General features: G+C 45.8%; 44 protein-coding genes and 2 tRNA genes. 29 read left to right on the top strand and 17 right to left on the bottom strand.

Translation table 11 applies throughout. The features are described from left to right. Positions 1-347: 347 nt before the first annotated feature. The 3 genes from QUB35_RS27385 to QUB35_RS27395 all read left to right on the top strand — a co-directional run bounded on the left by QUB35_RS27385 (position 348) and on the right by QUB35_RS27395 (position 2,787). Complete coding sequence (locus QUB35_RS27385; RefSeq protein ID WP_333144787.1) at positions 348-920, top strand: hypothetical protein; 573 nt, start codon at positions 348-350, stop codon at positions 918-920. Between the two features lie 232 nt (positions 921-1,152). Continuing rightward, the gene (locus QUB35_RS27390; RefSeq protein ID WP_333144788.1) at positions 1,153-1,869 is read left to right on the top strand and encodes a GUN4 N-terminal ARM-like repeat domain-containing protein; all 717 of its coding nucleotides are present in this window, start codon (positions 1,153-1,155) and stop codon (positions 1,867-1,869) included. A gap of 357 nt (positions 1,870-2,226) precedes the next feature. Beyond that, positions 2,227-2,787, top strand: a complete 561-nt coding sequence (locus QUB35_RS27395; protein ID WP_333144789.1) for a Uma2 family endonuclease — start codon at positions 2,227-2,229, stop codon at positions 2,785-2,787. 146 nt (positions 2,788-2,933) lie between these two features. On the opposite strand, the gene QUB35_RS27400 is transcribed toward QUB35_RS27395, so the two are convergent. Then, on the bottom strand, positions 2,934-3,251 hold the full coding sequence (locus tag QUB35_RS27400; RefSeq protein ID WP_333144790.1) for a hypothetical protein: 318 nt from the start codon (positions 3,249-3,251) through the stop codon (positions 2,934-2,936). 218 nt (positions 3,252-3,469) lie between these two features. On the opposite strand from QUB35_RS27400, the gene QUB35_RS27405 reads away from it, so the two are divergent. From QUB35_RS27405 to QUB35_RS27415, 3 genes are all read left to right on the top strand, one after another. Then, positions 3,470-4,864, top strand: a complete 1,395-nt coding sequence (locus QUB35_RS27405; RefSeq protein WP_333144791.1) for an ATP-binding protein — start codon at positions 3,470-3,472, stop codon at positions 4,862-4,864. Between the two features lie 8 nt (positions 4,865-4,872). Then, positions 4,873-6,168, top strand: a complete 1,296-nt coding sequence (locus QUB35_RS27410; RefSeq protein ID WP_333144792.1) for a tetratricopeptide repeat protein — start codon at positions 4,873-4,875, stop codon at positions 6,166-6,168. Between the two features lie 71 nt (positions 6,169-6,239). Beyond that, positions 6,240-6,896 (top strand): restriction endonuclease subunit R, encoded by a 657-nt coding sequence (locus QUB35_RS27415; RefSeq protein WP_333144793.1) that lies wholly within the window; start codon positions 6,240-6,242, stop codon positions 6,894-6,896. A gap of 35 nt (positions 6,897-6,931) precedes the next feature. Here the strand turns inward: QUB35_RS27415 and QUB35_RS27420 are convergent, their stop codons facing one another. The 7 genes from QUB35_RS27420 to QUB35_RS27450 all read right to left on the bottom strand — a co-directional run bounded on the left by QUB35_RS27420 (position 6,932) and on the right by QUB35_RS27450 (position 15,810). Then, positions 6,932-7,534 carry a hypothetical protein gene (locus QUB35_RS27420; protein WP_333144794.1) on the bottom strand — a complete coding sequence of 201 codons (603 nt, stop codon included), beginning with the start codon at positions 7,532-7,534 and terminating at the stop codon, positions 6,932-6,934. 42 nt (positions 7,535-7,576) lie between these two features. Then, a complete protein-coding gene (locus tag QUB35_RS27425; protein WP_333144795.1) occupies positions 7,577-8,296 on the bottom strand; it encodes a DUF2786 domain-containing protein in 720 nt (239 codons plus the stop codon). Between the two features lie 146 nt (positions 8,297-8,442). Continuing rightward, a complete protein-coding gene (locus QUB35_RS27430; protein WP_333144796.1) occupies positions 8,443-9,657 on the bottom strand; it encodes a DUF790 family protein in 1,215 nt (404 codons plus the stop codon). A 15-nt stretch (positions 9,658-9,672) separates the two neighbouring features. Continuing rightward, positions 9,673-10,134 (bottom strand): DUF3598 family protein, encoded by a 462-nt coding sequence (locus QUB35_RS27435; RefSeq protein WP_333144797.1) that lies wholly within the window; start codon positions 10,132-10,134, stop codon positions 9,673-9,675. 270 nt (positions 10,135-10,404) lie between these two features. Then, a complete protein-coding gene (locus QUB35_RS27440) occupies positions 10,405-13,230 on the bottom strand; it encodes a C2 family cysteine protease (RefSeq protein ID WP_333144798.1) in 2,826 nt (941 codons plus the stop codon). Between the two features lie 767 nt (positions 13,231-13,997). Next, on the bottom strand, positions 13,998-14,174 hold the full coding sequence (locus QUB35_RS27445; RefSeq protein WP_333144799.1) for a hypothetical protein: 177 nt from the start codon (positions 14,172-14,174) through the stop codon (positions 13,998-14,000). A 97-nt stretch (positions 14,175-14,271) separates the two neighbouring features. Next, positions 14,272-15,810, bottom strand: a complete 1,539-nt coding sequence (locus QUB35_RS27450) for a DEAD/DEAH box helicase family protein (protein WP_333144800.1) — start codon at positions 15,808-15,810, stop codon at positions 14,272-14,274. 925 nt (positions 15,811-16,735) lie between these two features. Between QUB35_RS27450 and ald the strand changes: the two genes are divergently transcribed. Next, on the top strand, positions 16,736-17,824 hold the full coding sequence (ald, locus tag QUB35_RS27455; protein WP_333144801.1) for an alanine dehydrogenase: 1,089 nt from the start codon (positions 16,736-16,738) through the stop codon (positions 17,822-17,824). Positions 17,825-17,846: 22 nt separating this feature from the next. Here ald and QUB35_RS27460 read toward each other — a convergent pair whose 3' ends face one another. The 3 genes from QUB35_RS27460 to QUB35_RS27470 all read right to left on the bottom strand — a co-directional run bounded on the left by QUB35_RS27460 (position 17,847) and on the right by QUB35_RS27470 (position 18,699). Then, complete coding sequence (locus tag QUB35_RS27460; protein ID WP_333144802.1) at positions 17,847-17,996, bottom strand: hypothetical protein; 150 nt, start codon at positions 17,994-17,996, stop codon at positions 17,847-17,849. A 117-nt stretch (positions 17,997-18,113) separates the two neighbouring features. Continuing rightward, positions 18,114-18,494, bottom strand: coding sequence for a hypothetical protein (locus QUB35_RS27465; protein WP_333144803.1), 381 nt, complete (start codon positions 18,492-18,494; stop codon positions 18,114-18,116). Then, positions 18,421-18,699 (bottom strand): hypothetical protein, encoded by a 279-nt coding sequence (locus QUB35_RS27470; protein ID WP_333144804.1) that lies wholly within the window; start codon positions 18,697-18,699, stop codon positions 18,421-18,423. The genes QUB35_RS27465 and QUB35_RS27470 overlap by 74 nt, the downstream gene beginning before the upstream one ends. 26 nt (positions 18,700-18,725) lie before the next feature. Between QUB35_RS27470 and QUB35_RS27475 the strand changes: the two genes are divergently transcribed. From QUB35_RS27475 to QUB35_RS39265, 4 genes are read left to right on the top strand one after another with little or no spacing between them, the layout of a single operon-like run. Then, the gene (locus tag QUB35_RS27475) at positions 18,726-18,881 is read left to right on the top strand and encodes a hypothetical protein (protein ID WP_333144805.1); all 156 of its coding nucleotides are present in this window, start codon (positions 18,726-18,728) and stop codon (positions 18,879-18,881) included. A 35-nt stretch (positions 18,882-18,916) separates the two neighbouring features. Beyond that, positions 18,917-19,210 (top strand): hypothetical protein, encoded by a 294-nt coding sequence (locus tag QUB35_RS27480; RefSeq protein ID WP_333144806.1) that lies wholly within the window; start codon positions 18,917-18,919, stop codon positions 19,208-19,210. Continuing rightward, on the top strand, positions 19,210-19,398 hold the full coding sequence (locus QUB35_RS27485; protein ID WP_333144807.1) for a type II toxin-antitoxin system PemK/MazF family toxin: 189 nt from the start codon (positions 19,210-19,212) through the stop codon (positions 19,396-19,398). The genes QUB35_RS27480 and QUB35_RS27485 overlap by 1 nt, the downstream gene beginning before the upstream one ends. A gap of 25 nt (positions 19,399-19,423) precedes the next feature. Then, a complete protein-coding gene (locus tag QUB35_RS39265; protein WP_445252072.1) occupies positions 19,424-19,567 on the top strand; it encodes a type II toxin-antitoxin system PemK/MazF family toxin in 144 nt (47 codons plus the stop codon). Here QUB35_RS39265 and QUB35_RS27490 read toward each other — a convergent pair. Beyond that, positions 19,508-19,648 carry a hypothetical protein gene (locus tag QUB35_RS27490; RefSeq protein WP_333144808.1) on the bottom strand — a complete coding sequence of 47 codons (141 nt, stop codon included), beginning with the start codon at positions 19,646-19,648 and terminating at the stop codon, positions 19,508-19,510. The genes QUB35_RS39265 and QUB35_RS27490 overlap by 60 nt on opposite strands. Before the next feature lie 97 nt (positions 19,649-19,745). On the opposite strand from QUB35_RS27490, the gene QUB35_RS27495 reads away from it, so the two are divergent. The 3 genes from QUB35_RS27495 (at position 19,746) to QUB35_RS27505 (ending at position 20,857) form a co-directional block, all read left to right on the top strand. Next, entirely contained in the window at positions 19,746-20,090 is a 345-nt protein-coding gene (locus tag QUB35_RS27495) for a hypothetical protein (protein WP_333144809.1), read from the top strand. Further along, positions 20,087-20,296 (top strand): hypothetical protein, encoded by a 210-nt coding sequence (locus tag QUB35_RS27500; protein WP_333058272.1) that lies wholly within the window; start codon positions 20,087-20,089, stop codon positions 20,294-20,296. The genes QUB35_RS27495 and QUB35_RS27500 overlap by 4 nt, the downstream gene beginning before the upstream one ends. 387 nt (positions 20,297-20,683) lie before the next feature. Next, on the top strand, positions 20,684-20,857 hold the full coding sequence (locus QUB35_RS27505; protein WP_333144823.1) for a DUF559 domain-containing protein: 174 nt from the start codon (positions 20,684-20,686) through the stop codon (positions 20,855-20,857). A 430-nt stretch (positions 20,858-21,287) separates the two neighbouring features. Here the strand turns inward: QUB35_RS27505 and QUB35_RS27510 are convergent, their stop codons facing one another. After that, positions 21,288-21,809, bottom strand: coding sequence for a hypothetical protein (locus QUB35_RS27510; RefSeq protein ID WP_333144810.1), 522 nt, complete (start codon positions 21,807-21,809; stop codon positions 21,288-21,290). 58 nt (positions 21,810-21,867) lie between these two features. Further along, on the bottom strand, positions 21,868-27,117 hold the full coding sequence (locus tag QUB35_RS27515; RefSeq protein WP_333144811.1) for a S8 family serine peptidase: 5,250 nt from the start codon (positions 27,115-27,117) through the stop codon (positions 21,868-21,870). 49 nt (positions 27,118-27,166) lie between these two features. Here QUB35_RS27515 and QUB35_RS27520 point away from each other — a divergent pair, with 49 nt between their 5' ends. Continuing rightward, positions 27,167-27,412 (top strand): hypothetical protein, encoded by a 246-nt coding sequence (locus QUB35_RS27520; RefSeq protein WP_333144812.1) that lies wholly within the window; start codon positions 27,167-27,169, stop codon positions 27,410-27,412. Between the two features lie 719 nt (positions 27,413-28,131). On the opposite strand, the gene QUB35_RS27525 is transcribed toward QUB35_RS27520, so the two are convergent. Continuing rightward, on the bottom strand, positions 28,132-28,278 hold the full coding sequence (locus tag QUB35_RS27525; protein ID WP_333144813.1) for a hypothetical protein: 147 nt from the start codon (positions 28,276-28,278) through the stop codon (positions 28,132-28,134). Between the two features lie 2 nt (positions 28,279-28,280). Between QUB35_RS27525 and QUB35_RS27530 the strand changes: the two genes are divergently transcribed. The 8 genes from QUB35_RS27530 (at position 28,281) to QUB35_RS39270 (ending at position 34,190) form a co-directional block, all read left to right on the top strand. Next, positions 28,281-29,306 (top strand): site-2 protease family protein, encoded by a 1,026-nt coding sequence (locus QUB35_RS27530; RefSeq protein ID WP_333144814.1) that lies wholly within the window; start codon positions 28,281-28,283, stop codon positions 29,304-29,306. Between the two features lie 102 nt (positions 29,307-29,408). Next, entirely contained in the window at positions 29,409-30,086 is a 678-nt protein-coding gene (locus tag QUB35_RS27535) for a PEP-CTERM sorting domain-containing protein (protein ID WP_333144815.1), read from the top strand. Between the two features lie 159 nt (positions 30,087-30,245). Then, a tRNA-Leu gene (locus tag QUB35_RS27540) sits at positions 30,246-30,327 on the top strand. A gap of 73 nt (positions 30,328-30,400) precedes the next feature. After that, positions 30,401-31,198: an RNA methyltransferase gene (locus QUB35_RS27545; protein ID WP_333144816.1), complete on the top strand. Its 798-nt coding sequence runs from the start codon at positions 30,401-30,403 to the stop codon at positions 31,196-31,198. Between the two features lie 609 nt (positions 31,199-31,807). Further along, positions 31,808-32,767: an RNA polymerase sigma factor, RpoD/SigA family gene (locus QUB35_RS27550; protein WP_333106022.1), complete on the top strand. Its 960-nt coding sequence runs from the start codon at positions 31,808-31,810 to the stop codon at positions 32,765-32,767. A gap of 221 nt (positions 32,768-32,988) precedes the next feature. Continuing rightward, entirely contained in the window at positions 32,989-33,330 is a 342-nt protein-coding gene (locus tag QUB35_RS27555) for a DUF760 domain-containing protein (protein WP_172187001.1), read from the top strand. 188 nt (positions 33,331-33,518) lie between these two features. Next, positions 33,519-33,923 (top strand): 8-oxo-dGTP diphosphatase MutT, encoded by a 405-nt coding sequence (mutT, locus tag QUB35_RS27560; RefSeq protein WP_333144817.1) that lies wholly within the window; start codon positions 33,519-33,521, stop codon positions 33,921-33,923. Positions 33,924-34,013: 90 nt separating this feature from the next. Then, entirely contained in the window at positions 34,014-34,190 is a 177-nt protein-coding gene (locus QUB35_RS39270) for a hypothetical protein (protein ID WP_445252073.1), read from the top strand. A gap of 164 nt (positions 34,191-34,354) precedes the next feature. Here QUB35_RS39270 and QUB35_RS27565 read toward each other — a convergent pair whose 3' ends face one another. Beyond that, positions 34,355-35,593 carry a histidine kinase gene (locus QUB35_RS27565; RefSeq protein ID WP_333144818.1) on the bottom strand — a complete coding sequence of 413 codons (1,239 nt, stop codon included), beginning with the start codon at positions 35,591-35,593 and terminating at the stop codon, positions 34,355-34,357. A 53-nt stretch (positions 35,594-35,646) separates the two neighbouring features. On the opposite strand from QUB35_RS27565, the gene QUB35_RS27570 reads away from it, so the two are divergent. The 3 genes from QUB35_RS27570 to QUB35_RS27580 all read left to right on the top strand — a co-directional run bounded on the left by QUB35_RS27570 (position 35,647) and on the right by QUB35_RS27580 (position 40,213). Beyond that, positions 35,647-37,371, top strand: a complete 1,725-nt coding sequence (locus QUB35_RS27570; RefSeq protein WP_333144819.1) for a DUF2079 domain-containing protein — start codon at positions 35,647-35,649, stop codon at positions 37,369-37,371. A gap of 251 nt (positions 37,372-37,622) precedes the next feature. Continuing rightward, positions 37,623-38,810, top strand: a complete 1,188-nt coding sequence (locus tag QUB35_RS27575) for a glycosyltransferase family 4 protein (protein WP_333144820.1) — start codon at positions 37,623-37,625, stop codon at positions 38,808-38,810. A gap of 158 nt (positions 38,811-38,968) precedes the next feature. Continuing rightward, positions 38,969-40,213 carry an MFS transporter gene (locus QUB35_RS27580; protein WP_333144821.1) on the top strand — a complete coding sequence of 415 codons (1,245 nt, stop codon included), beginning with the start codon at positions 38,969-38,971 and terminating at the stop codon, positions 40,211-40,213. Positions 40,214-40,598: 385 nt separating this feature from the next. On the opposite strand, the gene QUB35_RS27585 is transcribed toward QUB35_RS27580, so the two are convergent. After that, positions 40,599-40,672: transfer RNA gene (locus QUB35_RS27585), tRNA-Arg, on the bottom strand. 78 nt (positions 40,673-40,750) lie between these two features. On the opposite strand from QUB35_RS27585, the gene moaC reads away from it, so the two are divergent. The 3 genes from moaC (at position 40,751) to QUB35_RS27600 (ending at position 41,985) form a co-directional block, all read left to right on the top strand. After that, entirely contained in the window at positions 40,751-41,272 is a 522-nt protein-coding gene (gene moaC / locus QUB35_RS27590; protein WP_333144822.1) for a cyclic pyranopterin monophosphate synthase MoaC, read from the top strand. Positions 41,273-41,360: 88 nt separating this feature from the next. Next, positions 41,361-41,618, top strand: coding sequence for a 2TM domain-containing protein (locus QUB35_RS27595; protein WP_006633890.1), 258 nt, complete (start codon positions 41,361-41,363; stop codon positions 41,616-41,618). Between the two features lie 64 nt (positions 41,619-41,682). Next, positions 41,683-41,985 carry a DUF3181 family protein gene (locus tag QUB35_RS27600; protein WP_333057367.1) on the top strand — a complete coding sequence of 101 codons (303 nt, stop codon included), beginning with the start codon at positions 41,683-41,685 and terminating at the stop codon, positions 41,983-41,985. The last annotated feature ends 373 nt before the right edge of the window (positions 41,986-42,358 follow it).

Raw genomic sequence — 42,358 nt, forward strand, 5'->3', positions numbered from 1 at the left:
GCAGGCTACTTCAGTCTACACCAATTGTCGTGAGTATTACCTACAAGTCTAGGAAAATATCATCCTAGCAATTGCTCTTGTGTGGTTCCCCCGGAGTGCGGTTGTGGTTGTGGTTGTAGTTGTGGTGGTGTTTGTTGTCGCAACGGCCTTTAATCGAGGCGGTTGAAACTAGATCCCAATATCAGTCTACCTAATCCCGGAGGGGGTCAGTTTCAGAGAACGGTGAATGGGAAAATAAACAGGTAAGGCGAGTCTGTCGGTGGAGTTTCCCCGCCTATCAACTTCCTTACCTTCTGATGTTCGGGATTTGGATCTGGCACAATCGTATTTCATCTCGTAAAAACCCAATGGAAAATACTCTCGAAACTACCCGCAGACAGCGCGTATTGACAAGAACCCAGGAACGGCGTCAGGCAACACCCAAAGAAAAACAGTTGATTCACCTGCTAGCCAATATGGCTTGCAGTTTGATTAAATACGACTACAAACACGCAGCGGGCAAGGGTACTCTCCCGCCTTCGGAAAGCAAGCGTTTAGCGGAATGGCACTACCTGCGAGTTCAGCAAATTCGCAGGATCGAACGCTCATTGGAGCCCGTAGCGACCCTTAAGCGCGTGTACTACAAGAGCATCCTCAGTCCGAGGGATCTGAAGTCTTTGAAACTTCTGTGGCTGGAGGAGGACAAAAACCGCGTCAAACGGGTCGATCCTGAGTTGGACGACATCCTCAGCGAAGCTTTGGATCGGGGAGATACTTTAAAACAGCTATTTCACTCGATCGAAGTCAAAGAACGCACCTTTTCTGCAACTCCTAGCCCCGGCGCCGTGCCGCTTTGGGTCAAAGAGTGGGAAGACTCGGAATATGACATAAACTTTTTTCCGCCTTCCTTCCCTGCATGGGTTTCGATCGTGGACGACTAGGTTCAGGAAAAACTCTTTGACATGGCATCGATCGCAAATTTCAGATGGTAGACTTATTTGCGATTGCTGCCATTGGCCAAGAGTGTGCGGGCGTGAGGCTAAACGAGGCGGCGTTGCGCGCAGGCATCCGAGTACACAGAAGTGAATCGGAGTCAGTACCATTGTACAATGGGGGAAAACCAGGGCTTCAGCTAATCGCTGATAGCTGATAGCTGATAGCTGATAGTTTCTCATGACTGACTCGATTTCTACTTCTCCTCTAGACTCGGCGGCCGATACAGCCGAACTCCGCTCTCAGTTGAGGTCGGGTTCGGAAAAAACTCAACTGCAACTGCTGCAACAACAAATAGCAGATTCCGGTTGGGATGTATTGATGGAATTTTTATTAGAGCGCAAGTCAGATGCACCGACTGCGGTAATGGGTAAGGCTTACCAAATTCTTTACAGTGCTGGTTCTCCGAGAGTGGCGGAGTTTTTGCAAGCGAATTTTCCAACTGGGGTTGTGCCGCTGCGATCGGACTCTAACATTGATTACACTCCGCTGCAACAATTATTGGCGTTACAGGAATTTCAAGAAGCCGATCGCTTAACTTTAGACAAGCTTTGTGAATTGGCTGGTGATACAGCTTCTGTGAGAAAGTGGCTGTATTTTACCCAAGTTGAGAGTTTGCCCGTAACGGATTTGCAAACAATTAATACGCTGTGGAAAGTTCATTCCGAAGGCAAATTTGGCTTTTCGGTGCAGCGGGAAATTTGGCTAGGTTCGGGGAAGAATTGGGATAAGTTGTGGCCACTAATTGGCTGGAAAAAGGGGAATAATTGGACGCGGTATCCGCAAGAGTTTATCTGGGATTTGAGCGCGCCTAGGGGTCATTTGCCGCTGTCGAATCAGTTGCGGGGAGTGCAGCCTTTTGCAGCTTTGATGGCTCATCCTGCCTGGTTGAAGTGAATGGTTTTGGGGCTTTTGGAGAATGCGGGGCGGGCTGGATGGCCTGCCCCGCTATTGTTTTTGGGGAATTGGGATTGGGATTTTTGAGGCGCAGAAATTCACAGAAATTCACAGGCGGGATGCCTGTTCCAATTTTGGCATAGAGAGAGAAGGGCGATCGTATTTCTAGGAATGTTGGGAAATTTTGTATAATTGATATTTGATATCATGTCCGGTCGATTACCCTGATTCCTGTAGGGGCGGGTTCACCAATAATATTTGCCAAAAACGGACAATCTCACAAACCCGCCCCGACCAATGTATTATGGGTGAGCGATCGGACATGATAGGAGTTAATTAGCGAGAGGGCTGGGAGTCATGGTAGGCATCGGAACCAAACTCACTTTAGCAGAATTTCTAGCTTTGCCCGACGGAGATGTATATTGTGAGTTTGTAGATGGTGAAGCAGTTCCTAAAGTGTCTCCAAAATTTTTTCATTCCAGTTTACAGGGAGCTTTGTGTGACCTGATTCGTGTATGGTGTAAAGGACGCGGGCGAGTGCTTCCAGAATGGGCAATTTTGTTAAAACGTCAGGATAAAGATTGGGCACCTGTTCCCGATTTAACGTACATTTCTTATGAACGTCTGCCGAAAAGTTGGCGGCGAAATGAAGCTTGTCCCGCAATTCCTGAACTGGTGATTGAGATTATATCGCCCGATCAAACGATGAAGGAATTTGAAGAGAAGGCGAAAGATTATTTGGCGGCGGGCGTTCCGCGAGTTTGGGCGATAGATCCAGAGGCTATTTTAATTAGAAGTTTTTTGACCGATGGTTCGAGTCAAGTTTATACGGATAATACAGTAATTTTGGATGAGTTGCTGCCTGGTTTGGAGTTGACGACTAGACAGATTTTTGAAGAAGCGGAATTGATTGATTGAGGGCGATCGTACTCTGTGCAAGATATCAGTCGTAGGGTGCGTGACAACGGGAAAACTTTGAAGGAGTGGCGGTGGGACTATTGACTGTCACGCACCGCACGCGGGCAAAGCATTGAATAATACGCTGTCACCGGAAACGATATCACTTACACTTCGAGACGGATTTTGACTGTAGTGCCAAAAGCTTTTCTGAAGGCTGATTCAACATCGGGAAGTTTTTGAATGGCCATTAGCAAAAGTGGTGTTGACGAGACTTTAATCCGGGCTTCGCCATCATGGAGACCAATCAGTTTTCCGTGCTGTCGCATCAGTTCTTTAGTCGTGCGTGCTGATATGTGAAGTAGCACAGTTTTCCATGTTAGGTCTAGTATTCCTTGCATGGCTTCTTCTATTTGTTTGAGGGTGTCGTTTTTTTTAGGTAAAACGCCTGGTAGTTCCAGTTGAACGAAATTTTGTGCTTGCATAGTCTTACTCATGATGAAGAAATGATTGTTTTAACTGGGAAATGAGCGATATCGCCTAACTTGCTTCCCATCTCTATATTCCTTGAACAGCAAAGGTTTGACGGCTCAATTTCAACGCACCTCTGGCGCTGTATCCAAAAGTGAGCCAAAATTGAGCCGCGCCACAAATTGGCAGATGTTATAAGTTAAATATGGTTACTGAAGGTTAAAAAATCAGCATGGCAGCTACTCTAAGAGCATCTGAATCTGGGCTGGAAATAGTCGATCGGGCAAGGCGAAAGAAAGGCTTGGAAAAACAAGCTTCTAGCTGGTGCGGAGATGCCCAAACTTCAGTCGCAACTTTAAAGCGGTTTTGGCGGCGAAAGCCTATTGGGCAGGAGGTTTTTGTCAAGATTTGCAAGGCTATAGAATTGGATAACTGGGAAGATATTGTTGATGATAGTCCCTTGTCTCAGACAGATTCGAGAGCAGAGTTTTTTGCTTGTGACGATGCTTGGGTTGGTCGAAAAGACTTGATTAGTCAACTCACAGAGAAAGTTCAGGGATCGTGTCGCTTGTTAATTCTTCTGGGCATCGCGGGAATTGGTAAAACGGCTTTAGCTGAAAGATTGGCGGTGGAGTTACAAGACGACGATCGTAAGTTTCATCAGGAGAATTTTGAAAACCAGCAGCAAGCTTCTGATTTTGCTAGTGTGGCGATTCGATGGCTGGAAAAGTGGGGAGAACGGATTACGCCAGATGACCGCAAAGATACACAGCGGTTGTTGAATAGATTGGTCAAGCGATTGCGAGAAAATCGGTATTTGGTGGTGATAGATTCTCTGGAACTGATTTTAAAAGGAAATGAAGAAACAGGCTGGAATGGTTTTCAGGATGAGTTGTGGGCAAAATTTTTTGAAACTTTTTTGGCAGTAGAATCTTTCCAAAGTCGTATCATCGTAACATCGCAGGATTTGCCAGAGCAAATTCCGGCTCGTTATAAAAATTTCTGGTATCGCCAAGAATTGAAGGGACTGACACCATCAGAACAGTTAGCCTTGTTCGATAAAACTGGACTAGAGGTTGATATAGATTCACCAAACAAACCTTATTTAGAACGAATCGGCGCTGCTTATGAAGGGCATCCATTGGCTTTGCGGGTGATTGCTGGGGAAATTGGCAGTCATCCTTTTTATGGTAACGTGACGGGTTATTGGAATAAATACGGGCAGGAAATTGAAGAAGTGGAGAAGGCAATTGAGGAAGCTAAGACCAAAGGAATAACGGCATCAGCAGATGACGACTGGCGACTGGATCGATATACTCGCGAACTGCGAAAAAATGTGCTAGTCCGGCTGGAAAAGACGTTTGAGAGATTGAAAAAAGATGTTTTGAATGCCTATCGATTGCTTTGCGAAGCTTCGGTGTATCGCTGTGCAGTACCGGAAGAGTTTTGGCTGAGTCATTTGGAAGATTGGGATTGCGATGACCAGAAGCAAGAGTTAGCGTTGGAGGCGCTGCGCGATCGCTTTTTGGTAGAAGAAGAATTAATTGACGATGAGATACACTTGCGGCAGCACAATTTAATTCGCAGCGTAGCACTTGAACACTTAAAGCAATTGACAGCGAGGTAGTGGGCAATATGAAGAGTGCTTTTGCTGAATTTGATTTTAAAAGTCAAAATGGTTTGGATGTTGACATCACGCCACCGGGAGAGTGGATGCTGGCTAATCTGGGAATTGATCTAGCAGCACCGGAGTTTAGGGAACTGCCCCCTTGTAAACGCGCTCAGTACAGAGCGGTTAAAAATTGGCTGACGAGGTACAAACTGAAGCCGGATGCTTCCAATCTTGAGAAAGTTCGGCGATACTTGGAAGCATTTCACCATCTGTGCGAAGTGGAAGACTGGGAAAGAGCTTGGGGAATTATTACTACTAGCATCAATTCGTCAAGTCATGAGGAATTACGTATTCAGCTATACGTTTGGGCATACAATTATGAACTGATTGATATGTGCCAAAGACTCTTAAGCAAGTTAGATTCTCCCCGAAATGCTATTCTTTGTCAAAATCTAGGAATTGCTTATAAGAATCTTGGAGACCATGCCAAAGCTATGGAGTACCATCAGCAGAATTTGACTATCGCACTCCAACTTTCAGACCTACAGGGTGTGCATAGTTCTTGTGGAAATTTGGGAGTTGCTTATAAGAATCTTGGAGACTATACTACAGCTATTCATTACTATTGGCAGAGTTGGACGATTGCGCTGGTACTGGAGGACCTACAGGGGATGGGAACTGCCCTAGGAAATCTGGGAGTTGCTTACAATAACCTTGGAGATTACACAATGGCGATTGAGTATCATCAACAACATTTATCGATCGCTAGGCAAATAGAAAACTGCCAGGAAGAAGGAAATGCTCTAGCGAATCTAGGCAAAACTTACCTAGACCTGCGAGCTTATGCTAAAGCAATTGATTACTCCCAGCAAAGTTTGGCAATCTGGCAGGAAATTGGACACCGCTACAAGGAAGGAATAGCTCTGGGAAATTTAGGGCTAGCTTACTATTCACTTAATGATTATACGAAAGCAATTGATTGTCAGCAGAGAAGTTTAGCGATTTCAGATGAAATAGGAGATCGCTATGGAAAAGCAATGGATTTGTGTCATTTAGGGGCTATCTTAGCCGCACTTGGTCAATATTCACAATCCCTAGAATATTTACAGAAATCAATACATATTTGTACAAAAATAGGCGCTCTTTTTATGGAGGCTTATGCTCTCAGTCAACTGACGGTAGTTTTTCTGAAACTAGGCAACCTCTCTCTAGCGCTTGAGTATTGCGATCGCGCTTTGTCCATATCCACAGAATTAGGCATCCCGCTAGCAAAAGAATGTCAAGAGTTAAAAGAAAAATTGCTGCTCGATCGAGCATAGCTTATGAGATTCTGAAACTGCACGAGCTAAAATAAGAGGTAGAATTTATCGTATCCCAATATTCTTAGGCTATGACTGCTCTCAATGCTAAAAATTTAACTCTCAGTGAAGTTCTCCGCCTGCTAAAATTCCAGAAATTGCCCAACGGCTCATTCACTCCGTTATTATCCCTAGAACCTTTAACCGAATTTGAACAACAAGAACTTATACAAACCTGCGAAGACTTCGATAGCTACCTGACAGATGGCAAGGTTTCTGAAGGCCAAGTCAAGTTAGTATCTGTTGGCCCGTTACTGCGGCTGGCTGGTTTTTATCGATCGCCAATTAAGATGTTTTTGGAAGAAGGTATCGCCGATATTGCTGTAGAAGATGAAGGCGCAACTATTACAGGGCGTTTGGATCTGTTAGCGATCGACAAAAATACACTCACAACTACAGATGTACCTTTCTGGATTTTAGTAATTGAAACGAAAAATAGTGCGATCGATGTATTGGCCGGCTTGCCTCAGTTACTCGCGTATGCTTATAAAAGCCTAGAGCATCAAACATCCGTCTGGGGGTTAGTGACAAACGGAGCGCGCTATCAGTTCGCTTACATCCAGTCGGGAACTCCTCCTACTTTTCAGTTGATGCCGTTACTAAATTTAATGGACTGTGAACCTGCTATCCAGATTTTACAAGTTCTAAAAGCTATTGGCAAGTTACAAAATACTCGCCTCGGTAACTGATACTAAAAAGCCCCTAAATTATCACATAAAATCAGCTAACCTTCCCGCACCATCCATACCAAAAAACCCAAAATTTGCTCGACAGGAGGAAGTGGATAATCAATCAAGTCAATTGTCACTGTTTGCCCTTCGAGTTTGAGGAATCGCCACTGAGTGCCATTGCTTACCACACCATAAATTATGGGAATCGGCTTTTTCTTAGCCTCATTAAATTTTTGTGCTGCCACCATTTCAGCAATACATTGCCCGAATCCTGTTCTGAGGTCAGATTTTTTTGCCTCCACAATGATGACGGCCGGTGCTTCGATTTCTAGAATTTCTTCGGAACGGCTAAAGAGAAAATCACACACGCCGTTCAGTCCAATTGATTCGTCTACTGTGAAGTCTTCTCCAGAAAATAAGCTGACTCGCCGCTGTAAAATTCGTCTCGCTTCTAGCAAAACAGGGAAAATAATTCCTTCAGAACGAGCTTTTTCGCTGGCGGATGAGGCAAACGGCAGGCTTTCTTCCAAAAAGGCAGTCAGTGCTGGAGAAGGGGAAATAGGGTCAATGTTAGGCAAAAAACGAACTGCTTCTACAGTGGTTAGATTAAATGCTTCCTTGACTTTACCGATTGTGGTGAAAGAACTGTAGGGCATAGGGATTAACAGTATAAATTGAATGGCTAACTATACTTAAACTCACAGAGATTCATTGAGTTGTTTTTGTTCCTCTTCAGGCTGCACTTGCTTGTGCAAACTAATTTTATCGCCGACTTCATACCCCGAATTAAAACCCGCCGCGCTGCTGACTTGAGAACTACTTCTTGTTTTAATTTTAGCCCCTCGGCCCTCTAGATAATCGGCGATCGCCTGTTGATTTTTCTCAAACATCGATCGCACTACAATCGCTGGAGTCGCCGCCACATCCCCCGAACCCGGAATCCCCGACTCTTCCATCTCCTGTTTTTGTTCCAACAATCTTTGTCTCAACCTCGTCGCGCATCCAACCCGAAAAGCATTCAGATACGCCAACCCCCTGCCGTTTCCTTTGCGGTATTTAGCCCTTTTTTCAATTGCAGAACTCAAATACTCGTACAGATGTTTGCAAACAATCAGGTTTGTAGAAGTTCCCACCAAAAACATACTGCCATTATAAGTATTTCGCATGGCATTGCAACCGTTAGCGTCGGCAATTCCCGAAAGCAGCATCATTTTCCAAGTGACAAATTTCGATGTTGTTTCAACTGAGTCTTCGTCAATCTCTTCTTGGTGATTTGGCCCTAAATCCGCGAGGCTGAGATTGTACTGTGCCAGTAAAAGGGAAGCTTTTTCGGCCGCAGCAGTCGATTCGTTTTCATTGGATGAGGTGGCGAGGGCTAAAAGCTTTTTGATTCTTTCGACAATACTTGTGTCTGCCATTTTTCAATCGGTTTTAGGGTGAGAGAGGATTTGGCGATCGAGGTGACTTTAGTATAATACCAAATCTGACTTAAATATCCCTCTTATTTCTTAGTCCGCGCAGGCGGACTTTGTTTGTGTAGTCGCGGTTTCAACCGCCGAGAACTCTATTCGAGGACTTCCAGGACTGATTTGGGCAACAATTTATCTTTAAACCAGACTACTTTTGCTGGCACATCATTTACATTCACCCCGGCTTTTTCTAAATTCAGCCGTTCGGAAATAGCTAAAATCAAGTGATCGCATTCAGACTTCTGTACTTGTGCAAATTTCTTTTGCAAATACTCCGGCCGCCAATAGCCAACTATTTCTAATAAAAACACTCGTCCGTCGGGATGCACTAACCGAAAGTCGGGAATCATCACACTACCTGGAATCGGAATTAAATCAACTTCTCGTTCTAGTTGCCACTCGGTTTTTGTGGAATTCCATCTTTCAGCAAATGCTGCTTCTAACATACTATCATAAGGCTTGCCAGGGGGATAGTGGCTGACTAAACCGCAGTCGGAATTTAGGGTGAATTTACCTGTTTTCAAAACGCCGCTAAAAGGGTCTTTTGTGTGCAGTATCGAGTGCATACTCCATTTGGTGACGTGCAGCAGTGCGGGCAGCATTTTCGCCAGGGCTAAGCCGTAGCGGGTACTGGGTTTGAATAAGCTTGTAGGGCCGTCTATTGTCAGTGTAAAACCGTGGTCTGCATCGCCTTCGATGTAAGTCATTAATTGAAATAGTTTCAGATAGCGAAATAAGAGTTTGTATTCTCCTGGATCGTTGCGGTGGGCGGTTAATTGGACTTGACTTGCTCTGTAAAATATGCCTTGAACTTGAGAAAGATTGTATTTGTGAAGCAAGTTTTCGGGAGTTGGTGCATTAAACTCAGTGAGGATTTTGTTTTCGTTTAAATCCGCGTATAAACCTGTAGTGATTTCGCGAGGCAAAACTTCTCTGTTTAAGTCTTGGCTGAGTTCACTTGCTACTTTTTCCAGGGTTAATTGGGTGGATTGAGGGCTGGGAGTCGATCGCGCGGACAAGGCAAAAACCCGCTGTCTCAACTCTGAGGGTTCTAGGGGACTGATGACTTCCAAGGTGCAGAAACCGCCTTTCAGCAGGTGCGCTAATCCCCGTTTCAGCCGATAATCCGGGCTGTCGCCTTCTAATTCTAGCAAGCGTCCGTCGAGCTCGCCTTGGGTTTTGCCGATCGACTCTTGAAAGCAGTTTATCGTTTCGGTAGCTGCTTCTAAGTTTTTAGCATCTATCTTGAGGCGGAGAGGAATAATTGATTCCCCGTTTTGGCGGTGACTTAATAAATCAGTGGGTAACATAAGCAGTGAAAATTTTTACTGAATTTTTTGTTCAACAATCACCATAACTCCCCTAAGTTTTCCCTCTTCTGTCAAGCTTTGGGTAGTCCGAATTCGGCGATCGGAACTGACAAGATGGATTGTTTCAACAGCCCTCATCAAGCCAGTTGCTTTGTCCCATACTTGAAAAATTATCAACTCATCTCCAACTTCTGTCGCTAGTGTATTGTAGTTGGAAAAAACCGAGTCGCGACCTTCAATTTGCACTTGACCTTCGCCGACAACATAACCCACAAAATTTTGGGTTTCACTCTGGCCATTGGCATAAGTTTGAAGGTTAGTTTGCCTCCACTCGTTATCAACTATTTTCTGGGTTACTACTGCTTTAAAACGCCGGGTTTCTTTGCAGTCGGCATCGAGTATTGTCCAGTCTCCCTCCCAAACTCCTGTATGTTTGGGAAAAATTTTAAAGTTAGTTAGTTGTGCAGTTTCGCTCATTTTTAGGTAATGTGAATTAGTTGTTGATGATATTTTATTCCAGCTTCCTTTAATTTTAGTGTAGCCACAATCATAGAAGAGGATATTACTCAAAGACCTCTAATTGAGGCGCAGCCCAAAATTGCGTGTCGGTACGAGTTGGAACCTATTGCGTAGGTTGGGTTGACAATCGGAAACCCAACAGCCGTTTACTAGGTTGGGTCTCGCGAAACGAGACCCAACCTACATCTGTTCCAGCTTAACAGTTGGGTTTTGAAGAAGCGATAAATACTATGGCTGGGTCAGACTCACCCGACGAAATTGCTGCAACAACCGGTTGAAGGTGATCGCCAAAAACCCATCATTTCCGATCTTATTCGGATCTTCCGGTGCGAATAGCGGTACCCCCATGTTGTTTTCATTCTTTCTCAGAGAATTGTCATACCCCCAGGGGTTCCGCAGTAGGATCATCTTTTTACCATCAGCCGCCTCATAGGCATTGTGGATACTGTAGGCATGATTACTAACAAACAAATCTTCAGATCGCTTCCTGGCCTCCAAGCCTGCCACTGCCGTGACATAGCGACCCCCATTCAAGGCATCTTGAATCTGTTGAAAGATTTGCTCGCTCGTAATACTTTTTGAGTTCTTGGGCTTGCCACTCTCACCTAAATTTTCGCTCACCATATAATTTGGATTGGCTCGGTTGTCGGGATTCCACGCCATTTCTGTGATCGCCTGATTTGTGAGCCGTTTGAGGGCAACCCCCGGCCAATCGCCATTCCCAATCGCATTATAGCCATCGCGACCGGTCTCCTCACCCCGGAACTTAGCGTAGGCACGTTCAACAATGGGGGCCCAGATGGATTCCCCCGACGCTTGGTTCGGGTCTCGTTGCTTCTGATCCCATTTCACCCCAAACATTTCATTTTTCTTGGTCTTCTCATTTTCCTTGGTCACCACCTGGTCGTCCACGGTGACCATGCGCGGTTCGCCTGTTCTGTAGTTGTAGAACTGGAGGGTATAGTTGTTACCATCGCTCTTAATGAGATCGTTGAGCACTCCACTCTGCTTGGAGATCGGCTGGCTGACATCTTCGATCTTGCCGAACGTGGCCGCCAGGGCTGCAAGAAAGGCGCAGTCGCCGAACCTTCCTTGGTTGAGGCCAGAGATTTCAATCGGCCGATCTCGACCGCCCGTTAGAGGCGCATAGACTAATTTATGAGGCGTATCTTCTTTGAGACCCGTATCAGCCCGCTTCCCCTTTTCTAGAAATGTGGCGCGGGGCAACTGAGTGTCAGCACTCGCACTGCGTACCGCGTTTGCAATCGGCGTTCCCGTCACAGTGGCATTCAGCCTGTCAGCACTCGCACTGCGTACCGCGTTTGCAACCGCCGTTCCCGTCACCGTGGTATTCAGAGTATAGTCACCCAAGCCCGGAGCATCCACACTGGTGGCAAACACTACATATTGACCCCCCTGTTCCGTGGTGAAACTCACCTGGGCATTGAAGTCTCCGCCACTGGTGTTAATGTCATTGTTTTCAACGATCACTTCGCCCGTGAGCAGATCGACCACGGTCAAATAGGCATCGAAGTCATCCGATTGTTGAGTCACAGTCACCGTTAACCCAGCACCCAGTTCCTCTAGGAGATAGGGATCGGCATAGTTTTCCAGATCGTTCGGATCGAAGTCATCGTTTTGAGTCAAGGTGCCCGTTGTGGGGACGCCGGGGAAAAGTGGCTCATAGGCTTCAATGTCCACCCGGCTGCCAGGTTCGGAAATAGCAGCAATTTTGTAGGGCGTTGCCACCCCTGGGGCGGTGACATTGACGAAATAAGTACCGGGGTTGATGTTATCTTCCTGGATTTCATTGGTTCCCTGGGCAACAATCTCATCCGCATCCAACTGGTTGTTGCTATTGCGATCGCTCCACACAGTAAGGTTTAGATCCGCCTTCCGGTTCTCGGCAAACACATCTAGATAACCGCCGGGGTTGAGCACTTCCAGGCGATAGGCATCCACTGCATCAGCCCCGCCGACATAATCATGCAATTCCACCTCCCCATCGGTTGGCAAAGTCCGTGATGTGCTGGGTCGATCGCCCGCCAAATCAGGGGCTACAGTCCCGGCAACACCTGCCAAACTCAGGCTGTAGTTGGTATTCTCTTCAAAGGCCTCCACCGATAGGAAATATTTACCCGGATCGAGAGTTACATTCTCACTGGTTTCATTCGCAATTCCCGATCGCTCCGATGCGGAGATGATTTCATCTCCTCCTAATTCCCCATCGTCGTTTTTATCCTTATATAGTGCCACATCCGCATCTGCGCTCAAGCCACTCAAGCCCAAGTTAACAATGCTCGTTTCCTTCACCTGGAATTGGAAAAAGTCGGCATAATCTTCATCGCTCACTGCCCCCTGAAGGTTAGCTCCTCCCGGTATCGAACCCAGCACTGTAGCCCCCGGTTCCGTATCGTCCAGTGTCGCTTTGACGGTACTGAATAAGCCACTCAGGCTAGCAGGGCTGACTCCCTGCACCCGCGCCAAGATTGCACCAGTTGCTTTCAGCCGAATGAATGTATCGGTTCCATTCGCTTCCAGCGTTACGTCGGCTTCAGTCAGGGCATCGCCTGCTCCATCCGTCAGAGCGATGACATCGCCCTCTTCATCGCTAAAATCGGCGATCGTATCGGCGAGAGCCGGATTGGTTACAGCATCAGCGACATTCAAAACAAAAGCATCGGAACCATCGCTGCCAATTAGGCTATCAACTCCAGCACCCCCGGCTAGGAAATCGTCTCCCTCTTGACCTATTAATGTATCGTTGCCTTCACCGCCATAGATAACATCATTACCGCGTTCTCCCTGGAGATAATCTGCTCCAGCATTGCCCAACAGCAGATCGGCTCCGCGTCCGCCTTGTAGGCTGTCATTCCCGATTCCACCGGAGATCGAGTCCGAGCCGTCGTTCCCATACACCAAATCCGGGCGATCTGAGCCCACAATGGAATCTGCTCCTGCGAGCGATCGAATCCCAAAACCGGCCGGAACTTTGGAGTCGATCGTAAAAATATCGACACCGCTGGTCAAATCAAACAAGTTATTGGACGCCATTAGTATATGATCCCTTAATGATGAATGTATGAAGACATGAAAAATCCCACCAGCAATACCTCGGAATTAGTTAGAGCTGTGAATTAGTTGTGTATCCCAAATCCGGCTGAAATATCCCCTTGATGTCTTAGTCTGTCCTTAACTAAGTTCGAGGATAAAGTCCGGCAGACGTTGTAATTGGTTCTCGTGAGTTTTAGGTAATTTTAAAAATAAAACTTCCCGTGCTACAGCCCGGAAAGCCTGCGTGAGCGGATGCTCACACTACCGTTTCTACCACCAATTCAGAACAGCCAATTTATTCGTCTACTTAGGAGTTGCTGACGACAATATTGATGAGCTATTGCATCTTTATTAACTCTTATCAGACAAATATATCATACTTTAGAGAGATAACAAAGCAATCTGTATAATTAATGAAGGCTTGCTGAATCAGTTGGAAAAGTCAACGCTGTATGGGTTCACGGGGTGACAACCCCGTGAAGCTTGTAAGCTTCCCAAAAATCAGTGTCGCAGATGGCACACTGGCGATAAACTACCGGTAAAAATTGCCAAAGCCCCCGCTCTCGTGAGTTTTAGGTGATAATAAAAATAAAACTTTCGGTGGTAAAGGCCCGAAAGCCTGCGTGAGCGAGACGCTTACACTACTTCCACTACAAATCCAGAATAGCCGTATAGTTTGAGGTCAAAATTTTTCAATAGCCTTTTTCATAAAGGGGCTAACGGAGCTGAATTTGGCATTCTCAGGCTATACACTAAGTTGGCAATATTCAATCTTTATTTTCTTCGTCATAATTTTCTCCCCATTTGGCTGGTGATTCGGCTGCTTTTTTAGTCGCCTCCAGGTTGACTCCGTAAATGGGTGTTGGTTTGACAGTTTCTAATTTCTGATATTCAGGCTTGGGCGGTTCTATTTGTGTTTGTGGTTGGGGTTTGTGAGGCTGCATTCCTCCTCAGCGGCGTTGGGATGTTCTTCGTCGCGAAGAACGCGAATGGAAGAGGGAGAAAGAAAGAAAGAGAGTGTTCAGAAATAGTTTAGGCTTGCTACCAGGGAATTTCATCATTATCTTCTCCCCATTTTGCTGGTGATTCGGCTGCTTTTTTAGTCGCCTCCCGGTTGACTCCGTAAATCGGTGTCGGTTTGACAGTTTCTAATTTGTGATATTCAGGCTTTGGCGGTTCTATTTGTGTTTGTGGTTGGGGTTTGTGAGGCTGCATTCCTCCTCGGCGGCGTTGAGAAGTTCTTTCTTCGCTGGTGTCTTCGGTGACGACTTCGTAGAGAATAGCTAACTTATTTACATCGCTGCTTTTGCGGAGAACTCGACCCAATCGCTGAATGTATTCGCGTTCGCTGCCGGTTCCTGACAATATGATAGCAATTCTGGCGTCGGGAACGTCTACTCCTTCGTTGAGGACGTGGGAGGCGACGAGGGTTTTGTATTCGCCGCTGCGAAAACGATCGAGGATTTCGTGGCGTTCTTTGACTGGGGTTTGGTGGGTTATTGTGGGGATGAGAAATTCTTGGGAAATTCGGTAAACTGTGGCGTTGTCTCCGGTGAAAATTAGGGTGCGCTGGGGAGAGTGTTCTGCTAATATGTTGGCTAAAATTCGCAGTTTTCCTTCAGTACAAAGGGCGATTTCTTTGGCTTGGCGGTGGGCTAGCATGGCGCGCCGTCCCAGGGGCGATCGCGCGCTTGCCATGATAAACTGTTTCCAACCATCGAGGCTAGATATTTTGATGTTAGACTGTTTTAAGAAGTCGTTGCGAATGTTGATTAATTCGGCGTAGCGGTGGGTTTCTTCTGTTGACAGTTTTACCATAATTTGAACTATTTTATGGTCGGCTAAAGCATCGCCTGCCAAATCTTCGGGTCTTTTGCTAAATACTGTCGGGCCGATCAGGAAATGTAAATCGCTGTGGCGGCCATCTGTGCGATCGGGTGTAGCTGTCAGTCCCAGTCTAAAAGGCGCGATCGCATATTCGGAAATTACTCGATAAAAGTCCGTTGGCAAATGGTGGCATTCGTCAAAAACCAGCAAACCGTATTTATTGCCCAAGGTTTCTGCATGAATACTTGCACTGTCGTAGGTTGCCACTAAAATTGGCGTTTTGTCCCGCGAACCTCCGCCCAACAATCCGATTTCGATGTCGGGAAAAGCTGCTTTTAAATTAGCATACCACTGGTGCATTAAATCGAGAGTTGGTACTACAATTAATGTACTGCGACCAGTGACTTGCATGGCTAATTGTGCCAGATAAGTTTTGCCGGAAGCGGTGGGGAGGACGACTACTCCTTGGCTTCCTGCTTCCTGCCAAGCTGCGAGGGCCTGTTCTTGATGTGGGTAAGGCTGCATTTCCACGCTGGGTACGAGTTCGAGTAGTTCGTATGCCCTAGCTTCGTCGGTGAAGTGAATGCACTCGGCTTGGAGGCATTCTACCAGCGGGCGGTAGTGAATTGCTCGAATGCGGTATTTTTCCACGCGATCGTCCCAAGTGGCAAAGTCCACCCAGTCTCTGCCTTTGGGCGGCGGGTGTAGCAAGAGAGTTCCGCGATCGAATGTTAAGGTAGGTATCCGTGGCATTTGTTTAGATATGGGGGCGAGTTATGCCTGTTAAATTATAAGTGACCGATCAAATATATTGACACCAAACTCTCTATAAGTTAGTTTTTTTATAAGCAAATCTATAGAACCACCCTCTACTTTATACCGTTTCGGGTTGTTTGTTGAGATTTTTACCATTTTTTTTAGCCTATAAGTTTGCCAAAATGTCAAAATTTCATTGGCACGTACCTACTTATAGCCATCCTAAATCATTTGTGAATTTCTTACTCCCTCCCCGCGGGTTCGGGGAGGGTTGGGGTGGGGTAAAAATTTTACGACTCTTGCAAGGATTGCTATATAACCACCCTAAATCATTCGCCTAATTATTGTAGGGGCAATCCCCCCGTGGTTGCCCCGATAGATAGGGGATAGGCACTCTTAGCACTCCCCCTACAAATTTACATGAATGATTTAGGATTGCTATAGTTGAAAGTCTGGCGAAAATGTGGGAAGATATAAAAATAGTAGGGCTGCTGAACGGGTAGCTCAATACGGGTGCTTTGCAGAAAAAATCATTTCTATTACCAAGCCCCAAAAACTGCACCTCATTGATTATAATTGGGAGTAATTTAAATAAAAAGTAAGTAAAAAAAAACCAAAAAATGGGTTAGAAAAGGTAAATGTAGAATAACCATTTTAAGCGGCTTGACTTACGAGTATTTTGACGTAATGTATATGAATGCCGACCACGCATATCAAATAAAGTAGGAACAATCTAAAAAGACGATCGACTTGATGGAAAACGATCAATTTGGGAAATTGCGATCGCACTGGCAGAAAATCCCACAAAAATTCTCATAGCCCAGCCGGATTGCCAAATCTAAAATCTACAATGGTATTGTCCCGCTGGGGATGGTTTTTAGGTTAGATTCGATCGACGTATGCCTGAGATTAGAGGTTATAGATGGAAATAGGCGTCCCCAAGGAAATCAAGGATTTAGAGTTTCGAGTCGGGCTCAGCCCCACAAGTGTCCGGGCTTGTTCGGACAAAGGCCACACAGTTTTTGTGGAAACGAATGCTGGTGCTGGGGCCGGTTTTGCGGACGAGGACTACGTTGAAGCAGGCGCTAAGATTGTCTTAAATGCTTCCGATGTCTGGAAGCGCGAACTAATTGTTAAAGTTAAAGAACCGCTGCCTGCTGAGTATCCGCTGATTCAAAAAGAGCAGTTGCTGTTTACATATTTGCACTTGGCGGCCGATCGCACATTAACCCAGCATTTAATCAGCAGCGGAGTCCAGGCCATCGCCTACGAAACCGTCGAACTCCCGGACAGAAAATTGCCGCTGCTAACGCCGATGAGCATTATTGCAGGGCGTTTGGCCGTGCAGTTCGGAGCTCGCTTTCTGGAACGACAGCAAGGTGGCAGAGGAGTGCTTTTGGGCGGCGTACCGGGAGTGAGACCGGGTAAAGTTGTGATTTTGGGCGGCGGCATTGTCGGCACAGAAGCAGCGCGAATTGCTGTAGGAATGGGCGCGAGAGTGCAGATATTAGACGTAAATGTCGATCGCCTAGCCTACCTGGAAACTCTGTTCGGTTCCAGAGTAGAATACCTCTACAGCAGTCCTTTGCAAATTGAAGCAGTTGTTCCCGATGCTGATTTGTTAATCGGTGCGGTTTTGGTCTTAGGTAAAAAAGCTCCGGTGCTGGTTTCTCGCGAATTTGTTGCGAAGATGCACCCCGGTTCAGTGATTGTTGACGTAGCCGTTGATCAAGGCGGCTGCGTGGAAACTTTGCGGGTAACTTCTCACACAAATCCTACTTATGTTGAGGAAGGAGTTGTGCATTACGGCGTGCCAAATATGCCCGGTGCCGTGCCTTGGACTGCGACTCAAGCTTTGAATAACAGCACTTTGCCTTATGTTTTGCAGTTGGCAAATAACGGGATTAAAGCTTTGGAAATGAATCCGAGTTTGGCGAAGGGATTGAACGTGCAGAATCACCGATTGGTGCATCCGGCCGTGCGCGAGGTTTTCCCCGATTTGGCCGATTAGATTCCCCTTTTTTTTAAGTAAGCTATCCCGCATCTAAATTGTATTTTGGTGCGGGTAGGAGCAACAGTGTCGATACCCCTCGCATCCCCTTAAGAAGGGAGACTTTGAGTGAGGAGAGTTGAATGGCTTGCTCGATGCGATCGAGGTCATCAGATAAAATATTAGGCAGCATAATTCAGTCGTTGCGCTAGTTGCTGATGCAGCCCTCGATCGAGAAAAAGGAGTAAAGGGCGATCGACCTTTTTATGCCAAAAAGAGCGATCGACCTTCTCCCTAATTCACAAGATAATCATTCAGAGTTTTTAGTAAGCGTTGATGTCGCTTGCGATGAAATAGCTCCAATAGAACCGATAATTTGATTGCGAGGCAATACAGCAAGGAAACCTAACCGAATTAACGATTGAGACCGTAAACCACTGGGAGCAAAGTCTGGGTCTGAAGGGGAAATAATATCGTCAAAATCTGGAACCTGTTGATGTAGTTGGGTGCTAACACCACAAACTAAAAAATCTCCATAAGGAGGTAGTTCCCTCAGAAGGATGACTGGACGATTCTTAATTGTCCCGTCAGCTTGAGGAATTGGGGTGAGAACAACATCAGCTTCCTCCATAGTCAGGATTTGGTGTTTTAATTGCATCGAGCGGGTAATCGTCGTTCTGATTGTAGGCATTGTTTAGTTGATGCCTTGACAACCGCAACCAGGCTTCGCGTTCTGCTAATTGTTCCGGGAGGACTGTGACAATGAGTTTTATATTTGGTTCAAGCTTATAGGGTTCATCTAGCTGAATAGATTGCCCATCAAAATGTGCTGATAAAGAAATAAGCTTCATGGCTTGGATATCTTGAAGGCGAGTGCTTTTAACTAAGTTTATCATATTTTGACGCTCTAGGGACACAGGCTTTGACCCGTTTATCTACCATAAATTTGCTCCATTCCTTAGAAAAACGATCGCCCCTCCTCGAAGCAAAAAGCGAGATTCCTCGATCGAGAAAAGCGATCGAGCTTTCCATAACAAAAGAGCGATCGCTAACCCACTGGACGCGAATAGTTGTATAATAGACAAACTAGGCAAGCGCAAAAAGTGAAAACCTATGTCACAGGCAATCCTCAAACAAATTGTTAATCAGCTTGAAATGCTGGAAGTTTTAGAGTTACAGGAAATCGAGGGCGTAATCTGGAAATATCTGGCTGACAAACAGCAAGCTACTCAACAATATCTACTTCAAAAATCTGCTAATAAAAAACAATTATTTCGAGAATGGGATGACATTTCTGATGAAGAAGCTGCGATACTAAAAGCTGAGTTTGCCGCCGATGATTTAGCTTTTGCAGAAGTCGCCTTAAGTGATTATCTGCCTCGACTTCAGCAACAGGATAAAATCTGATGCTAGGAGATATTTATTTGGCAGATTTGAATCCTTCTAGAGGGTCAGAACAAGCAGGAATTAGACCAGTCATTATTGTACAGCGAGATACATTAGACCGCTTTACTACAACAGTAGTCGTAATTCCGGTAACAAGTAATCTGCGACGATGCTCAAATACCGGGGACAATTATTTTACCGACTGGTGAAGGTGGTTTAACACAAGATTCAGTCGTGCTTTGCTATCAAATAGTAGCCATCGATAGAGAGCGATTAATCAAAAAATTGGGCACTCTTTCAGCAGATTATGTATCAAGATTACAGGTAGCATTGCAGTATACATTGCAAATGGATGAATTTGAGAATGTAGAAGAATAGAATGAGTTGAAGTGCGATCGCACTCACAGCCCCAAAGAGCGATCGCCCCTGTCCATCCACAAGACCGAGATCCCTTTCCATATCCCCAAAAAGCGATTTCCTATGGGATAGCTTCGCACGCGGACTGCACGATCGTTTATAATTACAATGATTGACGAGTTATGAGGAGCGTGCAAGTATGGCAAAATTCCCCAACGAACTTGCGGAAATTATCTGGAATTTGAAACGCCAGTTGCTAGATATTGTTGACGCAGCAACAGCAGCAGAATTGACTCTATTTGAACTTTTTGGAGAAACGAGTGATACGATACCATTTCTGGATGAACTGAAAAGTGTGGCTGAACGTGCTACACCCTGGTTTAATCGGCTGTCTAATTTTCAGTTACGCATAGCTGAGTCTCAACCCACAATTTCGGTTGATATGCTAAACTTAGTAAACCAATCTATTGAACGCATCCAAATCGAAATTCCGGCAATGGAACGGAGTATTCAAGAAGTGAAAACGGAGTGGAATTTGCCATGACTAGCCAACCGCGTATTCCCAATCCTGAAACAGCCAAGAGATTATTGGCTAATTTGCGCCGCAGTCGTTTAGCAATGGAAGCAGCGACTCTGGAATTAGAAGACATTACAATGCAGTTGGAAAATGACAGCAGACAAAGGCGTTTGGTGCGGTTGAGGCAGGCAATTAACGATGCTGAGGCTGCTAATTTTTCAGTCAATGTCTGAAATTATTTCTTAAATCTCGCCCCAAAACTATAATTTAAATATTGACGAAAACAGCAAGATAGATCGCACTTTTTGACTCATAACAAAAGAGCGATCGACCTTTCCCTATCCCCAAAAGATCGCCCTAGTTGTCAAGTAGACATGGTTTGAGATAAACTAATTCTGAAACTATTCCCTAAATATCGCCCCTTCGCCGACAATTTTAATGAACATCTTGTCCCCCCCTTCTTAAGGGGGGTTAGGGGGGATCATGCCGAGATTCGGGGGGATCATGCCTTTATTAAACGACTCAAACTTCCACCTACCATACAACCCAAAACTCATCCCCATCGCCAAACAACTGCGGAAAAATCCAACTCCTGCGGAAAAAAACTGTGGCAGGATTTTCTGAGAAATTTCCCTTTTCGAGTTTTGAGACAGCGACCCATCGACAATTTTATCGTAGATTTTTATTGTGTGGCTTTACTGTTAGTAATTGAGATTGATGGGGAGAGTCATTTTACGGAAGAAGGGAAACTATATGATGCAGAAAGAACCGGGATTTTACAGGGTATGGATTGAAGGTTGTCAGGTTTACGAATGTTGAGGTGTTGCAGAGTTTTGAGGGGGTTTGTGGGGAGTTGTTGGGTTTGATTGAGGGTGATTGTTGAGACCAGATCCCCCCTAGCCCCCCTTAAGAAGGGGGGGACATGAGGGGAGGGGAGTTGAATGGGTGGCCCGATGCGATCGAGGCGATCGGATAAAATATTAGGCAACATAATTTAATTGTACTATGGAAAAGTTGACTCAATATCGATCGATCGCGCGATTCGTAAAAAAAGCGATCGACCTTTCCATGCTAAAAGAGCACTCGACCTTTCCATTTCAAAAATAGGGATCGCCCTTCTTCATTCCACAAAAGCGATCTGCCTAATTTGAAAAGCAGAAATAACCCAAAATTTAGAGAGGGATTGACTGAAAGTAGTCAGGTTTACGAATGTTGAAGTATTCTTTATTGAGTGTGCAAATAAAGAAATATATCTGAGGTTTTTCCAATCCTGACGAAGTAACCATGCTGGAGAGGTGATTTTTCAAAAATATCGGGCTCATATCCATCCAGGTTTATCCTTATAAACCCTGGTGTTTCAGATGGCGTTAAACTATTCTTTAGTTCAGTGGGCAACCAGTCTAAAACAAACTTTTTTTGAAGATACGGACGGTTCATTTGCTGAGAGCGCACAGATTTGCTGATGATACCATCAATCTCTTGTTCATTGAATGTGACAACTGCAAATAATGACCAATCACTAGGCCCAGGTACTATGCTGGGTTTAGTTATGTCTATTGTTTGCCAAGTCACTTTTATCGGTACAGCAGGCAAATTAATATGCTTACCTAGCTTTTCAACATCATGAGAAACTACCATATTGCTTGATACTGTTTTAGGTGCAACTTTTGTTGATTGACAACTGGTCATTAGAACACAGAACAAGGCGAATAATAGACTTCTCTGTGGAAAAAATTGTGAAGCCATAAAGTGTAGTGTTATTTAAAGGCTAAACCTGATGAAAATTTCCTACTTAGCCACGAACTCAACCATTGGTAATCGTGGCATTGTTCAAATTACCTTGTTTCCATGTAACTTGCCGCGATAAAGTTGAGTATTGCATATACTCATCAGCTAAACCAACAACTACAAGTCTTCCATTTACGGCATCTAAAGTCTCAGATGCAATGTCCTTATCGCCTGGGTTGAAGTTATAGCGATCCTGAGCGTGCAGTGTAAAATCCTGTTTGTAGTTTGGTGGTTGACCAGGAGTCACAGTTACTGACGCACTTAACCAAACTGAGTGACCGCCTATCGCTTTTGCCCAGTTTTCTGTCTTAGGGTACTGAAATCTGGGGTCGTTTTCATTGCCAACAACAATTGCACTACTGGTTATGTTGAACTTCACTTCTCTATTGGCATAGGCAGGATATTTTGAAATTATTTGACGGTAAAGGTTTTCGGCTCCAGCCTGTGCGTCAAGAATCAAGTTTTTCAGTGCAACCTTACCACTTTCATCATCATTGACGAACTTGTCATAAGAAAAATTACGATCTGCACCTTTACCATCCTGGTAGTGAAGATATGCAGCGGCTCCATCCGGTAAATATCTTACCGGGTTTGGGATCGACACTCCTATCGCTTTTAACCTCCATTCTGCTCTAGTTAAACGGTCTTCCCATGTTGGCGGCTCTTTACCCTTTTTTGAAAAGCCGTCATCGTGCTTGATATCAGGTCGGGTTGGCGAACCAATTTTGTAAGTTGCAGCTAGGTTTGGATTATTTGTAGACAGCGATAGAGAATTGAGCTCGGGGTGATTATTGCCAGAATCATCAACAGGTGTTATTTCAACGGTACCACCATTAGAGGAAGATTCAGGGACAATTAGTGAATTTGAACCATTGTAGGTAACATTTCCACTGCTAGGGGAAGTTGCTGTAGTATAACCACTACCAGAGTTATTTGTACTATTAGGTTGCTGATTTCCAGGTAGTCCTTCAGGGTTCCCATAGATCACAGCACTCGGAACCCAATAATTTGTCCGTGCAATTCTGAACCAGCGATTATCGGGAGTTCCTAATTTGTAATCATCTACTGATTGTCCATAAGTCCAAGCATCAAAGTTAATCCAATCGCCATATTTCTTAGCTAGCGAAACATTTCCAAAAGAGTCAAAAGTTGGCTCTTGGCGAGGCATAATTCCATCAGAGTTCATCACCCAACCGTTGAAATTAGCAAGGTTAAGCGCTACGTTATTATTTGACTGAGATTGATTATTGACAGGAGGATTAACATTACTTCCACCACTGCTGCTAGAAGAGTCAACGAATAATGGGTCATTATAGCTGTAGGTAATATTTCCAGCATTAACTATTCCCGGTGCTGTTAGATTCAAAACCAAGCGGTAGTTTGTATCATTCCCACTCGCCGGAACCACTTTCACATAATAATCACCAGCGGCTAAGTCTGCCTTGTATATTGAGTTATTCTCTGTAAAAGTCACCAATTGCTTATTGGCATCATACAACTCTACTTTCACATTAGCCTGATTATCACTATCAAATAACCGAGGAGCAAGCTGTAACAAGCGAGAGTCTTTAATCGTAAACTTGTAATAGTCTGAACCATCGCGGGTTGCTCCTACAAAGTCCTCATATTCTTTTCGCTGACCCGTCAAATCACCTAAATTGCGAACCCTGCTCCAATCTTCACCCGCTTGGTCAAGCTGTACCGCAAGATTGTAAGGAGTATCGCCTTGAACCTGTTCCACTCCGACAAAATAAGGCCCTTCTGCTAATCCCGAAACTTCAAGGGGACTATTTTGACCGGGATAAAATAGCTGTTCTTTCACTGGTTGATTGTTGCCATCATACACAACTACTTTAGCTGTGGTGTTAGGAGCTAAATCATTCAAACCGAGCCGTAAAATGTTAGGAGACTGACTGCCCAAATTATTAATATTCAAGCGGTAGCGGTCATTGTCATACGCATTCGTACTTGATTTTTTAGCTGGATTGCTGCTGCTTAAATTTCCACTAATCACAGTCCGACCCGTGAAAGTTCCCAAAAATGGATTAGACTCACCTTGAAAATTATTCGGATTGGCATCATTCAAAGTCTTCGCCAGATTTAGTACCATTGTGTAATCAGTATCCGCAGTGGCACTTCCCTTGTTGACTTCCACATAATAGTTGCCAGTGTCGAGAGTTTCTGACCATAATTTGTCAAATCCTTGACCCGCTGCTGGGGCTTCTCTTATCAAGGACTTGCTTGCATTTGGGTTTACTTTATAAAGTTTTAAACTAGCATCGGCACCCAAATTCCTGAGAGCAAAATTTAGCAAACTGCGGTCTTTTACTGCGAAATAGTAGCCGTCAGTATTATCTCCTGTACGCAGGCGACCTTTGTATTCATATCTGCCAATAAATTCACCCAACTGCCGATTTGCATCGGGTATAACTTGCGTTGGTTTTCCAAGTGTTTGAACTGTAGCAACTGAAGAGCTAGAACCCTTACCATACCACGTCTTATACCCAGTCGGTTGAATAGTCAGATAGCCATTGGTGTAGTAGTGGGTTGTGACACCATTACTTATGGCTGTGTATTGAAAATTTCCCGCATTCAGAGGTACTCCTCCTTGACCAGGTTGAGGTGCAACTGGTGGCTTCACAGGAGACGGGCCAATATTGACAGATCCGCCACCTGTATTGGGTACAGGAGACGCGCCAATACTCACAGATCCGCCACCTGTATTGGGTACAGGAGACGCGCCAATACTGACAGATGAACCCCCAGACTGAGGCGTTCCAGAACTAGCAACTGGAGTCGCGTCTAGTTTAAGTTCGTAGTTAGCATTCGCATTGTTGCTGGAAAAAACCTGTACATAGTATGTGCCAGGATTGACCGTATTAAATATAACGTCAGACGGATTTGTACCACTGGGATTGTATGTTTTATCAATTTCTTTGCCTTGAGCATCCAGTAGTTTAATATCCGAATTGCCTTGTAACCTCTTAAGGTAAAGAGCTACTTCGCTCGGTTGACTAACATCAAATCGGTAGAAATCACTTTTATCACTACCGCCAATTGAATCAGAAAACTTTATCTGATTACTGCTTAACGTACCAATATTTCGAGCTGTAGCTAGACTTCCATCGGGGTCAGTGACAAGTGGAGTAACGGAACCCTTTAATGGTACTGTTGTCTTGACATAAATCTTATATCGTCCTTTGTTCAAATTTAGATTTAGGTCGATCGGCTGACTTCCATCAGTTGAGTATGTGGTAATTGACTCCCACTGCTCTCCTGAACCCAACAGTTTCCTAATTTCTATCTCGGCATAACCGATATTTGATTGCGAATTTAAGGTGAACTTAACAGGGTCGTTTACCTCGATTCCATATTGATAAGACTGATTACTGACTGCTGGTACATTCAATTCTGGAGAAGTGGGCGCAGACGTAAACATCCCACTGATATTATTTTGGAGTGGGATTCTAAACTGAGCCGAACCCGAAAACGCAGAAGAGCGATCGGGAATCAATTCAGTAGTTAAGCCATAATTCTTAATGCTAGTATCCTGTCCAGAAGCCACCTTAACTGCATAAGTTCCTGCATCAAGAAATACGGCTGCTGTCTTAGAAGTAGGAGTTTGCACTTTCGTTGAACCGAAAGTTTCATCGCCAATAGTAACACCCACGGAGTTAAAAACGCCTGAAGGCTCGCCCGGTATAAATTCAAAACCACCCGGTTTGCCATCAGCTTTTACTACACTGACAAGAGGCAATTTGGTACTGCCATTCGTTGGATTAACCGTGTAGCGGAAATACCCAGGCTCAGTTACCGTAAATGTATGATAGAGTGCCGGTTGAGCCGGACTAACTATGCCACTATCTGTGAAATTAGGTGACAGTTGCAAGGGTGCTGTATTAAACGATGTTCCACCTTGCGCCGCCCGTTCCTCCGGCGTAACTATCCCTTCCCCACTCCAAGTATCCGGCGTCACCCACGGAGTTGGATTATAAACTTCCGGCTGCGTCTTCTTCGCCAAATCCACCGCCGCCAACGTATTCAAAAACCCAAAACCCGTCTCATCATCCCACCCAGACGGCCCCAAATCCCTCGCCGTAGACTTCAAAATCTCCATCACTTGGCGATAGTTCAAAGCAGGATTTGCCGCCCAAACCAAAGAAGCCGCCCCCGCAACTTTAGCAGTCGCTACCGAAGTCCCCGCCATCGTGCCCAAATCATTTCCCACCGTCGATAAACCTGGGTGTTCAGTCGTACCCCCATCCGCCAAAATATCCAAACCGCGGCCATAACTAGAATAGATCGATCGCCCGTTAATATCCCCAGCCCCAACAGTAAAAATATTATCAAATTCCTGCGAAGCTTGACCCAAAACCGACATCACACCGCCGTCGTTACCAGCCGCCGCTACCAGCAAAACTCCATTTTGCCGCGCATATTCTAACGCCTTACGTTCTGCTGGAGTCAACTCATAGCGCGTTGTCACACTCCCGTCAGGATTCTTCTGAGTCAAATCCAAACTGAGATTCGCGATCGCATTTTTCTGTCCAGAAGCCTTCGCAGCATCCACAAACTCTACCAAAGAATCAGCCCATCTCCCAGAATCGATCGCCCTTCCCACCCACTTCGGCGCAGTCTTATTAATCGCATCAATAATCCCCAACATAAAAGTACCGTGCTCGCTACCTTCCCCAGGCTTCAGCAACGGATTGTCATCCCCGCCGACATAATCGCGGCCCTTCTTAATATTCGCGTAATTCAAATAAGGACTATCCGCACTCACACCAGTATCAATCGACCCCACCAACGGCTGAGATACCAAAGGAAAATCTAGCAATTGACGAATTGCATTCGGATTGTTAGGATTCGGCGACTGCGGATCGACAGGAATTACAGCAATCGGCAAAGTCTCAAACGCACCGCCCGGATTGTAAGGGGTTTGAGTGGCAATCCCATCATGGTACAGACCCAGCGGGTCAAAATCAATCAGCGGCGGTAAATTGTTAGTTGGTGCTCCAGAAGGGTCGATCGGGCAAACACCGCTATCAGCCAAGAAATTAGGTAAATCTAAATCCGACAGCGACAAAAAACCCAATAACTGATGCAAGTAGTCAAACTCGTGCAGCCAACCCCCAACCCCCACACTCGGACTCACAATTTTTTCTAATATAAAACTTTTCGGTCGTTTCCGACTCTTTGTTTTACTTGAATCCCCAAAACCTTGAGCCTGTTTGCGTTTTTTGCCACCAAAATTTAGCCAACCCATAACTTTTGCACCCTGATTAATATGAATTCGATCGCAAGAACTTAATTAAATGCCTTCAGACATTCAACCAAAATCCTTTGTTGACAAGGATTTTTCAATAATCGTCAAAAATTTCTGTTTATTTGAGAATTCACGCAAACTTAACAAATTTTCTGAATGGGCGATCGCTTCACATCTGCCGCCCTTTGCTAACGGTCAGGCGGGCGATCGGACAAATACTTTGTTAATGCGTAATCTATATGATTTTTTGCTTCTTCACGATTATCATACACCCAAGTTATATGTGCGATCGTAAAGTTTGTGTAAACTTTTTGGGATAGCAATCCCCGCCTCAACCAGAAACATCCGCTACACGCTCGTTTCCCACACAATGACAGGTGAAAAATGCGTAACTCCTAAAATAGTTAGAACATACACTTGCTTTTTTTCTGATTTCTGATAATATGAATAACAACGTGAAATTTGGATTAAAGTCTAAAGCCCAAACAAATATCACTAAAGCTTCTTCACAAAATACTTGAATACTTCCCTGCTTCATTAAAACAGGGGAAAACTCAGCCCTTAAACTTTCCGTTTTCAGGAAGACTTAGACCGGCTCGAAATGCTCAAAAACCCAGAGGAGAGAGCTAAAAAAGAGAATATGGCGATCGATCCATGACAATTTAATAAAACTCAACCACAGTTCCCCGTGGTCGATCCAAAAGTCCAGATCCCCCTAAATCCCCCTTAAGAAGGGGGACTTTGAGTAAATTCTCTTGTTCTCCCCGATGTTTTGGGAGACTTGACGAACACTCTTATCCCCCCCCGATATTTTGGGAGACTTTAGGAACACTCTTATCCCCCCGATATTTTGGGAGACTTTAGGAACACTCTTATCCCCCCCCGATATTTTGGGAGACTTGACGAACACTCTTATCCCCCCCGATATTTTGGGAGAATTTACGAACACTCTTGTCCCCCCCGATATTTTGGGAGAATTTACGAACACTCTTGTCCCCCCCTTCTTAAGGGGGGCTAGGGGGGATCGAGTTTCGGCCTAAAACGCGTAATTCCTTCTTCCTTCTTCCTTCTTCCTTCTTCCTTCTTCCTTCTTTCTTCTTCCTTCTTCCTTCTTCCTTCTTCCTTCTTCCTTCTTCCTTCTTCCTTCTTCCTTCTGCCCAACCATGCAACTAAAATCAGCGGTGCAGTGGATACCTCATCCCGACGGTTATTGGATACTTCGCAATCCCGAAGACATTACCTGTATTCAAGTAGACGACTTTGACAAACAGGTAATTTTGCAATTAAGCCAACAGCCAATAACTAATATTCTCGCTGAATACAACCTCGATTTAGAAGACGTGCACAATCTCTTGAGAGACTTAGCACAAGCAGGAATGCTAGAAGGAACCAAGCCACCGAAAGCCAAATTTAACCTGCTATCCTTCACAATTCCCCTAGTCAATCCAGATGTTTGGCTATCGCAGCACATCGACAAATTACGCTGGATGTGGACGTGGGAATTTGGCTTTTTTCTGTGCGCTTTCATCGCTTCCTCTGTAGCAGTGTGGTTGGCTTCCTCTGCCGAAATCGCAGCCTCACATCAGCAGTTGTGGATAGCCGGAAAAAATGAGACTATTTTCCAATTGGTCTTGCTGACAATGCTGGTAATAGCTTGGCACGAACTAGGTCATGCTTTCACGCTCAAACACTACGGCGGCATAGTTAAAGAAATTGGATTGCTGTTTATGTGTCTCATCCCCGGATGTTACACAGATACAACAGATCAATACAGTTTAGTCAGGCGCAAACAGCGGGTGTTAGTAGTAGCCGCCGGAGTATTAATCCAAGTGACAATTTGGGCATTTGCTGTTTGGATGTGGCTGTTTTCTCAGTCAAATCCGGTTTGGCATCAAATTAGTTATTTGTTGATGGTGGCCGCCTTGCTGACAGTGGCAATTAATTTAAATCCGTTGAATAGATTTGACGGTTATTATTTGTTAGTAGCTGGAACTGGCATTAACAATCTGCGACAAAGGTCGTTTGATTTTTATGTGGATTTGTTGCGGAGGGAGGAGATGGAGGAAGCAGCGGAAACGCAATGGATTTTGGCGGCTTACGCGCCTTTGAGTATACTTTATACTGTTTGGGTTTTGAGTTATCTAGCGTCCTTGCTGGGTAATTGGGTTTTGCGGGTTTGGAGTTTTTAACCGCAGATTAATCACCGGCGGGACGCCCGTGCCACGATTAACCTAACGGGCGAGACGCCCGTGCCACAAAATGCAACTTTATTATTGTAGGAGTTTATCGAAATGAATGTTTTTCAAAAGTTGGGAATTGTTAGCGGAAGTTTGAGTTTTGCAGTTGTCAGTCAATGTTTTTCTGCACAAGCGGCAACTCTTACTCAAACTTACACTGTGAATTTGGGTTCGCAGCCGTTAAATAGCAGCACGAATGTAGTTTTACCCAAGTTTAATTCGCTGTTAGGAACACTATTAAGGGCTTATGTTACGGTTAAATCTACTGTTAATAACAGTGTTAGCATTACTCCTTTGACGGGAGATTTTATGGGGACGGCGGCGACTAATGCAAGTATTGCTGTGAATATTCCGCTGTTGAAAGTTGACCCTAATTTGACTTTAAGTGTGTTAGCGAGCCCGCCGGAAACGAGGATTGCTAGTGGCGGTACGGGAAGTGTTAGCGGTTCGGCTTCTGGTACTGTGTCGAAGAGTTATGATTTGCCGCAGTTTTTAAGTGCTTTAACTGGCTGCGATGGTGATACTTTTACTGCAGGCGTGGCGACAACTGGTTTGACTCAAATTCTGGGGAGTCCGGCTAGAGGTAGTTTTGGGGGTAAGGTTGTGGCTAACACTACAGTTAGTGCAATTTATGAGTATGAACCTGTACCGGAACCGATGACTGCTGTTGGTACATTTGTGGCTGCTGGAATGGGTTTGTGGTGGAAAAGAAGGGCTTCAAAAAAGGTGTAATATTAATTTGGAGATCCCCCTAGCCCCCCTTAATTAAGCAGGGTGGATAGGGGGGATCTCAAAGTTCTCCCTATTACTCGCAGCCCAGAAAAAAAATAAATTCCCCAAAACACTTGACATATTCGCGAACATATGGCAGAGTAGTAATTCGTGACCGATGCGGAACTGGCGGAATTGGTAGACGCGCATGATTCAGGTTCATGTGGTGCAAGCCTTCCGGGTTCAAGTCCCGGGTTCCGCATTCCCAAGGCAGAAGGAAGTTTGGGGTTAACCCGATACCGGCAATAACCCCATTCGCTCTGCTGAATTAAACAATGCTGACAAGTATTCAAAACCCCCTAGTTAAAGAAATTCGCAAGCTGCACAGCTCGAAGGGACGCAGGGAACAACAATTATTTTTACTCGAAGGGACGCACTTGCTCGAAGAAGCTTGCGCTGCCAAATACCCGCTAGCAACGGTTTGCTGCACTCCCGAATGGCTGGATCAGCACGGGGAACTTTGGCAGCAAGTTGGTAATTTAGCCGATCGCACAGAATTAGTAAGTGCAAAAGTGTTAGAGTCGATCGCCACTACAGTCCAACCCGACGGCATTGTCGCCACCGCACCCCGCACCGCAACAGATCCCGCAAAATTGTCAACTTTAGGAATAGCCCTAGAAACAATCCAAGATCCCGGCAACTTGGGGGCGATCGTCCGCACGGCTGCGGCTGCTAATGCCGACGGTTTGCTGCTGAGCGCTGAGTGCGCCGATTTAGACCATCCCAAAGTGCTCCGCGCCTCAGCAGGAGCTTGGTTTAAGCTGCCAATGGCAGTCAGTCCAGATTTAACCGCCGAAGTCTCTGCGTATAAAAATGGAGGAATGCAAATTTTAGCAACCGTCGCCGGGGCAAGTTTAAGTTATTGGGAAGTAGATTTGCGAGTGCCCACTCTGATAGTTTTGGGCAACGAAGGCTCTGGTTTGTCGGAAGAATTGAGGAGTTTGGCCGATCGACAAATCCAAATTCCCCTGAGTCGTGGCGTAGAATCTTTAAATGTGTCGATCGCCGCAGCCCTCATCTTGTACGAAGCTCAACGGCAAAGAAGTCAATCGATTTTAGATTTTAGATTTTAGATTTTAGATTGAAGCATTGAGCCCACGGATAAATTCGGGGGCCAGTTTATCCGATACAGGTTTTTTATTTCTGGACGGATGAATCCGGGGGCTTGTCTCCTGGATGTTTTCGGTCATTAGTTATTAGTCATGAGTCATTAGTCATTATCTGTTGGGGCGGGTTCATCAATATCTGTAACTTCATATTCAGGGCAGCCACGGGGGGCAGCCCCTACAAGATAATGAAACAGCCGTGCCCCATATCCCCCTGTGCCCCTCTCCCCCTCTGAGATTTGGCCGATTTTGTTTATATTGATGCAAACTGTAAAGCCAGGAAAGCAATTGCTCTCGTATCAACAGTCCAGGCTGGCATGAAATAAATATGAAGAAGTGTAGTCAAGTGCTCTCACAAATGTTAAGATTCTTAACATAACGTAGTATTGTGCTCGCCCCAACCAAAACCTAACCTGAGACGGTGCTGACTGGGAGTAGTAGCTAGCTACCATAAAATTAAGCCTCTTTAAAAGGAAGGAAAGCGCAAGTCCCCGCCCGCTTTCCTTCCCAGCTAAAGCTAGGGGTTTGCGACTACCGCAAACCTTTAGAGGCACAGATCCTCAGCGGGAAAAGCTCATGAAAACTCTTAAGTCCTCAGATACAGATTCTGTTCGCGCTTACTTGCGGGAAATCGGCCGCGTTCCCTTGTTGACCCATGAGCAAGAAATACTCTACGGGAAACAGGTACAGCGCTCAACCGCACTGCATCAGGAGAAAAATATTTTAGCCGAAGAGTTAGGCCGCGACCCGACGGCGGCTGAATGGGCACAGGCAGTTGGGCTGTCTGAGGCACAGTTGCAGCGGACGATCGAGCAGGGGGAAAGGGCAAAGCGCCAAATGGTGGAAGCGAATCTCCGCCTGGTAGTCTCTGTTGCCAAAAAATATATCAAGCGCAACGTAGATTTACTGGATCTAATTCAGGAAGGCACGATCGGGATGCAGCGGGGAGTAGAAAAATTTGACCCGACTAAGGGCTACAGATTTTCTACTTATGCTTATTGGTGGATTCGTCAGGCAATTACTCGGGCGATCGCCGAAAAAGGCCGCACCATCCGCTTGCCGATCCACATCACCGAAAAGCTCAACAAAATTAAAAAGGCTCAGCGCCAACTTGCTCAACAGCTCGGCCGCGCGGCCACGGCTGCTGAATTGGCATCAGAGCTAGAATTGACTCCCAAACAGATTCGCGAATATCTCGATCGGGCGCGCCTGCCACTTTCCCTGGACTTGCGCGTGGGAGACAATCAAGATACAGAGTTGGGCGATTTGTTGGAAGATACGGGTACTACCCCGGAAGATTTTGCCCTGCAATCTTCCCTGCGGACTGACTTAGACCACCTAATGGCGGAACTGACTCAGCAACAGCGAGAAGTGCTCGCGTTGCGGTTCGGTTTAGAAGACGGGCAAACCCTAACTTTGGCCAAAATAGGCGATCGTCTCAACATCAGTCGGGAACGAGTGCGGCAAATAGAACGGGAAGCTTTGACCAAACTCCGCAAGCGCAAGCAAGATATCAACGATTATCTAGCCAGCTAGCTAGATTGGGGATTGGCGATCGGGTCCCCCCCACTTGCAATCCCCAATCTAAAATCGTAAAAACCGCCGCTTTTAATTCGGTTGTGCCCACTTGGTTGCTATGACTGTCCTGCTACATTAGTAATTACTTAGTAATAAAGATCAGCAGCCATCAGATAAGGGTTATTTAATTTAACCGCCCGCGTCTAACATAACAAGCTGTTTCTGAAACGGAGGTACTCGTGAGCAACTCATCTAATAAATCCCCAGAATTCTTTGAAGAAGACGGAGAAAATGCCAACTTATTATGGCAATACGTGCAGTCAATGGCTCCCGACACAGTTTCTCAGTTGTCTAAGCCGACTTCTCACGAAGTGTTTCAAGTAATGGAACGAAATATTGTTGGACTATTGGGGAATTTGCCTTCGGAACACTTCGGGGTGACAGTCACTACCAGTCGCGAACATTTGGGTAGATTGCTCGCCTCGGCTATGATTAGCGGTTATTTTCTGAAAAATGCCGAACAGCGAATGACTTTTGAAAAGTCGATACAAGCCAGTGAGAGACATGGCTCGGATGATTAGTAGATTCTTAACATTTAAGTGAGCCAAGTGTCAAGCCCCCCCTCGCAAGATGGGGGCTTAATATTTTAGATTTTAGATTTTAGATTTTAGATTTTAGAGGGTTGATTTTAGATTAAATAATTGAATAATTATTGATATTATTCTTACATTCCCAATTCCCCATTCCCCATTCCCCATTCCTAATTAATATGTCTGTTTCTCCTGTTGCCCACAAAGTTATCGGCGTTGCTGCAATCTGGAACGATCGCCAACAAATTTTGATTGACAAGCGCCGACAACATGGACTGCACGGGGGTTTCTGGGAGTTTCCGGGCGGTAAAATAGAGCCGGGGGAAACGATCGAAGCTTGCATAAAACGGGAAATTATGGAGGAGTTGGGGATTGTCGTAGAAGTTGGCGATCGCTTGATTACAATTGACCACGACTACACTAAATTTACAGTTAGACTATACGTGCACCACTGCCGCCACGTCAGCGGGGAACCGCAAACGATCGAGTGCGATGAAATTCGCTGGGTGACACTCGATGAAATTGACCAATTTACTTTTCCCAAGGCAAACGCACAGATTATTGCTGCACTGCGGAAAATTTGAGCTGTATACCAGAAATAAGAAGCAATAAGCAATCTTCCGCAAGGGTTTTAGGAATTAAGAACGTCCTAACCGTCGGGCGCGGTTGCTGTAATATCAAATTCGGTTGCAACTGACAACGGACAACTGACAACGGACAACGGACAACGGACAACTGACAACGGACAACTGACAACGGACAACGGACAACTGACAACTGACAACGGACAACTGACAACTGACAACGGACAACGGACAACTGACAACGGACAACTGACAACTGACAACTGACAACGGACAACTGACAACTGACAACTGACAACTGACAACTGACAACGGACAACTGACAACTGACAACTGACAACTGACAACGGACAACTGACAACTGACAACTGACAACTGACAACTGACAACGGACAACTGACAACTGACAACTGACAACTGACAGCTAACTTTTATTTTTGGACGGGCAGAGTAAAGTGAAAACAACTGCCTCTATCGGGTACAGAGTCTACCCAAATTTGACCGTAGTGGGCGCGGATGATGCCTTGACACAGAGACAGTCCAATGCCGTAACCGTCTGTTGATTTATCTCGCTGCAAGCGAAAGCTGTCTTCAAAAATGCTCGCGCAATCTTCTTCAGGAATTCCCGGGCCGCTGTTGCAAATGCTGACTTGAACTTTGTAAGCGGTGCGGTGGAGAATTGAAAGATTAACAGTTCCTTGGTCGGGCGTGTACTTGCTGGCGTTGTCCAGCAGGTTGACTATGACTTGTTTGATGCGATCGGGATCGGCATAAACCAAGGGCAAATCTGCGGGAATGTCTGTTTCTATGTTCAGACTTTTCGCCTGAAATTTGTCTTGAAACTGCAGGATTACATCTTGACAAATCGCCCCCAGTTCGATTCTTTTTGGTTCAATGTGAAGTTGAGCGTTTGTACCCCGGGCTGCTTGCAGGATATCTGTAATCATACGATCGACAATTCGGATTTGGCGGCGGGCTTGTTTCATCAAATGAGCCGCCAGACTCGGTGTCAAACGCGACTTTTCCCCCTCTTTCACCTTCTGACTTGACTCCAAAGTCTCCAAAGCCAAAGATGCGGCTGTCAAGGGATTACGCAAGTCGTGAGCTAGCATCGCAATAATCCGGTCTTTCAACTGCAACTGCTCTTGCAGGTGTTCTTTTTCCTGTTTGAGGCGAAAAACTTCATCGGAAAGCTGCACAAGTTCGGCCGCGCAAGCAACGGAATAGATGGGTTTTGAGTCAGTCAGGGTTCCAGGAATAGCTGGGGCCGACTGTTGCTGAGCTGCGTATTCTTCTACAGAACGCTTCCACCGGGGCCACCAGTGTTCGAGTTGGGCGATTAAATTGCTGCCGGCGAGAGTTTGTCGCGGATCTGGATGAATTTTGAGCAGCGAGGGAGTGGCTACAAGTTTAAAGTGTTCGGCTAAATCGGGCTGTTCTCCTACATCGATGATTTGAAGCTCAAAGTCCCACTCTGCCTTCAAATCCTTTAGGGACTTGCGGATGTGTCTGGTCTGTTCCCTGGAAGAGGGACGCTTGTCTACAAACAGCAAAAGCTGTAAAAGCGGTGCGGAATGGGCCGGCTGTTCGGGAGAACCGTCGGTATCGCTGCTGTCTGGTGTTGGATGGACGCTGTTGAGCTTTTCGATCGGGTGAAAATAATTGAGCATTGCCGAGCCGAGTTATTTCACTTCTACTTTAATTTAATACTTACTTTAGATTTATGCTATTGTCCGATAATTTCATTACAAGCGGGCAGATGATATTTTTGAGATGGAAGAAAAATGAGTCGCTGCGGGTGGTGGTTCAAGTGGCGGCCGCCTTTTTTGTGCTGTGCCTGTTGCTGACGCTGCACCGCTACTACAGCTTTTACGCTACTTACGACCAAGGCATTTTCAATCAACTTTTTTGGAATGGCACTCGGGGTCAGTTGTTTGAGAGTTCCCTCTCTTCGGCGTTGTCCACTAATGTGGTTCACCAAAACCAGCTCCCGGAGGTATCTTACTACCGGTTGGGGCAGCATTTCACCCCGGCGCTGATGCTGTGGCTGCCAATTTACTCGCTGTTTCCCTCGCCCGTCACTTTGACTGTGTTGCAAGTGACTTTAATTACGGCGGCGGGAGGAGTGCTCTATGCTCTCGCCAGACACTATCTGGAACCGAGGCTGTCGGCGACAATTGTTGTGAGCTATTACTGCGCTAACGCGGTCATCGGCCCGACTATGGGCAATTTTCACGATATTTGTCAAATGCCGCTGTATGTCTTTGGCTTGCTGCTGGCGATGGAGAAGCGCTGGTGGCCGCTGTTTGGGATTCTGGCCACTTTAATTTTGGCCGTGCGAGAAGATGGGGGAGTTGTTTTATTTGGCGTCGGAGTTTACCTGATTTTGAGCCGACGCTACCCTCGGACTGGTTTGGCTGTCTGCATACTCAGTTTTGGTTATATGATCGTCCTGACCAATCTGATTATGCCTTTGTTTTCTGCTGATATATCCCAGCGGTTTATGATGGAGCGCTTCGGTCAATATGCCGAGGGAGATGAAGCTTCTACTCTAGAAATTATTTGGGGAATGGTGAGCAATCCCGGACGGTTGGTGGCTCAATTATTTACGCCGTTTTTTGCTAAGATTAGATACCTCCTTGGCCAGTGGTTGCCATTAGCTTTGGTTCCAGCTTTCGCGCCTGCGTCTTGGATGATAGCTGGATTTCCGCTGCTGAAGCTATTTTTAGCGAAAGGAGAGTCGGTGCTGGCGATTAATATTCGCTATGCGATGACTGTGGTTCCCGGGCTTTTTTATGGGGCGATTCTGTGGTGGGCCCAGCGTCAAAAGGAAGAAGATAGAATGGTGAGAGAGGAAAGAATGTTTTTGCGTTTTCCTTCTGCTTTATTTCCTCTGCCTTCTTCTTCAAAGTTTCGCCGCTTTTGGGCGTTTTGCATCTGCTTGTCGCTATTTTTTACCTTCACTTCTAACCCAAATCGGACTTTTTCTTTGATTTTGCCCGATGCGATCGATCCTTGGGTGCAGGTTCCTCTCGTCAGACAATGGCAGCACGTTTTGCAAGTGCGGCCGCTATTGGCTCAAATTCCTGCTGATGCTAGCGTGGCAGCGACGAATACTATTGTGCCGATTTTGTCAAGCAGGCGGGAAATTCTCAGGTTTCCGATGTTGGAACTCCGCAATGATGCGGGGCAGGCAGTGAAGATGCAATATGTAATTGCCGATCTCTGGCAGTTGCAGCAGTATCAGGCTGCGTTTCGCACGGAACGGGGACAGTTGCGGGAGATCGTACCGGCGATCGATCGAATGTCCAAATCTGGAGAGTACGGAATTGTTGGCTTTGAAGACGGTGCGATTTTGATGCGTCAGGGTGCTGTTTCTAATTCTGCATCGGCTGCTGCTTGGACCCGTTTTCGCGGCGAATTGGAGCCGATTTTGAAGAAAGGGTAAGCTGGTAGCCACGATCGCCATTGCTGCCCTCAGTGGCTCAAATCTTGAGGAAACCTGTTTTTTTCAGGTAATGGCGATCGAGCAATTTCATGCAAAAACCCGGTTGAGGCATGATTTTCTGTCTTTGTTGCTGCCAAAAGTCAGGCATTGGGCATCAACTTGCGTTCAACTCAAAATTAAGGTTGATAATTATACAATAAGTCTGTTAATCCTAAACATTAAGATATATAAAAGCTTTGGAGGGGAGAAAGATGAAAATTTTGGTATTGGCATGGGAGTTTCCTCCCAGAATCGTAGGCGGTATCGCCCGCCACGTATCGGAACTATATCCAGAATTGGTGAAGCTGGGACACGAAATTCACTTAATTACAGTAGAGTTCGGCCACGCACCGATGTACGAAGTGGTAGAAGGAATACGTGTGCATCGGGTGGTGGTGGGGCACGCCAGGGACTTTTTTCACTGGGTGGCGAACCTCAACCAAAGCATGGGCCACCAAGGCGGGAAACTGATGCTTGAGGAAGGCCCCTTTGATATCATCCACGCTCACGATTGGTTAGTGGGAGATGCGGCGATCGCCCTCAAGCATACCTTTAAAGTACCGCTAATTGCCACCATCCACGCCACCGAATACGGGCGCTTCAACGGCATCCACAATGAAGGGCAGCGCTACATTAATGCCAAGGAAAACGACCTCGCTTACAATGCTTGGCGACTAATTGTTTGCAGTGATTATATGCGGCGGGAAGCCGAACGGGTACTATCGACTCCGTGGAACAAAATAGAGGTAATTTACAACGGAATTAGGTCGGAGAAAAAACCGCGCTGGCACGAATTTGACGCGATGAACTTCCGCCGACAGTTTGCGACAGACGACGAAAAAATAGTATATTATGTAGGAAGAATTAGCTCCGAAAAAGGCATTGCTGTATTTCTAAATGCTGCACCTAAAGTAATTTGGGAAATGGGGGGGGAAGCGAAAATTGTAATTGTTGGCGGCGGCAATACAGACCATCTAAAACAGTTGGCTTGGCATTTAGGAATTTGGAATAAGTGTTATTTTACAGGCTTCATGTTTGAGGAACATCTCGACAAATTCCAGACGGTGGCTGACTGCGCGGTTTTCCCCAGTCTTTACGAACCTTTTGGGATTGTAGCGTTAGAAAGCTTTGCTGCAAGAGTGCCTGTGGTGGTTTCGGATGCGGGCGGACTTCCAGAGGTGGTGCTGCACACTAAAACTGGCGTTGTTACTGAGGCAAACAATCGGGATTCTTTGGCCTGGGGAATTTTGGAGGTTTTGAAAAATCCGGGTTACGCGCAGTGGTTGGTTGACAATGCTTATCAGGATTTGGAACGCCGGTTTAGTTGGCCTAAGTTGGCGATAGAAACCCAGTGGGTTTATGAACGGGTGGTGGAGGAAAGGGCTGAGGTTGATTGGTAAGAATGTTGACAGTTGACAGTTGACAGTTGACAGTTGACAGTTGACAGTGAGTCGAATTTCAACTTTTTTGGTGCAAATCTTAAGGATTTGTAACACAATGATAGAGACACTCGAACTTACTTTGAGTGCACTCGGAAGATTTAAAGGGAATTAGCATCTTGAATATTTTTAGGGAAATCGATCCCCAACCCAGACGCAGCTTACTGATTTTATTCACCGCAGGCCTGCTATTCTGGTCGAGTTTGGCTTCGCTACTGCCAACTTTGCCGTTGTACGTTCAATATGTGGGCGGCACAAAACAGCAAATTGGTTTTGTGATGGGTGCATTTGCGATCGGACTTTTGCTATCGAGGCCACAATTGGGCAAAATAGCCGACAGCAGGGGGCGAAAACAAGTTTTGCTTCTAGGTGCGTCAGTTGCTGCGATCGCCCCTTTGGGCTACCTGTTAGCTCAATCTATCCCCTTACTCTTACTTATTCGCGTTTTTCACGGCATTAGTATCGCCGCTTTTACTACAGCTTACAGCGCTTTGGTAACAGATTTGTCGCCGCCAGGAAAGCGGGGCGAATTAATCGGTAACATGAGCTTGGTGAATCCTATTGGTCTAGCAGTTGGGCCGGCTATTGGCGGATTTGTGCAAGCTTGGGTTGGTTATACTCCTTTGTTTGCGATGTCGGTGGCTTTCGCTGCAACGGCGGTATTTTTTACCTGCCAAATTGCGGAACCTAATTTTGCAGATTTAACCAAATCGGGCTCGCTAGCGGAGGACAAAAATAGCCAAAAATACTGGGAAATGCTGTGGAATCCGAGAGTGCGGATTCCGGCTTTAGTGTTATTGGTGGTTGGTTTAGTATTTGGAACTTTGAGCACTTTTATGCCTTTGTTTATCCAAGAAACTAAGGCTAATTTGAATCCGGGATTATTTTATTCTACGGCGGCTATCGCCAGTTTCGGCATACGGTTGGTCACGGGAAGGGCTTCGGACAAATACGGCCGCGGCTTGTTTATTTCTGGCGGCTTAATCTGTTATGCCGTATCTATGCTATTGTTGTATTTTGCTAACAACAGCAGTGCTTTTTTAATAGCAGCTTTGGTTGAAGGTTGCGCGGGCGGTACGGTTTTGCCGATGATGGTAACGCTGATGTCGGACAGGTGCGAACCTCATGAAAGGGGCCGCTTGTTTTCGCTTTGTATTGGCGGATTTGATTTGGGTATTGCGATTGCGGGGCCGACTTTAGGCTTTGTGGCTGAACAAGTTGGCTACAGAAATATGTTTGGTTTTGCGGCTGGACTCGCTGGTTTGGCTTTGCTGGTTTTTATTACTCAGTCTAGCAAGGGCTTGTCTAATTCGATGAAATTTGCGATCGGTCGAGGCAAAGATGTTTATGCTTTGAATCGATGATAAGCTGTTACGCATTTAAATTGGAAAATCTGGACAGGCTAGAAGCCCGTCCCACAAGAGTTTTATTGATTTTTGACACACAGTTTAAATGTAGAACAGCTTATAACAGAAGCAAGAAGGAAGAGGCAATCAGGGGACTTACCAAAATACCCGGTTTCTCCCAAAAATTCTGAATCTATGCGACAGATATTGAGGCAGAAACCGGGTTTTTGTTCCCGCGCAGCATTCTGAAAAACAGGCAAGATGCCTGTTCCACAAAGAGTGAGTTTTCTGTAAAAGGTACAAATTAAAAAAGTTCTGAGTTTTAAATCGTGAGCTGAATTAATTTCTTAATTCAAAACTCAGAAGTCAAAACTCAGAACTCACAGCTTATAACGTTTGTCAATGGGCTTGGAGGGATTCGAACCCCCGACCTCATGGTTCGTAGCCATGCACTCTATCCAACTAAGCTACAAGCCCCTGTTGAGTTCAGATTTAATCTAAAATTGATTAAGTTCTTTTCTCACAGAATCTAACAGTAACACCATTACCAAAAAAATGCAAGACCTTTCGCAAACTTTTTCTAAATTGCCCGATGTGGCACAGCTAACTCACCTCGACAACAGCGGGGAAGCCCAAATGGTGGACGTTTCGGCGAAGGTGCCCACTGTGCGGCAAGCTGTGGCTGCTGGCCGGGTGCGGATGCTGCCGGAGACGTTTGCGGCGATTGAGGCGGGGAATGCGCCGAAAGGTGATGTGTTGGGCACTGCAAGGCTGGCTGGAATTATGGCGGCGAAACAGACTGCACATTTGATTCCTCTGTGTCACCCTCTGCCGCTGAGTAGCGTGGAGGTGCAGGTGATAGCGGATGCTGCGTTGCCGGGGTATCAAATTCGGGCGACGGTGAAAATTAAGGCGGAAACAGGGGTGGAAATGGAGGCGCTGACGGCGGTTTCGGTGGCGGCGCTGACTTTGTATGATATGGCGAAAGGATTGGAAAAGTCGATCGCCATTGAGTCGATTCGCCTGGTGAGTAAAAGCGGCGGCAAGTCAGGGGACTATGAAAATTTAGAGGCATAAATTTTCTGCCTTGAGAGGGATGTAGAATTCAAAAAGCTGCACTTAAGATTAAAATAGGCAGAGAACTACTAACATTAAGTGAAAAACTATGCCTCCTCGTTGGCCCCGCAAACCCGATCGCAACGATCCAGAGTACCGCCGTTTAGATGACCGGATGAATTTTGCTATCCACGTCGGTCTTTTTTCTGCTACCAATTCTGGTTTGTGGTTTGTTCACAATTTGCAAAAGGCTGATTGGCCTTGGGCAATTTCGGTAACGGGTGGATGGGCTCTAGTAGTTTTGGCCCACGCGATTTACCATTTTGCGATCGCCGATTATTCGCCCCTCACCAAAGATTCTGGGTGAAGGCAGTGGTGGGCGATTTGTTAAGTCTTTTGATTGATAACAAATAACTTTCGGCTTTTTTGATATGGCTAATACTACACAGGCGATCGAATCCTTAGCAGCCGAAATCGGCGAAAATGTCTACATTGACATTGCCAAGTGGCATTTGTATCTTAATGATGCCCACCTGCATACAGTTGTTGCCCAACAACTTTATTCGATGCTGGAAGATGGCGATTTAGATGCTGACAAAGTTGGACAAGTTTTGCAAGGAATTCCAGTCAAGTTGGGGGGCGGCAAGCGGGAAGTGCCACTGGCAGATTTGATTCCGATGCAGTGTCAAGTTCAGTTGATGGATGTGCTTGAGGAATTTCAGCGGAAGATGTAATACAGCAGATTTCACGTTTATAAAGTACACCCCAGATAAATCCCCGTAGGGACACTCCAAGAGCCCAAGGAGTGTCAACTTAAGCTGTGAGTCCGCCAGTCCTCTCGCCAGTCCGCCAGTCCGCCAGGGAATGAATTCCCTGTCTAATAGCTAAAGTCCTCTGAAAGAGGACTGATGAGTTTAAAAATTCTTCTTCTGAGTCCTCTTGAGAGGACTTTCGCTTTGAGGCAGGGGTTTCAACCCTTGCCGGACTATGGGTTGTACTTAAGTTGACACCTATGGGCATTGCTGTGTCCTAAGCTGTTGCACATTTAAACTGTGATACAATCATTACCCTTATTTTTGATTTTGCGACCCCATTTAATTATTAATT

The organism is Microcoleus sp. B13-B6, from assembly GCF_036705405.1.
GTDB lineage: Bacteria > Cyanobacteriota > Cyanobacteriia > Cyanobacteriales > Microcoleaceae > Microcoleus.

Excerpts from the sequence above, each read along its gene's own strand:
- ald (WP_333144801.1), top strand. The coding sequence starts at position 16,736 with ATGGAAATAGGCGTCCCCAAGGAAATCAAGGATTTAGAGTTTCGAGTC.
- QUB35_RS27405 (WP_333144791.1), top strand. The coding sequence starts at position 3,470 with ATGGCAGCTACTCTAAGAGCATCTGAATCTGGGCTGGAAATAGTCGAT.
- QUB35_RS27410 (WP_333144792.1), top strand. The coding sequence starts at position 4,873 with ATGAAGAGTGCTTTTGCTGAATTTGATTTTAAAAGTCAAAATGGTTTG.
- QUB35_RS27535 (WP_333144815.1), top strand. The coding sequence starts at position 29,409 with ATGAATGTTTTTCAAAAGTTGGGAATTGTTAGCGGAAGTTTGAGTTTT.
- QUB35_RS27395 (WP_333144789.1), top strand. The coding sequence starts at position 2,227 with ATGGTAGGCATCGGAACCAAACTCACTTTAGCAGAATTTCTAGCTTTG.
- QUB35_RS27575 (WP_333144820.1), top strand. The coding sequence starts at position 37,623 with ATGAAAATTTTGGTATTGGCATGGGAGTTTCCTCCCAGAATCGTAGGC.
- QUB35_RS27390 (WP_333144788.1), top strand. The coding sequence starts at position 1,153 with ATGACTGACTCGATTTCTACTTCTCCTCTAGACTCGGCGGCCGATACA.
- QUB35_RS27440 (WP_333144798.1), bottom strand. The coding sequence starts at position 13,230 with ATGGCGTCCAATAACTTGTTTGATTTGACCAGCGGTGTCGATATTTTT.
- QUB35_RS27445 (WP_333144799.1), bottom strand. The coding sequence starts at position 14,174 with ATGCAGCCTCACAAACCCCAACCACAAACACAAATAGAACCGCCCAAG.
- QUB35_RS27600 (WP_333057367.1), top strand. The coding sequence starts at position 41,683 with ATGGCTAATACTACACAGGCGATCGAATCCTTAGCAGCCGAAATCGGC.
- QUB35_RS27520 (WP_333144812.1), top strand. The coding sequence starts at position 27,167 with ATGCCTTCAGACATTCAACCAAAATCCTTTGTTGACAAGGATTTTTCA.
- QUB35_RS27435 (WP_333144797.1), bottom strand. The coding sequence starts at position 10,134 with ATGAGCGAAACTGCACAACTAACTAACTTTAAAATTTTTCCCAAACAT.
- QUB35_RS27570 (WP_333144819.1), top strand. The coding sequence starts at position 35,647 with ATGCTATTGTCCGATAATTTCATTACAAGCGGGCAGATGATATTTTTG.
- moaC (WP_333144822.1), top strand. The coding sequence starts at position 40,751 with ATGCAAGACCTTTCGCAAACTTTTTCTAAATTGCCCGATGTGGCACAG.
- QUB35_RS27565 (WP_333144818.1), bottom strand. The coding sequence starts at position 35,593 with ATGCTCAATTATTTTCACCCGATCGAAAAGCTCAACAGCGTCCATCCA.
- mutT (WP_333144817.1), top strand. The coding sequence starts at position 33,519 with ATGTCTGTTTCTCCTGTTGCCCACAAAGTTATCGGCGTTGCTGCAATC.
- QUB35_RS27420 (WP_333144794.1), bottom strand. The coding sequence starts at position 7,534 with ATGCCCTACAGTTCTTTCACCACAATCGGTAAAGTCAAGGAAGCATTT.
- QUB35_RS27515 (WP_333144811.1), bottom strand. The coding sequence starts at position 27,117 with ATGGGTTGGCTAAATTTTGGTGGCAAAAAACGCAAACAGGCTCAAGGT.
- QUB35_RS27495 (WP_333144809.1), top strand. The coding sequence starts at position 19,746 with ATGGCAAAATTCCCCAACGAACTTGCGGAAATTATCTGGAATTTGAAA.
- QUB35_RS27490 (WP_333144808.1), bottom strand. The coding sequence starts at position 19,648 with ATGGAAAGGGATCTCGGTCTTGTGGATGGACAGGGGCGATCGCTCTTT.
- QUB35_RS27400 (WP_333144790.1), bottom strand. The coding sequence starts at position 3,251 with ATGCAAGCACAAAATTTCGTTCAACTGGAACTACCAGGCGTTTTACCT.
- QUB35_RS27485 (WP_333144807.1), top strand. The coding sequence starts at position 19,210 with ATGCTAGGAGATATTTATTTGGCAGATTTGAATCCTTCTAGAGGGTCA.
- QUB35_RS27500 (WP_333058272.1), top strand. The coding sequence starts at position 20,087 with ATGACTAGCCAACCGCGTATTCCCAATCCTGAAACAGCCAAGAGATTA.
- QUB35_RS27465 (WP_333144803.1), bottom strand. The coding sequence starts at position 18,494 with ATGCCTACAATCAGAACGACGATTACCCGCTCGATGCAATTAAAACAC.
- QUB35_RS27460 (WP_333144802.1), bottom strand. The coding sequence starts at position 17,996 with ATGCTGCCTAATATTTTATCTGATGACCTCGATCGCATCGAGCAAGCC.
- QUB35_RS27530 (WP_333144814.1), top strand. The coding sequence starts at position 28,281 with ATGCAACTAAAATCAGCGGTGCAGTGGATACCTCATCCCGACGGTTAT.
- QUB35_RS27595 (WP_006633890.1), top strand. The coding sequence starts at position 41,361 with ATGCCTCCTCGTTGGCCCCGCAAACCCGATCGCAACGATCCAGAGTAC.
- QUB35_RS27470 (WP_333144804.1), bottom strand. The coding sequence starts at position 18,699 with ATGATAAACTTAGTTAAAAGCACTCGCCTTCAAGATATCCAAGCCATG.
- QUB35_RS27430 (WP_333144796.1), bottom strand. The coding sequence starts at position 9,657 with ATGTTACCCACTGATTTATTAAGTCACCGCCAAAACGGGGAATCAATT.
- QUB35_RS27425 (WP_333144795.1), bottom strand. The coding sequence starts at position 8,296 with ATGGCAGACACAAGTATTGTCGAAAGAATCAAAAAGCTTTTAGCCCTC.
- QUB35_RS27545 (WP_333144816.1), top strand. The coding sequence starts at position 30,401 with ATGCTGACAAGTATTCAAAACCCCCTAGTTAAAGAAATTCGCAAGCTG.
- QUB35_RS27385 (WP_333144787.1), top strand. The coding sequence starts at position 348 with ATGGAAAATACTCTCGAAACTACCCGCAGACAGCGCGTATTGACAAGA.
- QUB35_RS27450 (WP_333144800.1), bottom strand. The coding sequence starts at position 15,810 with ATGCCACGGATACCTACCTTAACATTCGATCGCGGAACTCTCTTGCTA.
- QUB35_RS27415 (WP_333144793.1), top strand. The coding sequence starts at position 6,240 with ATGACTGCTCTCAATGCTAAAAATTTAACTCTCAGTGAAGTTCTCCGC.
- QUB35_RS27510 (WP_333144810.1), bottom strand. The coding sequence starts at position 21,809 with ATGGCTTCACAATTTTTTCCACAGAGAAGTCTATTATTCGCCTTGTTC.
- QUB35_RS27550 (WP_333106022.1), top strand. The coding sequence starts at position 31,808 with ATGAAAACTCTTAAGTCCTCAGATACAGATTCTGTTCGCGCTTACTTG.
- QUB35_RS27480 (WP_333144806.1), top strand. The coding sequence starts at position 18,917 with ATGTCACAGGCAATCCTCAAACAAATTGTTAATCAGCTTGAAATGCTG.